We start from the raw sequence: 56,502 nt of genomic DNA on the forward strand, positions 1-56,502 counted from the left end.
CGCCGCCGCCCGTGCCGTGGGGGCGCTATGGCGCGCAGCTGCTGGCCATGCTGTTGATGTCCATCAGTCACCGCAGCCTGTGGTTCCTCATCCTGGGCCTGGCCTGGGTGGCGCTGTCGCTGAAGCAGCACAAGCCCTCGTGGCTGCGCTTCCTGGTGGGGGTGTTCTTGATCGGCCTGGTGGTCCAGGTGATCGACCCGCGCTAGCGGTAGCCCACCTGGCGGCGGAAGTCGTCCAGCAGCCGGGCGTAGCTGCCGTCGCGTCGCATCTGCGCCAGGCCGCGCCCGAAGGCCTGCGCCAGCGCGGGGCCGTCCGGGTGCGTCTTGGCGAAGGCGATCCAGAACGCGTCGGCGCTGACGATGCCGCGTCGCACCACCTTGCCGCGGAACTCGGGGCTGGCGTCGATGCGCATCCAGCCCGGCGTGCGGTTCAGCAGGATGTAGTCCACGCGGCCGGTGAGCAGCATGCGCAGCAGGTTGGTGTCCGAGGTGGCCGTGAAGCGCTGGATGCGCGGGTCGCGCATGAACTCGGTGGGGTAGGTGTAGCCGTTGGTGATGGCCACGCGCTTGCCGCGCAGGTCGGAGAGCCGCAACTCCGGGCCTGCCTCGCCCGCCCGGCCGAAGATGGACAGCTCCTCCTCGAACATGGGCGGCTGGTGCCAGAGGTAGTCGTCGCGGTTGTCGTCGGTGATGGTGGCGTTGAAGCAGCCGGCCACCTGGGCCGCCTTGGCCATGCGCATGCAGCGCGCGAAGGGCACGGTGACGAACTGCGGCGTGAGGCCCTGGGTGGCGAGTGCGGCGCGGATCAGCGTGACGCTGAAGCCCTTGGGTGGCACCTCCTGCGGGCTGCTGGCGCTCTCGGCCGCGCTGTAGGGCGCCCAGTCGTCCTCGCCGGCCAGCAGCACGGGGCCGGCTGCCCCTGCGGCCAGGGGAAGCGCCAACGTCATTGCCAACAGGCATCGCCACGTCATTGCCGACATGGCCCCGATGCTATTTCACCCAGGTGTTGAGCTGGATGATGGGCAGCAGCACGGCCAGCACGATGAGCAGCACGATGGCGCCCATGGCGACGATGAGCAGCGGCTCCAGCAGCGTGGCGGCGGCCATGGAGCGGCGCGTCACTTCCACGCTGAGCTGGCGCGCGGCGCGGCTCAGCATCTCAGGCAACTGGCCGGTCTGCTCGCCCAGCCGCGCGAACATGGCCAGGATGCCGGGGAAGCGCTTCTTGCCGGCCAGCGCCGAGCCCAGCGGCGCGCCCTCGCGCACCTGCACCAGCGCGTCCAGCGCGTCGGCCTGCATGGCGCGGTTGGACAGCGTCTCGGCCGCCGCCTGCAGCGCCTTCAGGATGGGCACGCCGGCCGAGGCCAGCATGGCCAGCGTGCCGGCGAAGCGTGCCGCGTTGTAGCCGCGCGCCAGCCGGCCGATCAGCGGCACACCCAGCAGCGCCGCGTCGAAGCGCAGCCGGAAGGCGGGTGCCTTCAGCGCCTGGCGCAGCAGCAGCGCGCCGCCCACGGTGGCCGCAAGCAGCGCCCAGCCCCAGGTGCGCACGAAGTCGCTGATCGCCAGCATGGCCACGGTCAGCGCCGGGAGTGCGCGCTTGGAGCTGGTGAACACGGTGGCGATCTGCGGCACCACGTAGGTGACGAGGAAGATCACGATCAGCACCGAGATCGCCGAGATGATGGCCGGGTAGGCCATGGCGCCGACGAGCTTGCCCTTGAGGTCCTCGCTGGCCTCCAGGTCGTCGGCCAGCTTCTCCAGCACCTGGCCCAGCGCGCCGCTCTGCTCGCCGGCCGCCACCACGCCGCGGTAGACGTCGTCGAACTCACGCGGCGCCGTGGCCAGCGCCCGCGCGAACGCCGAGCCGGCATTCACCTCGGCCTTGAGCTGGCTGATGAGCTCGCGCTGACGCCCGTCCTCGCTCTCGTCGGCCAGCGCCGTCAGCGCCCGCTCGATGGGCAGGCCCGAGCCCACCAGGCCGGCGAGCTGGCGCGTCCAGACAGCCAGCGCCGTGGTGCTGAACACGCGGCGCGTGAAGCGGCTGGACTCCGGCGCGCCATGCTGCTGCACCGGCTCGATGGACAGCGGCGTCAGCCCCTGGGCGCGCACGGCGGCGCGCGCAGCGCGCGGGTTGTCGGCTTCGATCAGGCCGCTGCTCTGGCGGCCGGCGTCGGTGAGGGCTTCGTACTTGTAGGCGGGCACGTCAACCCTCTCGGGTCACGCGGAGGACTTCCTCCAGCGACGTGATGCCAGCCTCGATCAGCCGTTCGCCGTCCTCGCGCATGGAGCGCAGCCCGGCGGCCTGTGCCGCGGCCAGCAGCGCGCTCTCGGCGGCGCGGTTGTGGATGAGGCTGCGCACGGCGTCGTCGGCCACCATCAGTTCGTAGACGCCGGTGCGACCCTTGTAGCCGGTGTGGCCGCAGGCCTCGCAGCCCACGGGGTGCCAGCGCTGGTGTTCATCCTGCGTCTTGCACACCGGGCACAGCCGGCGTACCAGGCGCTGCGCCAGCACGCCCAGCAGCGAGCTGCTGAGCAGAAAGGGCTCCACGCCCATGTCGGTCAGCCGCGTGACGGCGCTGGGCGCGTCGTTGGTGTGCAGCGTGGCCAGCACGAGGTGGCCCGTGAGGGACGCCTGGATGGCGATCTGCGCGGTCTCGTAGTCGCGGATCTCGCCGATCATGATGACGTCCGGGTCCTGGCGCAGGATGGCGCGCAAGGCCTTGGCGAAGGTCAGGTCGATCTTGGCGTTGACCTGCGTCTGGCCGATGCCGGGCAGCTCGTACTCGATCGGGTCTTCCACCGTCAGCACGTTGGTGGTGCTGGTGTCCACCGTCTGCAGCGACGCGTACAGCGAGGTCGTCTTGCCCGAGCCCGTGGGGCCGGTGACGAGCACGATGCCATGCGGCTGCTGCACCAGGCGCTTGAAGGCCGACAGCACGCTGCCGTCCATGCCCAGGCCTTCGAGCGTGAACTTGGATTCGCTCTTGTCCAGCAGGCGCAGCACGGCGCGCTCGCCGTGGGCCGACGGCAGCGTGGACACGCGCACGTCGATCGCTCGGCCGCCGATGCGCAGCGAGATGCGGCCGTCCTGCGGCAGGCGCTTCTCGGCAATGTCCAGCTCGGCCATGATCTTCAGCCGGCTGATCAGCGCCGCGTGCAGTGCCTTGTTGGGCTGCACCACCTCGCGCAGCGTGCCGTCGACGCGGAAGCGCACCGAGCTGCTGCGCTCGTAGGGCTCGATGTGGATGTCGCTCGCGCCGTCCTTGGCGGCCTGCGTCAGCAGCGCGTTGAGCATGCGGATGATGGGCGCGTCGTTGGCGGCTTCCAGCAGGTCTTCCACGGCGGGCAGGTCCTGCATCATGCGGCTCAGGTCCACGGCGCTCTCGACCTCGCCCACCACCGTGGCCGCGCTGCTCTCGCTGCCGGCGTAGGCGGCGCTGATGCGCTCGGCCAGCGTGTTGGCAGGCTCGGATTCCAGCCGGTCCACGGCGTACAGGCGCTGCACTTCGGACAGCGTGGCCCAGTCCACATCGGGCGCGGCCCACAGCGTCAGGGCGCTGCCGTCGTCCTCCAGCAGCACGCGGTGGGCCTTGGCGAAGGCATAGGGCAGGGGGTGGCGGGGCATGGCCATGGCTGCGGGGCCGTTCTTACTGCTGCGGCGCGGGCTTGGCGGCCGGCGTCTTGGCCTCGGGCAGCACGGGCGCGCCGGTGTCGGGCAGCAGCACGCTCTTGCCCGGCTGTGCGCCCTGCTGCACCGCGCGGATGCTGTCGTAGCGGCCCAGCGTCAGCTCGTTGGCGCCGTCCGCCGTGCGCAGCACCACCGGGCGCAGGAAGACCATCAGGTTGGTCTTCACGCGCTTGCGGTTCTTGCTGCTGAACAGGTTGCCCAGCACCGGGATCTTGGACAGGCCCGGCACGCCGTCGTCGCCGTCGGTGTACTCGTCCTTCATCAGGCCGCCAAGCACGATGATGTCGCCGTCGTCCACGACCACCGAGGTCTCGATGGCGCTCTTGTCCAGCGTCGGACCCTGCGTGCCGCTGCTGCCGGGCACGACGGAGGAGTTCTCCTGGTAGACCACCATGCGCACCGTGCCGCCTTCGCCGATCTGGCTCTTGATCTTCAGCGTCAGGCCCACGTCCTTGCGGTCCACGGTGGTGAACGGGTTGACCGTGCCGCCGGTGCTGGAGCCGGTGTTGGCGTAGGAGCCGGTCACGAAGGGCACGTTCTGGCCGATGACGATGCGGGCCTCCTCGTTGTCCAGCGACACGAGGTTGGGCGTGGACAGCACGTTGGCGCCGCTCTGGCTCTCGAAGAAGTTGGCCACCGCGCCCAGCGTGTACAGGCTGCCGAACTTCTTCAGCAGGCCGATGTTCAGGCCGGTGGGCGCAGAGGCGCTGGCCAGTGCCGTCGTCACGCCCGAGGTGCCGTTGGCCACGGCACCGGTGGCGTTGATGATGTTGGCCAGGCCGGTGCCGTAGTTGGTGCCGGCGCCGTAGATGGTGGCGTCGCCGCTCTTGCCGAACATGTTCTGCCACTGCACGCCGAACTGGCCGGCCTTGGTGTTGTCGATCTTGACGATCAGCGACTCGACATAGACCTGCGCGCGGCGCGCATCCAACTGCTCGATGACGGCGCGTACCTGGCGGTACAGCGGCTCGGCGGCCGTGATGATCAGCGAGTTGGTGGACGGGTCGGCCTGCACGAAGCCGCCGGTGGACGGGCCGGCCGAGGCGTTCAGCGGCGAGGTGGCCGCCGAGGACAGGCCGGTCGCGCTGGTGCTGCTGTTGGTGGTGGTCGTCGTGGTGTTGGTCTGCCCGCCGAAGCTGGTGCCCGCGCCGGCCAGGCCGCCGGTGCCGCTGCTGGTGCTGTTGCCACCGCCCGCGCTGCTGGACGAGCCCGCGCTGAAGGCCGCGCGCAGCACGGTGGCCAACTTGGTGGCGTCGGCGTTCTTCAGGTAGACGACGCGGATCTGGTTGCCGCCGCCGTCGGCGCTGGGCTGATCCAGCTTGTCGACCATGGCGCGCACGGCGGCCAGGCGGGCCGGGTTGCTGGCGCGCAGGATCAGGCCGTTGGAGCGCGGGTCCACCAGCACGTTGACGGCGCTGCTGCTCTGGCCCGGCACGGCGGCTGCCGCGGTCTGGCCGCCATCGGCCAGGCGCTGCACCAGCGGCGCCAGGTCGGCCGCCACGGCGTGCTTCAGCGGCACCAGCTCGATGTCGCTGGTGCCCGGCGTGTCCATCGCCGCGATGATCTTGGCGATGCGGTTCAGGTTGTCCGCGTAGTCCGTGATCACCAGGCTGTTGTTGCCCGGGTTGGCGTTGATGGTGTTGTTGGGGCTGATCAGCGGGCGCAGCACGGCCACCAGGTTGTTGGCGTTCTCGTGCTGCACGCGGAAGATCTGCGTGAGGATCTGGTCGCCGCGGGCGTTGGTGCTTTCCACCGCCACCGAGCCGGCCTGCAGCTTGGCATCGGCTTCGGGCAGCACCTTCAGGAAGCCGGCGGACTCCACCACCGTGAAGCCCAGGCCGCGCAGCGCCGCCAGGTAGTTGCGGTAGGCCTCGCCCACCGACACCGCCTGCTCGCTGTACACCGTGATGGTGCCCTTGACGCGCGGGTCGATGATGATCTGGCGGTCCATCATGACGCCGATGGCGCGCGTGACGGCCTCGATGTCGGCGTTGACGAAGTTCAGCGTCACCGGCGAGCTGGCCTTGACGGCCGGGCCCTTGGTGCGGGCGCGCTGCACGCTGGCGTTGTCGGGCTGGGCGTGCGCGCTGCCGGCGGCCAGCAGCAGGGCGGCGAGGGCGGTGGCGGTGCGGTGGAGATTCATGATCATCCGATCGTCAGGACAGAGCGCGCGCCTTGGCGGCGCCCGATGATGTTCAGCAGGTTGTTCAGCGCTTCCTCGCGGCCCGGCGCGGCGGCGGCCTCGCCGGTGAAGCGGCTCTTGCCGCCCGGGTTGAGCGTGCCCACGCCGTTGAGCTGCAGCGCGCCCTCCAGCGTGGACAGCTGCAGCGTGCTGGAGCCCGGGGTGGCGGTGTCAGCGTTCAGGTCCAGCCGGTAGCTGCCCAGCGGCGCGACCGTGGAGATGCGCGAGGACAGGTTGCTCAGCTCCAGCTGCAGGCTGCCGGATTGGCGCCAGCGCCCCTGTGCCGACTCCAGCACGAACTCGCGCGCCGTGAGCCGCAGCGTACCGCCCAGTTGCAGCGTGTTCCACGGCGTGCCCAGCCCAGCCAGCACGCCGGCCGGCAGGCGGGCCAGCCAGTCGGCGCGGTTCTCGAGCGCGATGCGGGTGCGGCCCAGCCCGGGCTGGATGAGGAAGCGCAGCTCGCCGTTGATGCAGCAGTCCTGTCGCGCGGCGAGCTGCAGGCCCAGGCCCTGCAGGCTCATACGCCAGTGCAGGCGGCCGGGCAGCGAGGCCGCATCGCGGCTGCCGTCACCGCCGGTCAGCACCAGCACGCCCGAGCCGTTCCAGATGCTGCCGCGGGTGTCGACCACCAGCACATGGCCGGCGCTCGCCGAAGCCAGCCAGCCGGCCAGCCAACTGGCGGGTGCGAACACGATGACGGCGGCCAGCAGTCCCGCCACCAGGCCGGCGATGCTCCAGCGCCGCGCCGGGTCCATGCGTGCGGGCCGGGCAGTTGGCAGCGCGTTCGCCGTCAGGCCGGCGTCACCGCTGTGCTTGCGTTGCAACCAGGCCATCACGCACCCCCTCCGAGGCTGAGCACCAGCGTGCCCGAATAGCCCTTGGGGCCACGCGCCAGCTGCGCTTCGACCGGGCGTGCGCGCGCCGCGGCACGGGCTTCACCCAGCCAGGCCTGCAAGGCCGGCGGTGCGATGCCGTTGAAGGTGACGACGGCGCGGTCGCCCGTGAGGCTGAGCTTGGCCACCGGGCCCAGGTGCTCGACGGACGCGGTGAGCGCCGCCTGCGCCTGGGCGGGCGGCACGGCCGGTGCGGCCTGAAGCACGCGGGCCTCCTGGGCTTGGGCCTGCATGCGCTGCAGCTGCAGTTCCAGCTGGTCGAGCTCGGCGGGCGCCGTCTTCAGCGTGCGCAAGGCCGGTGCCAGCAGCAGCGCCCAGCCCAGCAGCAGGGCCAGCAGCACACCGGCGGTGGTCAGCGCGAAGCGCTCACGCTCGCCGAGCGCCTGCCATTGCGTCAGCGCCTGCGTGCGCAGCTGGCGCCACTGGGCCGTGAGGCTGTCGCCGCCGGCGGAGGAAGAGGGGCGTGCCATCAGCGTCGTCCTTGCGCGGCGGCGCGGCTGAGGGTCAGCTTGCCGTCGCTCGCGTCCAGTTGCCAGCCGTCGCTTTGCAGCTGGCTGCGGAAGTTGTCGATCTGCGGCGGGGTCCAGCCCGGCGCCGCGAGGGTGAGCCGCCCGGGCTCGAAGGCCAGCGCGTCGGCGGGCGGGCGGTCGGCCGGCCAGGCTGTGGCGGCGGCGCCCAGCAGGGCTTCCAGGTCCGCGTCGCCGACGGCACCGGCGCCGGTGCGCAGTAGGTCCAGCTGCTTCTGCATCTGCACCGGCGCGTCCAGCACGGCGCGCACCTGCGGGAAGGCCGCGGTCAGCGTGCTGCGCTGGCTGTCACGGCGCGCACTGATCTCGCGCTGCAGATGCCAGGCGCGGTAGTTCAGGCCCAGCACTTCCACCGCGATGAGCAGCAGCAGGCCGATGCGCACCGGCTTCCACGGGTTGTGCATCAGCGTGCGCGCAAACAGACGCAGCGCCCGCACACCGCGGGCGCGCGGCGCGAGTTCGAACTGGCGCAGGTCCCAGCCGTTGTCGATGACGGCGAGCGCGCGCTGGGCCGGGGTCTGCACGCTGACGGCATGGCCCAGCCAGCGCTCGGCAGCCGTGGCGGCGGACGGGGTGGCCGTCCACTGCGGAGCCGGCGTGCCTTCAGTGGCGATGAGCTGGCGCGTCAGACTGCCCTGCAGCGGCAGCGTCGCCACGCCGCCGGCATGGCTCCAGCGCAGTGCCAGTTCATCGCTGCCGTGGGGCTCGAAGACATGGCCGCGCGGCACCTCGTCGGGCCAGGACAGCGGCGCGATGCGGTCGACGAAGACCTGGGCGGCGTCCAGCTCGGCCAGGTGGCTCATCAGCCAGGGCCGCGACGCGATGGCCACCCAGGCGGTGTCACCGCCGCCGCTGTCGGGCGCCAGCGCGAAGTGCAGGCTGTCGGGCTCGTCCAGCAGCGACTCCTCCAGCCGGCCTGCCAGCGCGGCGCGCATCTGGCGGCCGGCGTGTGGAAGTGCCAGCTGGCGCCAGCTGACGTCGGACTCGGCGACCACGGCGATGACCGTGCCGGCCGCCGGCAGCGCGGTGGCCGCCGAGCGGCCCTCGCGGTCGATCTGGCGGCCGTCGGCCGTCAGTGCCCAGTCGTACTCGCGGGCCGTGCCGGCGCGGGCCATGTCGGACGCGGCAGGCGTGGCCCGTTCCGCCGCGCGCAGGCGGTTTCTGGGGGGCAGGAATAGCAGCAGGGTGCTCATGGGGGCAGGCAGGCGCGGCGCATTCTAGGAGGGGGCTGTGACGGGTCTGGCCAGGGCGGTGCGAGCACTCAGCGGTCCAGCAGTTGGCTGACCCGTTCGCGGGCCAGCACGGTGGTGGTCTTGCCCTGGCGCTCGACGAGCGAGCGCTGTTCGAGCTGGCGCTCGTCCAGCCGCAGCCGGCCCGTCACGATGAAGTAGGACGAATTGACCGACGCGCGGTCGGCGGCGATCTGCACATTGCCCGACAGCAGGGCGGCGGCATCGGTGATTGCCTTGAAGGCCTGGCCCTTGCGGGCCTGCACCAGGCGCTCGGCGGAGGCCAGGTCGATGTTGAGCAGCGCGGCGATGACCTCACGCGGCGCGGTATTCAGGTTGACCGGCGTGGCCTTGGGCAGCAGCACCACGTAGGGCTGCAGGCGCCGCACGGTGTCGGTGTCCAGCCCCAGCCAGGTGAGCTGGTCCAGGCCGGCAGGCTGCAGCGGGCCGCTGCTGGCGATGCTGGTGGGCGCGCTCGCGCCGCTGGCCGGCGCAGGGTAGGCGGCGCGCAGGCCGTCGATGATGAGCGCCGCCGTGCCTGGCGGTGCGCCCACCTGGCTGCACAGCTGGTTGAGCACCAGGGCCTCGGCCGCCGGCACCTGCGGCCCTGGCAGCAGCGCGCGCAGGTTGTAGCGGCTTTGTGCGTCTTCGATGTAGCCGGACAGGAAGGCCTCGGGGCCGTCGTCGCTGGCGGTGGACTTGTCGGCCGCGAGGAAGGTGGACAGGCGGGACTCGGCCAGCGGCGTGGCCCAGAAGTCGTTGAGCTCGTCGACGCTGGGCGAGTCGCTCTTGAGGATGAGCCTCGCCCAGTCCAGCGCGCCCTGCAGCACCCACACGCTCTGCGCCCGGGCGCGGTCGGCGGCCTCCACCTGCACCGCGCGGTACTGCTGCCACACCATGCCGGCGGCCAGGCTGGCGATCAGCGTGACGATGATCATGGCCGTCAGCAGCGCGGTGCCGGCCTGCGCCCGGCGCGGTGACAGCCGTGCGGTGGCCTTCATCGGACGGTCACCTCCAGCTCGCGCGTGAGCGTGCCGTTGAGGCCGCTGCCTTCGGCGAACTGCATCGCGATGCGCAGGCCCGACGGCGGTTGCGTGGTCGCGTTCGGATTGGCGGGGCCCACGCTGGCCGTGTTGCCGGTGGACTGGCAGTTGGCCCAGGCGTTAGTCCAGAAACAGGCGAACTGCCAGCCGGCCACGCCGTCGAAGGCGCGCAGCGCCGGGTTGCGCTGGGCCAGTTGCTGGATGCCGCTGTCGCGCTGGGCCTGGAGGTCCTGCACCGTGCGCACGGCGGGGCTCTCCCAGCGCCAAAGGCTGCCCTCGCGCAGGCTCCACACCACGACCTGCAGGCCGCCGGGGGACTGGCGCGTCAGCACGAGGTTGCCGCCGTCGAAGGCCAGTGGCGGGATGCTGCTATGGCTGTCCTGAACGGCGCGCAGATCCACGTCCCACTGCGCCATGACAGTCTGCAGCCGCGCGGTCTGCGACAGGCGGGCCTGGGCGATCTCGCGGCTCTTGACGAGGGCGTCGATGCCGCGCCAGGCCATGGCCGCCATCGTGGCCATGACCACCAGCGCCACCAGCACTTCCACCAGCGTGAAGCCGCCCGCGCGGCGTGAGCGCGCCGCGTGCATCAGATGCGCCCCACGATGGTGGTCAGCGTCAGCATGGGCAGGCCTTCGTCGTTCTGGACGGCTGCGTCCACGCGTCGGAAGTCCGGGTTGGGCGTGGTGCTGACCCTGAGCTTGCCGGTGTAGCTGCGGCCCAGCTGCTCGCAGCTGAATGGCGCTTCGCCGACGCTGGGGAACTGCTGGTTCAGCCGCAAGTCCGTCAACGCGTTCTCGGCACACCATTGCGCGGCGCTGACCTGGGCCAGCCGGTCCGCGTTGTTGGCCAGCGCGCCGGCCGCCTTGATGCCTGCGCCGAGCGCAATGGCCACGATGACCAGTGCCACCAGCACCTCGATGAGTGTGAAACCGCGTTGCGCCGTGGTGCTCATGGGGTCACGACGTCAAACGCCGACAGGCCGTCGGTGCCCAGCGTGAGCTGTTGGCTGCCCAGTTGCAGGCGCAGGCGCTGGGCCGGGATGATGGGCTCCGGCCCCAGCACCAGCGCCGGGTTGGCGGCATTGGCGTTGGCGATGGTCACGGCGACCGGCTCGCCCAGCCAACGCGAGGGCAGCTGGATGGTGCGGGGCAGGCCCTCGAACTGGAAGTGCTCACCCGTCTTGCGTGACTGGGGCAGCCAGCGCACGGCCAGCCCCGAGGCGCGGCTCTCGGCACGCGCCGTCTCCAGCAGGGCCGCCAGGCGTTGGGCTTCGCGTTGCAGCTGCAGCTCGGTCGGGTCGCGCAAGGCCAGCGAGATCGTGGCAGCCGCAATCGCCACCAGCGCGACGACGACCAGCAGCTCGATCAGCGTGAAGCCTGCTGCCCGGCCCGCGTCACTGCCAGGAGCCGATGTCTGCGTCACGGCCCTCGCCGCCAGCGCGACCGTCGGCGCCGAAGCTGTAGACATCGACCTCACCCTTCACGCCGGGGTTGGCGTACTGGTAGGGCTGGCCCCAGGGGTCGTTGGGCAGCTTCTCGAGGTAGTTCTTCCAGTTGGGCGGCGGCGTGCCGGCCGTGGGCTTGCGCACCAGGGCGTCCAGGCCTTGCTCGGCGCTGGGGTAGCGCTGGTTGTCGAGCTTGTAGAGCTTGAGCGCCTGCATCAGGTTGTTGACGTCGGTGCGGGCGGCGGTGATGCGCGCGTCTTCGGCGCGGTCCAGCACGTTGGGCACGACCAGCGCGGCCAGCACGCCGATGATGACGAGCACCACCAGCAGTTCGATCAGCGTAAAGCCGCGGGCGATGGAGGAACGCAGGGCAGGCATGGACAAGGTCTGGGGCAATGAAACGGCAGGAATCAGACCATCATAATGGGCCATGGTTGCTCGATTCATGGCGTTTCTGGTGTGGCTGGTGCTCGGCCTGTCGGTGGGTTACTGGCTGTTGCAAGCGGCGGCCCGGCCGCTGCCGATGCCGGCCTCCGTGCTGCCCGCGGGTGAGTCCCGCGCGGCGCAGGCTGACCTGAGCCGGCTGCTCGGCACCGTGGCGCCCGAGGCCGTGCAGGAGCCCGAGCAGGTCCAGTCCTCCCGCCTGCGGTTGTTGGGCGTCGTCGCCCCCCGCAACGCGCGCGCCGCGGAGGCGGGCGAGGGTGTGGCCCTGATCGAGGTGGATGGCGTCGCCCGCACGGTGCGCGTCGGCGCGGTGGTGGACGGCGAGTTGCGCCTGCTGCGCGTGGGCGCCCGCAGCGCGAGTCTCGGCCGGCTGGGCCAGTCACCTCAACAGGTGCTGGAGATCAGCCCGCCCGCAGCGCCTGCCACGGGCTCGCTGATGGCGGCCACGCCGTCGCCAGTGGTGCTAGGAGGCAATCCGCCGGGAGCCATGCCGCAGCAAATGCCGCCGCCGGCAGGTGCACAACCGCAGTATGGGCTGCCGCTGGCCGCATCCGTGCCGGGCGGTCAGCCGCTGCGCTGAGCCCTCAGGCGCCCAGCGTGGGCACCTGGGCGCCCGCTTCGGGGCGCATGGACAACCGGGCCTCAGCCACCTCGTGCAGGTCGGTCAGCAGGGCTGCCGCAGAGCGGATCATGGGCCAGGCGAGTGCCGCGCCGGTGCCGTCGGCACTGTCCATGCCGAGCTCCAGCAGCGCCGACGCGTGGAACAGCGCCAGCGCTTCATCCAGCCCGCGGTGCACGTGGCTGCGGCAGAACACGGCGTAGTCGGTCACCGGCGCGCAGATCAGCGAGGCCAGCTTGAGCGCGGCGCAGGCAGCGATGCCGTCGACGATGATGAGGCTGCGCTTGCTGGCAGCCACCAGCATGGCGCCGACCATCACCGCCAGCTCATGCCCCCCGAAGGCGGCCAGCAGGTCCATTGGATCCTTGGCATCGCGGTGGCGGGCCTGGGCGCCGTGCAGCACGTCCAGCAGGTGAACGAGGTCGTCCTGGCGCATGGTGGGGCCGGACACGACGAAGTCCCGCACCGGTAGATCGGCCAGCCGCGACAGCACCAGCGCCGCGCATTCCGCCGAGCCCTGGCCCATGGATGCGCAGGCCAGCACGTTGCCGGGCAGGTTGTCGGCGATCTCCATACCCACGCGCACGCCGGCATGGGCCTGCTCCAGGCTCATGGCTGGCGCCGTGCGCGCATTGCGCGTGCCGTGCGCGACCTTGCGGGCCAGCAGGCGGGCATGCGGCGGCAGGTTGTCGGCGACGCCGCAGTCCACCACGGTCAGGTGCAGGCCCTGCAGCCGCGCGAACACGGAGACGGGCAGTTGGGCGTGCAGCGCCATCTGCACCTGGTCTTTGGTGGCGCGGCCCCATTGGGCACCCACGCCATCGACGACGATGCCGTGATCCGCGGCGAACAGCGCCAGCACGGGATCGCGGAAGCGCGGCGTCAGGCTGTTCTGCACAAGGCCCAGGCGCACGGCCAGGGGTTCCAGTTCGCCGAGGCCGCCGGCAATGGCCGACCGCCGGTCGACGCGGTCGCGCAGGGCTTTCTCCAGTTCAGGATTGGCGGTAGGTGAAATCAGCGACTGTTGGGCGACGGTCATGGCACAAGTGGCACGCAAGTGCCTGGATTTCAACTCAACCCAGGAACAAGCGATAGACCGGGTTGGCCGTCTCGTCCTCAAACGGGTAGTTCAATCCTGCCAGGAACTCGCGCAACGCGGCGGCGTTGCCCTTGGGGACCTGGATGCCGACCAGGATGCGGCCGTGGTCTGCGCCCTGGTTGCGGTAGTGGAACAGGCTGATGTTCCAGTCCGGGTGCATGCTGGAGAGGAACTTCATCAGCGCGCCCGGCCGCTCGGGGAACACGAAGCGGTACAGCCGCTCGTTGCGCGCCAGCTCGCTGTGGCCGCCCACCATGTGCCGCACATGCTGCTTGGCGAGTTCGTCGTTGGTCAGGTCCAGCGTCTCGAAGCCCGCCTTTGTGAAGGTGCGCGCCAGCTTGGCAGCCTCGTCGGGCTTGGAAATGCCGATGCCGACGAAGATGTGCGCAACCTGCGCGTCGGCGATACGGTAGTTGAACTCGGTGACGCTGCGCGGGCCCAGCAGTTCGCAGAAGCGCTTGAAGCTGCCGCGCGCCTCGGGAATGGTGACGGCAAAGAGGGCCTCACGCTGCTCGCCCACCTCGGCCCGCTCGGCGACGAAGCGCAGGCGGTCGAAGTTCATGTTGGCGCCACAGGTGATGGCAATCAGGTTCTGGCCCTTGGCGCCAGTTCTCGCTGCGTACTGCTTGACAGCGGCGACGCTCATCGCGCCCGACGGCTCCAGGATGGAGCGCGTGTCCTCAAAGACGTCCTTGATCGCCGCGCAGACGGCGTCGGTGTCGACGACGATGTAGTCGTCCACCAGTTCGCGGGCGATGCGGAAGGTCTCCTCGCCCACCAGCTTGACGGCCGTGCCGTCGGCGAACAGGCCCACGTCGTTCAGCGTGACGCGCTTGCCGGCCTTGACCGAGCGCAGCATGGCGTCGGAGTCGGTGGTCTGCACGCCGATGATCTTGATCTCGGGGCGCAGCGCCTTCACGTAGGCCGCGACGCCGGAGATCAGCCCGCCGCCGCCGATGGCGACGAAGATGGCGTCAATGGGGCCGGGGTGCTGGCGCAGGATCTCCATCGCGATGGTCCCCTGGCCGGCGATGACGTCGGGGTCATCAAACGGATGGACGAAGGTCAGTCCCTGTGCGGCCTCCAGTTCCTTGGCGTGGCCGTAGGCGTCCGTGAAGCTCTCGCCGGACAGGACCACTTCCCCACCCAGCGCCTTGACGGCATCGACCTTCACCTGCGGCGTCGTGAGTGGCATCACGATGACAGCGCGGCAGCCCAGCTTCTTCGCCGACAGGGCCACGCCTTGCGCGTGATTGCCGGCAGATGCACAGATGACACCGGCGGCGCGCTGCTCGGTCGTCAGGTGCGCCATCTTGTTGTACGCGCCGCGCAGCTTGAAGCTGAACACGTCCTGCTCGTCCTCGCGCTTGAACCAGACCTTGTTGGCCAGCCGTTTGGACAATTTGGCTGCGTGCGTCAGGTCAGTTTCCTTCGCCACTTCATAGACCCGGGCATTCAGGATGCGCTGCAGGTAGCTGCTGCCGGGCGGCAGCATCGCGGGCGCCTGGGATGCGGGCGGGCGGCGGCGCGAGGCGCTCATCGAGTCTCCATGCGGTTTTGTTGCGGCGCCGCATGATAGGGGAGGCCCTTCGTGCAGCGCCGCCCGCTGGCTTCGGCGAAAAAAAACCCGAGCTCTTTCAAGCTCGGGTTGAATCCACCATGGAGGCGGTGGAGGAGACAATCGGTGCGAAAGCTTTTTCGCGTGCCGCCAGTGTAGCGTCGAGTTATGCTGCGGTGCAATATTTTTTGTGAAAAATTGGAGCTTTGCCTCTAGATGAGCATGGACTGCACAGTGAGTTGGCTGGGCCCCGAGGGTCCGAGTGGGATGAGCTTCGTTGCCGAGACCGGCAGCGGCCACGTGCTGTCGATGGACGGTGCGCCCGATGGTGGCGGCCGCAACCTGGCGCCGCGGCCGATGGAGATGGTGCTGGCGGGTACCGGTGGCTGCACGGCCTATGACGTCGTTCTCATCCTCAAACGCGGTCGCCACGATGTGCGCGGCTGCAAGGTCGTGCTGAAGGCTGAGCGGGCCACCAGTGATCCCAAGGTCTTCACGGCCATCAATTTCCACTTTGTGGTCAGCGGCAAGGGCTTGAAGCCTGAGATCGTCGAGCGCGCGATCGGGCTGTCGCATGAGAAGTACTGCTCGGCCACCGCCATTCTGGCCAAGACGGCAGCCATCAGCACCTCGTACGAGGTCGTCGAGGTCTGATCAGACGCGGTGGGCCACGGTCGTCATGACCTTGGCCGCCAGGCGCATCAGCCCTTTCACCGGCGCGGGCAGCGGCGCGGCGCCGGCAGCGAGCGCGGCTTCGGCATGCGCGGCTTCCTCGTGCTTCATCTGCTCCACGATGGCCCGGGACGCAGCGTCGCCAGCCGGCAGTCGGTCGAGATGGGAGGCCAGGTGCGCTTCCACTTGGCGTTCGGTCTCGACCACGAACCCCAGGCTCCATCGATCACCGGCAGCGCCTGCCAAGCTGCCCCACGCAAATGCGCCAATCCACCAGACGGGTGCGAGGTGGCTGGTGTGGGCGCCCAGTTGGGCGAGGCGCTCCTCAGTCCAGGCGAGATGATCCAGCTCCTCCTGCGCTGACTGCTTGAAATGCTGCTGCAAGTCGGCAGTGCGGCCGAACAGTGCTTGCGATTGGTACAGCGCCTGGGCGCAGATCTCACCGACATGATTGACGCGCATCAGCGCGCCGGCTTCCGCGGCGTCGTGTGCGGTCATGGCATCGGACTGAATCCCCGCGGCGGGCGAGGGGCGCGACGCGCGCGTCTTGGTGAAAACTGTCCTCAGGCCGGACTCGAGCGCTGCGAGCGCACGATCGCTCGCGCTCAGACTTGGGAATCGGGATGTGTTGCTATTGGGTTGCATTCGGTTGCTGCCAGACTGCATGAACAAATCATGACATTGACGTTGCCGTTGTGGATCGGCAACGGGATTGCATCAATTCATATCCGTGAATTCCCCGAGGGGCCAAACCTGTAGTGGAATATGCGCACTCTCTCTCGGGGAGTGCGTCGCTGCGCCGTATCGGCTGGCGGCTGAATGAATTTCTAGGAGTATCGAATGAAGAAAGCTCTGATTGCCCTGGCCGTGCTCGGTCTGACCGGTGGTGCTGCCGTCGCGCAATCGTCGGTCACCATGTTCGGCGTGCTGGACATGAGCCTGCGCTACACGAAGGCCAACGGCCAAACGCTGAAGCAGCTGGCCAACGATGGCTTGAACAGCAGCCGTCTGGGCGTGCGTGGCGTGGAAGACCTGGGTGGCGGCCTGAAGGCCGGCTTCTGGCTCGAAGGCCGCATCAACGGCGACAACGGCTCGGTCGACACCTCGCGCTTCTGGGGCCGTCGCACCAGCGTGAGCCTGATGGGCGACTTCGGTGAAGTGCGTCTGGGCCGCGGCAAAACCTCGACCCGCCTGCACATCGATGACTTCGATCCGTACTCGACCACCGGTCTGGGCGACGTCGAGAAGGTCTACTCGGTGCTGGGCAGCGCGTCCGACACCCTGAACCGCTCCGACAACATGGTTCAGTACTTCCTGCCGAGCAACCTGGGTGGCGTTTACGGTTCCGTGGACGTTGCTGCTGGTGAAGGCACTGCAGGCAAGAAGATGTACGGTGGTCGCCTGGGCTACAAGCAAGGCCCGATCAACGTCGCTGCCGCCCTGCAGGAGACGACCGGTACCGGCAACGTCAAGTTCAAGCAGATGAGCATTGGCGGTTCGTACGATTTCGGCATCGCCAAGCCGTCGCTGAACTACAGCCAGAACGAGTTCGGCGCTCGCGAGCAGAAGCTGCTGACCTTCGGCCTGACCGTGCCGCTGGGCCAAGGCCAGATCCTGGCTTCGTACACCGACGCCAAGGCCAACGGCGCTGCCGAGTCGCTGAGTGGCGTGGGCGATGCCAAGCTGATGGCTGCCAGCTACGTCTACAACCTGTCCAAGCGCACCGCGCTGTACACGACCGTGGCTCAGATCAAGAACAGCGGCCTGGGCCGTTTCGCACTGGCCAATTCGCCGGTCGTCACGAATGGCGCGAAGTCCAGCGGCTTCGACGTCGGCGTTCGCCACAGCTTCTGATTCAGTGCGGCTGCGGCCGCCTTGTTCAGCCAAAGCCGCCTTCGGGCGGCTTTTTCTTTGTCTCGCTGGAGACAGGGGAATCGCTGTGGACTGGGAACAACAGACGGCTCGGTGCTCGACGGTGCTTCGCTGAGAATAAGTTTGTTCACATTCCTACTCAGGAGACATCCCTCATGAAAAAAGCCACCTTGGCCCTCGCCGTCCTGGCCGCCAGCACCTCGGCCGCTTGGGCTCAGTCCAGCGTCACGTTGTACGGCATCGTCGATGTGGGCGTTCGTTACACGTCGAACGCCAACGCTGGCACGTCGACCAAGACCGTGGTTCCTGGTGGCATGTCGCAAAGCCGCCTGGGTGTGAACATCACCGAGGACATGGGTGGCGGCCTGAAGGCGCTGGCCAATCTGGAGCACCGCCTGCAGTCCGACACCGGCGCGGTGTCTGGCAACCCTGATTTCTGGCGCCAGGCCTGGGTGGGTCTGCAATCCAGCGAGTTCGGCCAGATCCGTCTGGGCCGTCAGTACAACATCCTGTTTGACCTCTACACGTCGACCTTCGCCTCGTTCCGCTACTCGCCGTACATCGAGGCTTACAAGCCCGAAATCGGCCTGGCAATGACGGCGCGCCAGGACAACATGGTCAAGTACCTGGTCCAGCTGGGCAACATCTACGGTGAAGTGCAGATCAGCGCCGGTGAGGGTGCCTCGGGCGCTGCGGCTGCCCAGCCCGCCAAGACGTTCGGCGGCCTGCTGCGTTACAGCGACGGCAAGTGGGGCGCTGGTGGCGCCTACTTGGAGGCCACGGAACAGACCGGCAAGAAGATCAAGGCCACGGTGCTGGGCGCGTCCTACACCGACGGACCGCTGTACGTGCATGCCTCTTGGGGTGAGAACAAGTTCGACGGCATCTCGAACCTGATCACCGGTGCCACGTCGGTGAGCGACGCAACCAGCCCGTTCCGTGTCGGCCTGACCACTCGCGGCGCGTACACCAGCGGCCTGCTGGGTGCCAGCGTGTTCAACACGAACTCTGCTGACATCAAGACCCGCACGATGTACATGTTCGGTGCGACCTACCAGCTGACGCCGCAACTCAACATCGGCGCGAACGCTTGGCTGACCAAGCAGACGCACTACGGTCTGGCGCTGGCGCCGCTGGGTCTGTCCACGAGCGCGAACCGCTCCTCGAAGGCTGACTTCTACGCGGTCGTGCTGGACTACGCGTTCTCCAAGCGCACCGACGCGTACCTGGAAGTCGACTACACGAAGACGAGCGGCTCGGTCGCCTTCGCCAACGGCGCGATGAAGCGCGGCGGCTCGATGGTGGGCTTGCGTCACCGCTTCTGATCCTGCGGCGGCGTGCAGCCGCCTCGTGGGTGTGACGGGCCGCATCAGCGGCCCGTTTTCTTTGTGGGCACTGCTCTTGCTGAGCTAGGGCTTTCCCGGGCGCTGGAGCGTCGTGGCCTTCGCCATGATCGCGCCTTCGCTCAGCGCCACAAGCGCAACAGGCTCTACCGAACCTCATGCTGGTTTTCATCCTCCGCCGTCTGGCCCAAGCCGTCGTCGTCATGCTGTCGGTGGCCTTCATCGCCTTCATGCTGTTCCAGTACGTTGGCGATCCCGTCACCAACCTGCTGGGCCAGGACGCCACAGAGGAGCAGCGCATTGCGCTGCGCAAGGACCTGGGGCTGGACCAACCCTTTCCGGTGCAGTTCGCCCGCTTTGCAGGCAACGCTGTCCAGGGCGAGTTCGGCATCAGCCTGCGCCAAGGGCGCAAGGTGTCGGCGCTCATCGTTGAGCGCTTCCCGGCCACGCTGGAGCTGGCGCTGGTCGCTGGCCTGATTGCCTTGTCGGTCGGCATCCCGCTGGGCGTCTATGCCGCGTTGCGTCGTGGCAAGGCCAGTGCCCAGGTGCTGATGACGGGCACCTTGTTCGGCGTGAGCCTGCCCAACTTCGTCATCGGCATCGTGCTGATCTGGGTGTTTGCTGTGGAGCTGAAATGGCTGCCCAGCTTCGGCCGGGGTGAGGTGGTGACGTTGGGCGCTTGGACGACCGGATTGCTGACGCGCGACGGCCTGCTGCACCTGATCCTGCCGGCCGTCACGCTGTCGGCCTTCCAGATGACGCTGATCATGCGACTGGTGCGTGCCGAGATGTTGGAGGTGCTGCGCACGGATTACATCCGCTTTGCCCGCGCCCGCGGCCTGACGAACCGCAGCGTCTACTTCGGCCACGCATTGAAGAACACGCTGGTGCCCGTCATCACCATCACCGGCCTGCAGTTGGGTTCTCTGATCGCCTTCGCGATCATCACCGAGCAGGTCTTCCAGTGGCCCGGCATGGGGCTGCTGTTCATCCAGGCCGTGCAGTTCGCCGACATCCCCGTGATGGCGGCCTACCTGTGCCTGATCTCGCTGATCTTCGTCGTCATCAACCTGGGCGTGGATCTGCTTTATTTCGCCGTCGACCCGCGCTTGCGCGTCGAGGGCAAGGCTCACTGACGCATGGCTTCCGACGCCACTCCTTCTGCCGCGCCGCCGGCTTCGGCGCTGCGCCGCTTTTTCGACGGCGACATCTGGCACTCGTTCCGCTCATCGCCGGTCGCGATGCTGGCGGCGCTGATCGCGACCGTCTGCATGGTCTGCGCGTTGTTCGCGGGCTGGATCGCGCCGCACAACCCGTTTGATCTGGCCACGCTGGAGTTGATGGACTCGCTGAAACCGCCTGCTTGGGTGGAGGGCGGGGACGCGCGCTTCCTGCTGGGCACAGACGGCCAGGGGCGCGACATCCTGTCGGCGCTGATGTACGGCGCGCGCATCTCTCTGCTGGTGGGCATTGCGTCAGTGCTGCTGTCCATCGTGATCGGTGTCAGCCTGGGTCTGCTGGCCGGCTTCCTGGGTGGCCGCACGGACGCCTTCATCATGCGCCTGTGCGACGTGATGCTGTCCTTCCCGTCCATCCTCGTCGCACTGATGATCAGCGGCATCGCCCGCAGCCTGTTCCCGCAGGCGCCGGATGCGCTGGCGTTCGTGGTGCTCGTGCTGGCGATCGCATTGACCGGCTGGGTGCAATACGCCCGCACGGTGCGTGGCTCCACGCTGGTGGAGCGCAACAAGGAGTATGTGCAGGCCGCCCGCGTCATCGGTGTCGGCTCGCTGCGCATCATGCGTCGGCACGTGCTGCCCAATGTGCTGGGGCCGGTGCTGGTGCTGGCCACCATCCAGGTTGCATCGGCCATCATCACGGAAGCGACGCTGTCCTTCCTGGGCGTCGGCGTGCCGGTCACCAGCCCCTCGCTGGGCACGCTGATCCGCAATGGCAACGACACCCTGTTCTCCGGTGAGTGGTGGATCACCGCCTGGCCCAGCCTGACGCTGGTGCTCATCACCCTGAGCGTCAACCTGCTGGGCGACTGGCTGCGTGATGCGCTCAACCCCCGTCTGCGATGACTACTCCCCTGCTTGAAGTCGACCACCTGCGGGTGGAGTTCCCGACCCGGCGCGGCACGCTGCTGGCGCTGGACGACATCTCCTTCGCCATCGCGCCGGGCGAGATCCTCGGTGTTGTCGGCGAGTCCGGTGCCGGTAAATCTCTGACGGGCGCGGCCATCATCGGCCTGCTGGATCCGCCGGGGCGCATCGCTGCCGGCGAGATCCGCCTGGCCGGCCGACGCATCGACAATCTGCCCTACGACGAGATGCGCCGCGTGCGCGGCCGCGAGATTGGCGCCGTGTTCCAGGACCCGTTGACCTCGCTGAACCCGCTCTACACGGTGGGCCGCCAGCTCACCGAGACCATCACGACCCACCTGGATCTGACGGCCTCGCAGGCCCGGGCCCGGGCCATCGAGCTGCTGGCATCCACGGGCATCCCGGCGCCCGAAGCGCGTGTGGACCACTACCCGCACCAGTTCTCCGGCGGCATGCGCCAGCGCGTGGTCATTGCACTGGCGCTGGCGGCCAACCCCAAGCTCATCGTGGCCGACGAGCCGACGACGGCACTGGACGTGTCCATCCAGGCGCAGATCATTGCGCTGCTGAAGAAGGTCTGCAAAGAGCAGGGTGCGGCCGTCATGCTAGTCACTCACGACATGGGTGTCATCGCGGAGACCTGCGACCGTGTCGCCGTGATGTATGCCGGGCGCATCGCCGAGATCGGCCCCGTGGCGGACGTTATCCACCGGCCTGCGCATCCCTACACGGTGGGCCTCATGGGCTCCATCCCGGCCATGGACGAGGACCGTGAGCGGCTGCTGCAGATCGACGGCGCGATGCCGCGCCTGAATGCCATTCCGTCGGGCTGTGCCTTCAATCCGCGTTGCTCGCGTGTGGCGGATCGCTGCCGCATCGATCGACCCGAACTGGCTGCGGCCGGTGCGACCCAGGCGGCCTGCTGGCTGCCGGTGACGGCGGAGGTGGCGCGATGAGCAAGCCGCTCGTGGAGGTGCGTGACCTCGCCAAGCAGTTCGACGTTTCGCCGCCGTGGCTGAACCGCGTCATCGAACGCAAGCCCAAGGCCTTCGTGCATGCGGTGGACGGTGTGTCCTTCAGCATCGCGCGTGGCAAGACGCTGGCATTGGTGGGCGAGAGCGGTTGCGGCAAGAGCACCGTGGCGCGGCTGCTGGTGGGCCTGTATGGCGCGACGCAAGGCAGTGTCAGCTTCGATGGCGAGGACATTGCGAAGACGTTGTCGGGTCCTGGGGCTGCTAAGCTGCGCCGGCGCATGCAGATGATCTTCCAGGATCCCTATGCGTCGCTGAACCCGCGTTGGAAGGTGCTGGACATCGTTGCCGAGCCGCTGCGCGAGCACGGCCTCATCAAGACCGACGCCGAAGCGCGCCAGCGCGTCGGCGAACTGCTCAGCGCGGTGGGCCTGAACCCGGCCGATGCGCTGAAGTTCCCGCACCAGTTCTCGGGCGGCCAACGCCAGCGCATCTCCATCGCGCGGGCGCTGGCCACGCAGCCGGAGTTCCTGGTCTGCGACGAGCCCACGTCGGCGCTCGATGTGTCGGTGCAGGCGCAGGTCCTCAACATCATGAAGGACCTGCAGCGCGAGCAGGGCCTGACCTATCTCTTCATCTCGCACAACCTGGCCGTCGTGCGCCACGTGGCGGACGAGGTGGGGGTGATGTATCTGGGCCGTTTGGTGGAGGTGGCCGACAAGGCGACGCTGTTCTCGGCGCCCCGGCATCCGTACACGCGCATGCTGCTGGACGCGATCCCGGACATCCACATGACCGGCCGCGCCCGCACGCCCGTGCACGGCGAGGTGCCCAACCCGCTGAACCCGCCGAGCGGCTGCAGCTTCCACCCGCGCTGCCCGCTGGCGAACGCGCGCTGCAAGGCCGAGCGGCCGGCGCTGCTGGAGATTCGTGGCGTGCGCGTGGCCTGCCACGCGGTCGAGGAGGAGCGCGCCTAACGCGCCGCCGACTTGGGCGCGGAGGCCGCGTCGGTGGGCTTGGGTAACGTCAGCGGCCCTTTCTGTCCACAACCCGCAAGCGCGGCAAGGGTGATGGCCAGGGCGATCAGGCGCCCACCTACACTGACGGCAGTTCTCTTCATTGCCGCAGTTTATGTCCCTGTCCGACGCTGATTACCACGCCAAGTCCCACGCACTGCTGGCCCGCATCGAGGCGCAGGTCGATGCCTGGCTGGACGACGATGTAGTCGACATCGACAGCCACCGCACCGGCGGCCTGCTGGAGCTCAGCCTGCCCGGTGGCAGCAAGATCGTCATCAACACGCAGCCGCCGCTGCAGGAGATCTGGCTGGCGGCGCGCTCGGGCGGCTACCACTTCCGGTGGGACGGCGCGCAATGGGTGGACCGCGAGGGCCACGAGTTCCTGGCCCGGCTGTCCCGCAGCGCGAGCGAACAGGCCGGTCAGGCGCTGACGTTCAGCGCCTGACGCGGCTCAACGCTTGAAGAGGTCCAGGATGGACTTCTTCTCGTCGTCGGTCGCTGCCGGCGGCGCGTTGGGTTCGGCTGCGAGTTCCTTCACGCCGCTGCCGGACGTGAACTCCTCGTAGAACCACTCGCCCTTGAGGTTGACCACACCCTCGGGCGGCGTGACCTCGTCGACCGGCTTGTTCTTCAGCGCAAAGCCCATGTACTCGATCCACACCGGCAGGCTCAGGCCCCCGCCGGTCTCCCGGTCTCCAAGCTTGCGCGGCTGGTCGTAGCCAATCCAGACGACGGCGACCAGGTCCTTCTGGTAGCCGGCGAACCAGGCATCCATCGAGTCGTTGGTGGTGCCGGTCTTGCCGTAGACGTCCGGGCGCTTCAGCGTCGCCTGAGCGCGCGCCGCCGTGCCGCTGCGCGTGACCTCCTGCAGCAGGCTGCTCATCAGGAAGGCGTTGCGCGGCTCGATGGCGCGGGCCTCCTCAGCGAGCGCGATGGTCTGGGCTTCGTAGAGCAGGCGACCATTGCTGTCGGTGACGCGGGCGATCAGCTGGGGGCTGATGCGGTAGCCGCCATTGGCAAAGGCGGCATAGCCCTGGGCCATCTGCATCGGCGTCACCGAGCCGGCCCCGAGCGCCATGGTCAGGTAGGCCGGGTGCTTCTCCGCTTCGAAGCCGAAGCGGGTGATCCACTCCTGCGCCTCCTTCACGCCCACCGAGTGCAGCACGCGGATGGACACCATGTTCTTGGACTTGGCCAGCGCCGTGCGCAGCGGCATCGGACCTTCGAACTTGCCGTCGTAGTTCTTGGGCTCCCACGGCTGGCTGCCGGTCGTGCCGGCGTCGAAGAACAGCGGCGCGTCGTTGACGATGGTGGCCGGTGTGAAGCCCTTCTCCAGCGCGGCGGAGTAGATGAAGGGCTTGAAGCTGGAACCCGGCTGGCGCCAGGCCTGGGTCACGTGGTTGAACTTGTTCTTGGCGTAGTCGAAGCCGCCCACCAGCGCGCGCACCTGGCCGGTTCGCGGGTCCAGTGACACGAAGGCGCCTTCCACCTCGGGCAGTTGCGTGATGGTCCACTCGCCGCCGTCCTTCTGCTTGGGGCCTTTGACCACGCGGATGACGGCGCCGCGGCGGATGCGCGTCTTGGGGTTGCCCTTGTCGGACAGGCCGGATGTGGCCGGGCGCAGGCCGTCGCCGGTGATGGTGATGGCATCGCCGCTCTGCAGCACGGCGGTCACCTTCTTGGGGTCGGCGCTGAGGACGACGGCCGCGAGCAGTTCGTCGTTGGCCGGGTGATCGGCCAGCAGCAGCGCAACGCGGGCGTCCAGTTCCTTGGCGTCGCCCGGCAGATCTGCGTAGGCCTCGGGGCCACGGTAGACCTGGCGCTTCTCATAGTCCAGGATGCCGCGCCGCAGCGCGCGGTAGGCCACGTTCTGCTCGGCGCTGTCCAGCGTCAGGTAGACGTTCAGGCCGCGCGAGTAGGCCTCCTCGCCGTACTGGCTGAAGATCAGCTGGCGGGCGGCTTCGGCCACGAACTCGGCGTGCGAGACCGACGCCTGCACCGGCCGGATGCGCAGCTTCTCGGCCTTGGCCTCATCCCGCTGTTCCTCGGTGATGTAGCCCGTCTCGTACATGCGCTCGATGATGTACTGCTGCCGGATCGTCGCCCGCTTGGGGTTGTTGATCGGGTTGTAGGAAGAGGGCGCCTTGGGCAGGCCGGCCAGCATGGCGGCCTCGGCCACGCTGAGCTTGTCCAGCGTCTTGCCGAAGTAGATCTCGCTGGCTGCCGCGAAGCCGTGTGCGCGGTGACCCAGGAAGATCTGGTTCATGTAGATCTCGAGGATCTTCTCCTTGGGCAGGGCGGCCTCGATCTTCAGCGCCAGCAGGATCTCGTAGATCTTGCGCGTGAAGGTCTTCTCGGTGGACAGGTAGAAGTTACGCGCCACCTGCATCGTGATGGTGGACGCCCCCTGGCTGCGCGACTCCGTGACATTGGCCAGACCGGCGCGGATGACGCCCAGGTAGTCCACGCCACCATGCTGAAAGAAGCGCGCGTCCTCGATGGCCAGCACGGCCTCCTGCATCAGCTTGGGGATCTGCTGGATGGGCAGATAGTTGCGGCGCTCCTCGCCGAACTCGCCCAGCAGCACGCCGTCGCTGGACAGCACGCGCATGGGCAGCTTGGGGCGATAGTCGGTCAGGCCGCCGATGTCGGGCAGCTTGGGGTAGGCCAGTGCCAGGCCCAGTGCCAGGAGCAGGGCCACGGCTAGCGCTCCGCCAGCCAGCAGGCCGATGCTCCACAGCGTCAGCCGGCCAAGGCGGGCAGCGAGCGTGTGGGAGGAGCCTGGATGCGGGGCGGGGCTGGCAGCTGCGTCGGGCGCAGCGGATCGAGACTTGTCTTTCATGTGCCAGCTGTGCATGCCCGCAGGCGCGTGGGAGAGAGGCGGCGGATTATAGGAAGCGCTGCTGGGGCGATCGGTTGGCCCGCGCGCTGCGGAAAAACTGTGTCAAATCAACGCCAGCCCTGTGTTTGCCACGAGCTTGTTTCATTGTCGAATCGTGTATGTTCAGCAACGTGGCGTTACCAGCTCGGGCCGGATTTTCGTTCGGTGTCAACGGCTTTGCTGCTAGCATTCAAGTAACTTATTAATAGTCCGATACGGTACTCCGCGCATCGGCAACAAGGGGCATGGGAATACTTGACGCGCTTTTGGGTCGCAAGCACCCAGCCTTGATCGGCTTGGATATCAGTTCTTCCAGCGTCAAGCTGGTGGAGTTGAGCCAGACCAAGAGCGGCGAGTTCGTGCTGGAGCGCTTTGCCAGCGAGCCCTTCGAGAAGGGCTGGATCGTCGACGGCCAGATCGAAAAGTTCGACGAGGTGGCTGACGCCGTGCGCCGCGTCGTCGCGCGCAGTGGCACCAAGACGCGTGATGCGGCCCTGGCCATGCCGCAGTCGGCCGTCATCACCAAGAAGATCATGCTGCCCGCCGGGCTGCGCGAGGAAGAGCTGGAGCTGCAGGTAGAGGCCGAGGCCAACCAGTACATCCCGTTCTCGCTGGATGAGGTGAGCCTGGATTTCTGCGTCATCGGCCCCAGCCCGACGTCGGTGGGGGATGTCGAGGTGTTGATTGCCGCCTCGCGCAAGGATCGCGTGCAAGACCGTCAAGGCTTGGCTGAGGCCGCCGGCCTGCGGCCTGTGGTGCTCGACATCGAGTCCCATGCATCGCGCATGGCCATGGGGCGCTTGGTGCAGGCGCTTCCGAATGAAGGCAAGGACGCGCTGGTGGCGCTGTTCGAGATCGGTGCCGACACCACCAGCCTCAAGGTGCTGCGCGATGACGAGTTGCTGTACGACCGTGACCAGTCGTTCGGCGGCTCGCAGTTGACGCAGCTCATCTCGCGCCAGTACGGCTTCTCCTTCGAAGAGGCCGAGCAGAAGAAGCTGGCCAACGACCTGCCGGAAGACTACGAGACCAGCGTGCTCAACCCCTTCGTTGACAGCCTGTCCCAGGAGATCGGGCGGGCGTTGCAGTACTTCTTCACCAGCACGCCGCACCACAAGGTGCATTACGTGATGCTGGCGGGTGGCACGGCCACCTTGCCGGGCTTGAAGGAGCGTGTGACCGACCTGACCGGCTTCGCCTGCATGGTGGTCAACCCGTTTGAGAACATGGGCATGGGCTCCGCGGTGCGTGAGCCCAAGCTGCGCCGTGAGGCGCCGTCCTATCTGACCGCCTGCGGCCTCGCCATGCGGAGGTTCTTCCAGTGATCTTGATCAACCTGCTGCCTTACCGAGAGGAAAGGCGCAAGCGGCGTAAGGCTGCGTTCTTCGCGGGGCTGGGCCTGGCTGGGCTGGTCGGGGCTGGCGTGGTTGTGGCTGCCTATCTGCTGCTGCAGTTCCTGACGCAGGAGCAGCGCTCGCACAACCAGTACATCCAGAACGAGATCTCGCGCCTGGAGGCGCAGATCAAGGACATCGCCAATCTGAAGGCGGAGATCGAGTCCCTGAAGTCACGCCAGCGCGCGGTGGAAGACCTGCAGACCGATCGCAACACGCCGGTGCACCTGCTCAACGACCTGGCCCGCCTGGCGCCCGAGGGCATCTACCTGACGGCCATCCGCCAAGCCGACAAGGCCGTGACCGTCAGTGGTACCGCGCAGACCAACGAGCGGGTCTCCGAGTTCCTGCGCAACATCTCGCGGGGCTCGGAGTGGCTGGAGAAGCCGGACCTCATCGAGGTGAAGCTCGCCAACGTCAGCACCAGCACGCGCGACGCGCGGCGGCTGCTGGACTTCTCCATGACGGTCACGATCAAGGTACCGCCGCGTGAACCCGCTGCGGGCGCCTCCGCGCCGAACAAGGGCTGACCAACATGGCCATTGCACTGTCCAAGATCGACGTGAACGCCTGGTTCAACGACCTGAGCGCGCAATTCCAGGGGCTCAATCCCAACGAGCCGGGCCAATGGCCGTTGGCCCCCAAGCTGGCCTCGGCGTTGGGGGTGATGGTGGCCGTGATCGCGGCCGGCTACTTCTTCCTGCTGGCTGACGAACAGGCCGGGTTGGATGCCGAGCGGGCTCGGGAACCACAACTGCGCCAGGACTTCCAGGCCAAGTTGGCCCAGGCCGTCAACCTGCCCGAACTGCGCAAGCAGAAGAGTCAGGTTGAAGAGTACGTGACGCAACTGGAGAAGCAGTTGCCGGGCAAGGCCGAGATTGACTCGCTGCTGTCCGACATCAGTGGTGCTGGTGTGGGCCGCGGCCTGCAGTTCGAGCTGTTCCGTCCGGGTCAGGTGCTGATCAAGGACTATTACGCTGAGCTGCCGTTTGCGCTGCGCGTGTCAGGGCGCTATCACGACATCGGCGCATTCGCGGCCGACGTTGCCAACCTGTCGCGTATCGTGACGCTGCACAACCTTGTCGTGACCTCGCCGCCGGCACCCAACAGCCCGCTGAGCATGGAGGCGACGGCCCGCACCTACCGCTACCTCGATGCGGCGGAAGTGGCGGACCAGAAGAAGGCTGCCGCCAAGGCCGGAGGCAAGAAATGAAGCGGCTGCTGATGTGCGTGGCCGCCGCGGTCGGCCTGGTGGGTTGCGGTAGTGACGCGGAGGAACTGCGCCAGTGGATGGAGCAACAGCGCAAGGAGGCCAAGCCGTCCGTCACGCCGCTGCTGCCGCCCAAGAAGTTCCTGCCTCAGCCCTATGAGTCTGTGGCTGGGGTGGACCCGTTCAGCACGCAGAAGCTCAGCGTCGCCATCAAGCAGGAAGCGGCCCAGCCCAATTCGCTGCTGACGGCCGAGATCAACCGGCGCAAGGAGCCGCTGGAGGCCTACCCGCTGGACAGCATGTCCATGGTGGGCAGCCTGACGCGCGACAACCGGCGCTACGCGCTGCTGCGCGTCGATAACCTGCTTTATCAGGTCAAGGCCGGGGACTACCTCGGCCAGAACTTCGGTCGCGTCACCAAGATCAGCGAAACCGAAATCACGTTGCGAGAAGTCGTCCAGGACGCTGCGGGCGAGTGGATCGAGCGCACCAGTACCCTCCAGCTACAGGAGAAGGGACGATGAAGACACTGCAGGAGAACAAGGCCATGGGGCGTAGCGGGTTGCTGGGGGTTGCCTTTGCGCTGCTGTGCGCGCCAGCGGCATGGGCGCAGACGCAGATCCGGGCGATCAACTCCAGCCAGCAGGCCGGGGTGGACGTCGTGCGCATCGAGCTCAGCGAACCGTTGCCGGCCGTGCCCACGGGCTTCACCGTGCAGACGCCACCGCGCATTGCCATCGACCTTCCCGGCGTCGTCAACGGCATCGGCCGCAACCTCGTGGACATCAACCAGGGCAACCTGCGTTCGGCCAACGTCGCCCAGGCGGGTGATCGCTCGCGCGTGGTGCTCAACCTGCGCCAGGCGTCCAACTACAGCGCCAAGCTGGAAGGCAACGCGCTGGTGCTGGTGCTCAATGCCACGGCTGCGGCAGCGCAGGCGCCCGGTGAGCCGGTGCACTTCGCGCAGAGCCTGAACACCGCACCGCAGGCGCTGCGCGACATCGATTTCCGTCGCGGTGCCGACGGCGCGGGCCGCGTCATCGTCAACCTGCCGAGCAATCAGGTGGGGGTCGACATCCAGCAGCAGGGCCAGAGCCTGGTGGTGGAGTTCCTGCGCTCCAGCCTGCCCGAGAACCTGCGCCGCAAGGTGGATGTGACCGACTTCGGCACGCCGGTGCAGATGATCACCAGCTCGCAGGCGGGGGACCGCGTGCGCATGGTCGTCGAGCCCAAGGGCAACTGGGAGCACAGTGCTTACCAGAGCGACAACCAGTTCGTGCTCGAGGTGCGGCCGCAGAAGGTCGACCCCAACAAGCTCACGCAGGGCCCGGGCTACGCCGGTGACAAGCTGTCGCTGAACTTCCAGAACATCGAAGTGCGCGCGCTGCTGCAGGTCATCGCCGACTTCACGAACTTCAACGTCGTCACCAGTGACACCGTGACCGGCAGCGTCACGCTGCGCCTGAAGGACGTGCCCTGGGACCAGGCGCTGGACATCATCATGCAGGCCAAGGGCCTGGGTCTGAAGAAGTCCGGCAACGTGCTGTGGATCGCGCCCAAGGACGAACTGGCCACCAAGGAAAAGCTGGATCTGGAAGCCAAGGCGGCCATCGCCCAGCTCGAGCCGGTGCGCACCCAGTCCTTCCAGCTCAACTACGTGAAAGCCGAGGAAATCGCCAAGGGCCTGACGGGTCAGAGCATCGGCAGCGGCAGCAACAGCGCCGGCGGCGGCAGCAACTCGGGCGGCAGCAGCAGCGGCGGCTCTGGTTCCGGCACGCGCATCCTGTCGCCCCGCGGCAGCGTCATCTCCGAGGCGCGCACCAACCAGCTGTTCGTGTCCGACATCCCGAGCAAGCTCGAAGAGATCCAGGCCATGATCGCCAAGATCGACATCCCGGTGCGCCAGGTGTTGATCGAGGCGCGCATCGTTGAGGCCAATGATCGTTTCGGCCGCGCACTGGGTGTGAAGCTGGGTGGCTACGACGCCCGCGGCCGCTCTGGCGGCATCCCGGGCTACAACGTGGGTGGCGACAGCTACCTGACGGTGGGCAGCAACTACAACCTGGTTGGCTGGCAGACGCGCCAGACCGCCACCGACCCGGGCTACAACAACACCAATTTCGTCAACCTGCCGGCCAACACCTCGTCGGACAGCTTTGCTGGCGCCGTGGCCCAGACCGTCGCCGTGTCGCTGTTCAGCGCCACTGCCAACCGCTTCCTGAACCTGGAGCTGTCGGCGCTGGAGTCCGACGGCAAGGGCAAGGTTGTGTCCAGCCCGCGCGTCATCACGGCCGACCAGGTCAAGGCGCTGATCGAACAGGGCGAGGAACTGCCCTACCAGGTCGCCACCGCAAGCGGCGCCACGTCCATCGCTTTCCGCAAGGCCAACCTCAAGCTCGAGGTCACGCCGCAGATCACGCCGGAAGGCAGCGTCATCCTGAACGTGGACGTTAACAAGGACAGCCGCGGCACGCTGACGCCTCAGGGCTACGCCATCAACACCAAGCATGTGCAGACGCAGGTGCTGGTGGAGAACGGCGGCACGGTGGTCATCGGCGGCATCTACACCCAGGACGAGGGCGAGACCATCAACAAGGTGCCGCTGCTGGGCGATGTGCCCTTCGTCGGCAACCTGTTCAAGAACAAGACGCGCACGACGTCCAAGACCGAGCTGCTCATCTTCCTGACGCCCAAGGTCGTCAGCGAGCGGGCTGCAGTTCGCTGAGCCGTCACGACATTCAGAGATATCCAGGAGTTCGAGCATGTTGCAAACCATCGTCACGCGGGGCTGGCGACGCCTGACCCAGGCTGCGCTGGGTCTGGGGATGGCCGCCTTCCTGTCCGCCTGTGGCGGCGGCGGCGGCAGCGCCGGTGATCCGACCTTCCCCGGCACGGGTGGTGGCACCACCAGCCCCACGGCTGCGGATCTGGTCGTCACGCTGAGCGGTGGGACCCTGCCGAACGATGGCAGTGGCTCGGCGCTCGTCAGCGTCTACGCGGTTGATGCCAAGCGCAACACGGTGGCGGATGTGCCGGTGTCCTTGTCGGTCAATGCCAATGCCGTGCTGACGCCCAGCGGCACCAAGACCGATGCGGCCGGTTTGGTCACGGGCGCGGTGCGTATCGGTTCCGACACCGCCTTGCGCACCATCACGGTCACGGCTGTCAGCGGCTCCATCACGAAGACGGCGCAGATCACCGTCGTCACGCCCACGCCGGGCGGCACGACGTCCGGTCCGTCGCTGACGGTCGGCCTGTCCAACCAGTTGATCACCCCGGCTGTGGGCGCCACCGTGACGGTGACGCTGAAGTCCGCGACCGGGACGGCCTTGTCTGACGTGGTGGTGAACCTGTCGACCAGCCGCGGCAATCTGGGCACGCTGTCCGTCACCACGGTGCGGACGGATGCGAACGGTCAGGGCACCGCGCTGCTGAAGGCCAGTACGTCGGGCATCACCGGCGCAGACTATGTGACGGCGGTTGCTACGCTGGGCGCCTCGACGGTCAGCGCCGAGCAGGCGTTCACGGTCAGCAACGCGCTGCCGACCCTCACCTTGAACCCCACCAGCACGACGCTGCGCCTGTCGCAGGCTGCGCCTCAGGTGACGGCGACGCTGCGCGACGCTGCCGGCCAACCGGTGGCCAACCAGATCGTCAGCTTCGCGGCCACGTCAGGCGTCAACTTCACCCCCAACCCGGCCACCGTGCCCACCGATGCGGCGGGCGTTGCGCGCACGACGCTGAACCTCACCGCGGCCGGCGGCTCGGTGTCGTCATCCGAGATCCTGCAGGCGACGACCAGCTACGCGGACCAGTCCCTCGCTGGCAGCGTGGTCGTCCAGATCGTTGGCGAGACGCCGACGGCGACGATGACGCTGAGCAACTCCACGATCAATTCGCTGCAGTCCTCGTCCAACGTCAACGTGCTGGTCCGGGATGTCGGCGGCAATCCGGTGTCGGGCCAGGTGGTCCGGTTCAGCTCCGAGTTCGGTCTCGTCAAGTTCGACGCGGCGACGGCCGTGACGAATGCGAGCGGCGTGGCCAGTGCCGTCGCGACGCAGGCGGTGTCGTCCTCCAACGGCGCGGACGTGATCCGCGCCACGGCTACCCTGAACAACATCACGGCCAGCGACAGCAAGCCGGTGCAGGTGGTCAGCGCCACGTCGCCGGGGTCGCCGGTGCTGCAACTGGGGCTGTCGACCACCTCGGTCAGCGCCGCCGTGCCCGCCACGGTCACCGCCACCTTGACGGATTCGCGCGGCCAGCCGGTCGCCGGTCAGGTCGTGGCCTTCACCGTCGTTCGTGGCCTGGGTCGTACCAACGTCGGCACGGCGCTGACGGACACCAACGGTCGCGCGGTGGCGCTGCTGTCGCCGTCCACCGCCGCCTCGGCCGGTGCAGACGAAGTCACGGCGTCGGTGCAGTACTCGGCCACCACGCTGTCGGCCACGCAAGGCTTCCAGGTGCAGGCAACCAATGCCACCATCGCCAGCTTCACCGGCCCGGCCTCCATCTCGCCTTATGGCCAGGACTCGCTGACGCTGACCTTGACGGGCGCCGCGGTCGAGTCGCCGGTCAAGCTGAGCGTGTCCTCGTCCTGTGCGGCGGCCGGCAAGGCCACGGTGTCGCCGGCCACGATCTCGGCCACCAGCAACACCGTCACGCTGCAGTACCGCGACAACGGTTGCGGTGCGGTGCAGCCGTCTGACCTGCTGCAGGTCGTCATTGACGGCACATCCACAGCGCGCCAACTGACGCTGCCCATCGGCGCGCCTGCGGCTGTCAGTCTGGCCTTTATCTCGTCGCTGCCGGAGCAGATCTTCCTGAAGGGCTCGGGCTTCACTGAATCCTCCATCGTGACCTTCGAGGTGCGCGACGCCGCAGGCAACCCGCTGCCCAACAAGCTGGTGGAGCTGCGCCTGCAGACCGGCGCCGGTGGCACGACGATGGAGAGCCGTGGGGTCGAGTCTGTGGACCCGTTGTCGGCCAGCCCGTTCACGCAGACCTCCAACGCGCTGGGTCGTGTGCAGGTGCGCGTGAACTCCGGCACGCAGCCCACGCCGGTGCGTGTGCATGCCAAGCTGAGCGGCGAAGCGATCGCGACCGTGTCCAGCAACCTGAGCGTGGGCATTGGCCTGCCATCGCAGCTGAACTTCTCGATGTCGCAGCGCACCTTCAACATCGAAGGCTACGACCGGGACAACACGCCCAATACGTACACCATCATTGCCGCTGACCGCAGCGGCAACCCGGTGCCGGTGGGCACGGTGGTCAACTTCATTGCCGAAGGCGGCCAGATCGAGTCCAGCAAGCAGATCACGCAGACCAACGGCATTTCGCAGGCAACGGTGAACTTCGCGTCCGCCCAGCCCAAGCCGGTGGACGGCCGCGTGAGCATCGTGGCCTATGCGCTGGGTGAAGAGTCCTTCATCGACAAGAACGGCAACAACGTCTACGACCTGAGCCAGAACGAAGAGTTCCAGGACCTCGGCAACATCTTCAAGGATCGCAACTACGACGGCAGCTACGACAGCGCCTTTGACGAGTACATCGGCCTTACGCTGGCCAGCAACACCAACAGCAGCTGCCGCACCTGGACGGGTACGGCGGGCATCCTGTTGCGGCTGGACTCGTACACGCCGTCTGTGCCTGCCACCTGCGATGACAAGTGGAGTGGTTCGGGCCAGGTGTATGTGCGCCGTGCAATGGAGACCGTGCTGTCGACCTCGACCGCGCGCCCGCTGTGGCCGTTCGGCAGCTCGTCGACCGGCAAGGCCAGCAGCCTGATGCGCCTGCAGGTTGGTCGCAACGTGACGGACACGGCGGACTTCTACCCGCTGAGCTCGGGCGACCGCGTCTGCAATGCCGGCACCACCGGCAGCGTCTACCTGATTGCAGCCGACAACAATCCGGGCCTGATCAGCAGCGGCGTGTACCCGCGCCTGAACCCGATGGCGGCCGGCACGGTCATCACGGCGACGACGCCGACCATCGGCTTCGCCGCCTCGGTGTCGGGCGGCTCGCCGGTGCCCAGCACCTACGATGCAACGGCCTTCGCAGTTGGCTACACCTTTGACACCGCCACCGCCGGTGCCGTGTTCGTCACGCTGACTTCTCCCAGTGGCGTGGGCACCAGCTTCGGCTTCACGGTGTACCGCGGCGCCTGCCCCTGAGTGACGCTGAAACTCTCGCTCGTCGGCATGCCCGGCGGTGGCAAGTCCACCGTCGGCAAACAACTGGCACGCCAAATTGGCGTGCCTTTTGTCGATTCGGATCATGAGATCGAGCACCGCATCGGCGGCAGCATCAAGGACTTCTTCGCCCGCCACGGGGAAGAGGCGTTTCGTGACTTGGAGACCGAGGTCATTGCTGACCTGGTCGTCCGCCCGGGTGATTGCGTGCTGGCCACCGGTGGTGGCGCGGTGCTGCGCGAGCGCAACCGCGAGTTGCTGCACCTGAACACGACGGTGCTGTACCTGCGTTCGACGCCCGAGGATCTGTTCCGCCGCCTTCGTCATGACACGACCCGGCCGCTGCTGCAGGTGAAGGATCCGCTGGCGCGGCTGCGCGAGCTGCACCAGCAGCGTGACCCGCTGTACCGGCGTTGCGCCCACTACGTGCTGGAGAGCAGCCGGCCTGCTGTGCAGGCGCTGGTCAACATGGCGCTGATGCAGTTGGAGCTGGCCGGTTTGCTGGACCCTGCGCGTGTGTCTGCGACCGTGGGTGCAGAGCCTCAGTGAGCCAGGGCATGCGTGGGTCGGCTCTTACACTTGGCCGCATGCCAGCCTCAGACACCGTCCGCATCCCGCTTCCTGACGACCGAGCCTACGACATTCGCATCGGCGCTGGGCTCTTGGATGAGCCCGCCAGCTGGCAGGGGCTGCCCAAGGCTGCGGCGGCCGTCATCGTCAGCAATGATTTGGTGGCGCCGATGTATGCCCAGCGCTTGCGCGAACGCCTGCTGGCGGTGTACTCGCGCGTGGATGTCGTGGAACTGCCCGATGGCGAGCAGTACAAGGACTGGGCCAGTCTGAACCGCGTGTTCGACCACCTGCTGGCCCAGGCGCTGGATCGCAAGACGGTTCTTTTCGCGCTGGGCGGTGGCGTCGTTGGCGACATGACGGGGTTTGCTGCCGCGACCTACATGCGCGGTGTGCCGTTTGTGCAGGTGCCCACCACGTTGCTGGCACAGGTGGATTCGTCCGTGGGCGGCAAGACCGCCATCAACCACCCGCTGGGCAAGAACATGCTGGGCGCGTTCTATCAGCCCGAGCGTGTCATTGCCGACCTGGACACGCTGGATACGCTGCCTGACCGCGAACTGCGGGCCGGGCTGGCAGAGGTCATCAAGTACGGCCCCATCGCAGACGCCGACTTCCTGGGCTGGATCGAAGTCAACCTCGACGCGCTGCTGGCCCGTGACAAGACGGCGCTGGCCCATGCGGTGCGCCGCAGCTGCGAGATCAAGGCCGATGTGGTCGGGCAGGACGAGAAGGAGCAGGGCCTGCGTGCCATCCTCAACTTCGGCCACACCATTGGCCACGCGATCGAGTCCGGCCTGGGCTACGGCGAGTGGCTGCACGGCGAGGCCGTCGCCTGCGGCATGGTGCTGGCGGCGGACCTGTCGCAGCGCATGGGCCTGATGCCGGCGGGCTTCACCGCGCGGCTGCGCACGCTGATCGAGCGCGCCGGCCTGCCGGTGGTGCCGCCCAAGCTGGGGGCTGCGCGCTATCTCCAGCTGATGCGCGTAGACAAGAAGGCTGAGGCCGGTGCCATCCGTTTCGTGCTCATCGAGGCGTTGGGGCGGGCTGGCTTGCATGCGGTGCCTGACGCGCTCATCGCCGAGACGTTGACGGCGCACGGAGCCGCGTGATGACGCCGGCGGCCCGCCTGGCTTGTGCTGCCGACCCGGCGCGCAGCCGTGGCCGCCGTCTCCCCGAGCCGGCCGCGCCCACGCGCAGCGAGTTCCAGCGCGATCGCGACCGCATCATCCACAGCACGGCCTTCCGCCGGCTGGTCTACAAGACGCAGGTCTTCCTCAATCACGAGGGCGATTTGTTCCGCACGCGGCTGACGCATTCGCTGGAGGTGGCGCAGCTGGGGCGCTCCATTGCCCGCAGCCTGGGCCTGGACGAAGACCTGGTGGAGGCGGTGGCGTTGGCCCACGACCTGGGCCACACGCCGTTCGGGCACGCTGGGCAGGACGTGCTGGATGCCTGCATGCAGGGCCACGGCGGCTTCGAGCACAACCTGCAGTCACTGCGCGTGGTCGATCACCTGGAACAGCGCTATGCGCGGTTTGACGGCTTGAACCTGTGCTTCGAGACGCGCGAGGGCATCCTGAAGCACTGCTCAAGGCGGAACGCCGAGTTGATCGAGGCGGTCGAGCCCGGCGGCATCGCGACGCGCTTTCTGCACGGCGGTCAGCCCAGCCTGGAAGCGCAGCTGTGCAACCTCGCTGACGAGGTGGCCTACAACGCGCACGATGTCGACGACGGCGTGCGGTCTGGCCTCATCGAGCTGGATCAATTGCTGGCTGTGGACCTGGTGCATGAGCACTGGCGCGCAGCGCTGGACGAGTACCCGCAGCTGACAGGCAAGCGTCTGCTGGCAGAGACGATACGCCGCATGCTGTCGGCCCAGGTCTACGACATCATCGACGCCACGCGCGCCGCACTCGCGGACGCTGCGCCGCCGGATGCGGGCGCCGTGCGCCGTGCCGAGAAGCCGCTGCTGCGCTTCAGTCCCGACATGCGGGCGCGAAGCACGGCGTTGAAGCGTTTCCTGTTCGCCAACCTGTATCGGCACCCGCAGGTGCAGGTCACACGGGGGCGTGCCGAGGAGGTGCTGCGCGAGCTGTTTGGCATCTACGCGAACGATCCGGCCCAACTGCCTGCCGACTTCGCCGAGCGCCCCGACCGCGAGCGCGCCTGCGCCGATTACATCGCCGGCATGACAGACCGCTTTGCCATCCGCGAGCACCAGAGGTTGACTGGCAAGCAGTTGTTTTGAAAATGGGGTCGGAGTCGAATATGCTGACTTTGGTGCGCCGTCGGCGCGACAAGGACATGCATGGCTCGCCTTCCCCGATTGATCCTGCCGGAGCTCCCGCATCACGTCATCCTGCGCGGTAACAACCGCCAGGCGATCTTCTTCAGCGATCTTGATCGCCAGCAGCTGCTGGCGACCCTGGCGGAGTCGGCGGCGCTGTACCGGGTGGCCATCCACGCCTACGTGCTGATGGACAACCACCTGCACCTGCTGCTAACGCCGCCGTCGGCCGATGCGCTGAGTCGCATGATGCAGTCGGTGGGGCGTCGTTACGTGGGGTGGTTCAACGCACGCCACCAGCGCAGCGGCACCCTGTGGGAGGGGCGCTTCCGAGCCGGGCTGATCGAGGGCGATCGGCATCTGCTGGCCTGCATGCGCTACATCGAGCTCAACCCCGTGCGTGCGGGCATCTGCACTGCAGCGGCGGACTGGCCTTGGTCCAGTGCCGCGCATCACCTGGGCCTGGCGCGCAATGTGCTGATCAGCGAACACGAGATGTACTGGCAGCTCGGCAACACCCCGTTTGAGCGCGAGCATGCCTACCGGGAGTTCCTGGAGCAGGGCGTCCCGAGCAACGAAAGGGCGCAGTTCACCGAAGCGGTGCTTCGCGGCCGGCCGGTGGGCAGCGAGGGGTTCTTGCGGTCGCTGGCGGTGGACCACGCGGCGGTCGTGGTGGCGCGGCCTCGGGGGCGGCCGCGGAAGCCAAAGTCTGTCGCTGACGCCTCTTGACTCTGGCCCCATTTATATTGACGACGACTCCTTTGGGGTTATTAAACTGACTCTGACCCCATATTAATCGTGTTGCTGCATTTGCTGCACTGCATTACGCTTCCGGGCTGTTGTGATCCAGGAGGCCGCCATGAGCCATGCCGCGCAGATTCAGTCCGAACTTCAAGACCTCGCAGAACACGGGCTGTACCGGCCAGCCAATGAAAAAGACGCTTGCGGCCTCGGCTTCGTGGCCCATATCAAGGGCCAGAAGGCGCACAACATCGTTCAGCAGGGCCTGAAGATCCTGGAGAACCTCGATCACCGCGGCGCTGTCGGTGCTGATGCGTTGATGGGCGACGGCGCGGGCATCCTGATCCAGATCCCGGACGAGTACTACCGCGAGGAGATGGCCAAGCAGGGCATAGCCCTGCCGCCCCCCGGCGAGTACGGCGTTGGCATGATCTTCCTGCCCAAGGAAGCCGCCTCACGCCTCGCTTGCGAGCAGGAGTTGGCCCGGGCCATCAAGGCCGAAGGCCAGGTGCTGCTGGGTTGGCGCGATGTGCCGGTGGACCGCGACATGCCCATGTCGCCCACCGTGCGCGAGAAAGAGCCGGTGATCCGCCAGATCTTCATCGGCCGCGGCCCGGACATCATCGTCCCCGACGCGCTGGAGCGGAAGCTCTACGTCATCCGCAAGACGGCCTCCAGCGCCATCCAGGCGCTCAAGCTCACGCACAGCCGCGAGTACTACGTGCCCAGCATGAGCTGCCGCACCGTCATCTACAAGGGTCTGTTGCTGGCCGACCAGGTTGGCAAGTACTACAAGGACCTGGCCGACGAGCGCGTCACGTCCGCCATCGCCCTGGTCCACCAGCGCTTCTCCACCAACACCTTCCCGGAGTGGCCGTTGGCCCACCCGTACCGCATGGTCTGCCACAACGGCGAGATCAACACGGTCAAGGGCAACTTCAACTGGATGCGCGCCCGCGAAGGCGTCATGAAGTCGCCGGTGCTGGGTGACGACCTGCAGAAGCTCTACCCGATCAGCTTCGAGCACCAGTCCGACACGGCCACGTTCGACAACGCCATCGAACTGCTGACGATGGCGGGCTACCCGCTCGCCCACGCCGCCATGATGATGATCCCGGAGGCCTGGGAGCAGCATGAAGGCATGGACGAGCGCCGCCGCGCGTTCTACGAATACCACGCCGCGATGATGGAGCCGTGGGACGGCCCTGCCGCAATGGCCTTCACCGACGGCCGCCAGGTCTGCGCCGCGCTGGACCGCAACGGCCTGCGCCCCGCCCGCTACTGCATCACCGACGACGACCTGGTCGTCATGGCCTCCGAATCCGGCGTGCTGCCGATTCCCGAGAGCAAGATCGTCAAGAAGTGGCGCCTGCAGCCCGGCAAGATGTTCCTCATCGACCTGGAGCAGGGCCGCATCGTCGATGACGAAGAGCTGAAGAACCAGTACGCCAACGCGCGCCCGTACCGCCAGTGGATCGAGAACGTCCGCGTCAAGCTGGACGACATCGCCGTGCCCGAGGCCGCTCGCCCCGGTTTCGCCACGTCGCTGCTGAACCGCCAGCAGGCCTTTGGCACGACGCAGGAAGACATCAAGTTCCTGCTGGCGCCCATGGCCGCCAACGGCGAAGAAGGCATCGGCTCCATGGGCAACGACTCGCCGCTCGCGGTGCTGTCGGGCAAAAACAAGCCGCTGTACAACTACTTCAAGCAGTTGTTCGCCCAGGTCACGAACCCGCCGATCGACCCGATCCGCGAGAACATCGTGATGTCGCTGAACAGCTTCATCGGACCCAAGCCCAACCTGCTGGACATCAACGCGGTCAACCCGCCGATGCGCCTGGAAGTCAGCCAGCCCGTGCTGGACTTCGACGACATGGCCCGCCTGCGCCACATCGAAGGCCCGACCAACGGCAAGTTCAAGTCCTGCGAGCTGGACATCACCTACCCGCGCGAGTGGGGGCGTGAAGGCGTGGAGGCTCAGCTGGCGTCGCTGTGCGCGTCGGCCGTGGATGCCATCAAGAGCGGCCACAACATCCTCATCATCACCGACCGCCACCTCAGCGCCGAGCGCATCGCCATCCCCGCGCTGCTGGCCCTGTCAGCCGTCCACCATCACCTGGTGCGTGAGGGCCTGCGCACGACGGCCGGCCTGGTCGTCGAGACCGGCACGGCCCGCGAGGTGCACCACTTCGCCGTGCTGGCCGGCTATGGCGCCGAAGCCGTCCACCCCTACCTCGCGCTGGAGACACTCGAGGCCATGGGCGACGAGCTGCCGGCCAAGCTGAGCGCCGAGCAAGCCCGCTACAACTACATCAAGGCCGTGGGCAAGGGTCTGTCCAAGATCATGTCCAAGATGGGCATCTCGACATACATGTCCTACTGCGGCGCGCAGATCTTCGAGGCCATCGGCCTGAAGGCGGACTTCGTCGAGAAGTACTTCCGCGGCACGGCCACGCAGGTCGGCGGCATCGGTGTGTTCGAGGTGGCAGAAGAAGCCATCCGCATGCACGAGGGCGCCTTCGGCGACGACCCGCTGCTGGAAACCATGCTGGAGACCGGCGGCGAGTACGCCTGGCGCAGCCGCGGTGAAGAGCACATGTGGACGCCCGACGCCATTGCCAAGCTGCAGCACAGCGCACGCAGCGGCAAGTTCGAGACGTACAAGGAGTACGCGCAGATCGTCAACGACCAGAGCAAGCGCCACATGACGCTGCGCGGCCTGTTCGAGTTCAAGTTCGACCCCTCCAAGGCCGTGCCGCTGGAAGAGGTCGAGCCGGCGGCCGAGATCGTCAAGCGCTTCGCCACCGGCGCCATGTCGCTGGGCTCCATCTCCACCGAAGCCCACGCCACGTTGGCGGTTGCGATGAACCGCATCGGCGGCAAGAGCAACACCGGTGAGGGCGGTGAAGACCCGGCCCGCTACCGCAACGAGCTCAAGGGCATCAAGATCACCGGCGGAAGCAAGGTGGGCGATGTGCTCGGCCACCACATCATGGAGGCCGACTACGAGCTGAAGGAAGGCGACAGCCTGCGCTCCAAGATCAAGCAGGTCGCGTCGGGCCGCTTCGGTGTCACCACCGAGTACCTCGTCAGCGCCGACCAGATCCAGATCAAGATGGCTCAGGGTGCCAAGCCTGGCGAGGGCGGCCAGCTGCCCGGCGGCAAGGTGTCCGAGTACATCGGCTTCCTGCGCCACTCGGTGCCGGGCGTCGGCCTCATCAGCCCGCCGCCGCACCACGACATCTACTCCATCGAGGACCTGGCCCAGCTCATCCACGACCTGAAGAACGTCAACCCGCAGGCCGACGTGTCGGTCAAGCTGGTGTCGGAAGTGGGCGTGGGCACGGTGGCCACCGGCGTGGCCAAGTGCAAGGCCGACCACATCGTGATCGCTGGCCACGACGGCGGCACGGGCGCCTCGCCCTGGTCGTCCATCAAGCACTGCGGCACGCCGTGGGAGCTGGGCCTGGCCGAGACGCAGCAGACGCTGGTCGTCAACCGCCTGCGTGGCCGCGTGCGCGTGCAGGCCGATGGCCAGATGAAGACCGGCCGCGACGTCGTCATCGGTGCGCTGCTCGGCGCCGACGAGTTCGGCTTCGCGACCGCGCCGCTGGTCGCCGAGGGCTGCATCATGATGCGCAAGTGCCACCTGAACACCTGCCCGGTGGGCGTGGCCACGCAAGACCCGGTGCTGCGCAAGAAGTTCACCGGCCGCCCCGAGCACGTCGTCAACTACTTCTTCTTCGTCGCCGAAGAAGCGCGCCAGATCATGGCCCAGCTCGGCGTGCGTAAGTTCGACGAACTGATCGGTCGCTCTGACTGGCTGGACACCAAGAAGGCCATCAGCCACTGGAAGGCCAAGGGCCTGGACTTCGCCCGCATCTTCCATCGCCCCAACGTGCCGGCCGACGTGGCCCGCATCCACAACGATGTGCAGGACCACGGCCTGGACAAGGCGCTGGACGTCAAGCTCATCGAGAAGTGCCTGCCCGCCTTCGAGAAGGGCGAGAAGGTGCAGTTCATGCAGGAGGTGACCAACGTGCGCCGCTCGGTCGGTGCGCGCCTGTCCGGTGAGCTGATCCGCCGCAAGCCCGAAGGCCTGCCCGACCACACCATCTTCATCCAGATGGAAGGCACGGGCGGCCAGAGCTTCGGCGCCTTCCTGGCGCAGGGCATCAGCTTCTACCTGATCGGTGACGCCAACGACTACACCGGCAAGGGCCTGTCCGGCGGCCGCGTCGTTGTGCGCCCGAGCATCGACTTCCGCGGCGACGCGACGAAGAACATCATCGTCGGCAACACCGCGCTGATCGGTGCGACCCGCGGCGAGGCCTTCTTCCGTGGCGTGGCCGGCGAACGCTTCGCGGTGCGCCTGTCGGGTGCCACGGCGGTCGTCGAAGGCACGGGCGACCATGGCTGCGAGTACATGACCGGCGGCACGGTTGCCGTGCTGGGCAAGACCGGCCGCAACTTCGCCGCCGGCATGAGCGGCGGCATCGCCTACGTCTTCGATGAGGACGGCCACTTCGCCAGCCGCTGCAACACCAGCATGGTCACGCTGGAGAGGCTGATGAGCGCGCAGGAGCAGGAGGCGCAGGTGGACAAGGCCATCTGGCACCGCGTCAAGGGTGTGGACGGCGTGGATCGCGAGGCCCAGACCGACGAGGCCATCCTGAAGAAGCTGCTGGAAGACCACCACCGCTGGACCGGCAGCCAGCGCGCGCGCGACATCCTCGACCACTGGGCCGAGTCGCGCGCCAAGTTCGTCAAGGTGTTCCCGAACGAATACCGCCGCGCCCTGGGTGAGCTCAACGCCGCCAAGGAAGCCGCCACCACCATTGCTCAGGCCAAGGCGCCTGCGGCAGCAGCCAAGGTCTGAGGAGTCACGTCATGGGGAAAGTCACTGGCTTCATGGAGTACGAGCGTCTGGAAGAGGGCTACGAGCCCGTCACCGCTCGCGTCAAGAACTACAAGGAATTCGTCATTGCGCTGAACGTTGACCAGGCCAAGCAGCAGGGCGCCCGCTGCATGGACTGCGGCACGCCGTTCTGCAACAACGGCTGCCCGGTCAACAACGTCATCCCGGACTTCAACGACCTGGTCTACAAGGGCCGGCCGGAAGACTGGAAGCACGCCATCACCGTGCTCCACAGCACCAACAACTTCCCCGAGTTCACCGGCCGCATCTGCCCCGCACCTTGCGAGGCGGCTTGCACGCTGAACGTCAATGACGACGCGGTGGGCATCAAGTCCATCGAGCACGCCATCATCGACCGCGCCTGGGCCGAGGGTTGGGTGCAGCCGCAGCCGCCCAAGGTCAAGACCGGCAAGACCGTCGCCATCGTCGGCGCCGGCCCTGCCGGCCTGGCCGCTGCGCAGCAACTGGCCCGCGTGGGCCACAGCGTCACGGTGTTCGAGAAGAACGACCGCGTGGGCGGCCTGCTGCGCTACGGCATCCCGGACTTCAAGATGGAGAAGTCCCACATCGACCGCCGCGTCGAGCAGATGAAGGCCGAGGGCGTCGAGTTCCGCACCGGCGTCATGGTCGCCGCGCTGCCCGAAGGCTCCAAGGTCACCAACTGGGCCAAGGAAACCATCAGCGCTGACGAGCTCAAGAGCCAGTTCGACGCCGTGCTGCTGACCGGCGGTGCCGAGCAGTCGCGTGACCTGCCCGTGCCGGGCCGCGATCTGGCCGGCGTGCACTTCGCGATGGAGTTCCTGCCGCAGCAGAACAAGGTCAACGCCGGCGACAAGCTGAAGAACCAGATCCGCGCCGACGGCAAGCACGTCATCGTCATTGGTGGTGGCGACACCGGTTCCGACTGCGTCGGCACCAGCAACCGCCACGGCGCCAAGAGCGTGACGCAGTTCGAGCTGCTGCCTCAGCCGCCCGAGGTGGAAGACCGCCCGCTGACCTGGCCGTACTGGCCGATCAAGCTGCGCACCTCGTCCAGCCACGAAGAGGGTTGCGAGCGCGAGTTCGCCATCGCCACCAAGGAGTTCATCGGCGAGAAAGGCAAGCTGACCGGCGTCAAGACCGTTCGCCTGAAGTGGGAAGGCGGCAAGATGACCGAGGTCGAGGGCAGCGAGCAGATCCTGAAGGCGGACCTGGCCTTCCTGGCGATGGGCTTCGTGTCGCCGGTCGCGACCATCCTCGATGCCTTCGGTGTCGACAAGGACGCTCGTGGCAACGGCAAGGCCAGCACGGAAGGTGCGGCGGCCTACAAGACCAATGTCGACAAGGTGTTCGCCGCTGGCGACATGCGCCGCGGCCAGAGCCTGGTCGTCTGGGCCATCCGCGAAGGCCGCCAGGCCGCCAAGGCGGTGGATGAGTACCTGATGGGCGTGAGCCGGCTGCCGCGGTAATCGGCCCGCTTACTGCAGGACGCGGGCCACAGGCTCGCGGCCCTGCAAGCAGTGCTCGCGGCTGTGGGCGATGCCCGGCAGCCAGGCGAGTTCGGGCTCGGCGACGTCCGGCATGAACCGCACACGCAGGCAGTAGGCGAGCCCCGTCTGGGCCAGGGCTTCCTGGGGCAGTTGCAGCAGCCCGCGGCGCAGCGCCAGCTCGGTCGTCTTGATGAAGCCAGGCGGGGTCTGCGGCGGCGCGGCAAAGTCCGTGGCCGCGGCAAGCCCCTGCGCATCCAGCTGCAGCAGCACGCGCAGCACCACGCCTTCGTTCGGCAGCGCTGCATCCGGCATCGCGATGTGAGCGACGTCGGGTGCGAGCGTGGGTGCGTAGCGGTCAGGCGCAGGCGTGGCGCCGGCGCCGTCCTCGGCAGTCGCTGCGTGCGCGAGCGTGGGCGGCGCAGCGCCGTCTTGCCGGTGGCTGTCGTCGGGCGCTGCGGTGGTCGGCAGTGCCGGCGCAGCCGTGGTTGCCGCGACGTCCACCATGCGGGTCGACAGTGCGGCATGCCGCACCGCGCCGCCCGGTGTGGGCGGCGCTTGCACGAGCCCCAGCATCAGCGCCCCGTGGGCGGCCAAGGCCAGGGCGGCGCTGGCCGCCAGGCGCGGTCTCACTGCTGCAGCAGATCGCGCCAGGAGACGCGGCGGGTGCCAGCAGTCGCGCTCTTGATCAGCGGGTCTTCCTGCCGCACGCAGCCGGTGGTGCACACCACGGTGCCGACGATGTCGCCGTTGACCAGGCTGCTGACCGTCATGGAGGTGGACATGGAGTCCAGGAACACGCTGGTCAGCTTGGCGTCGACCGGGCCGCCGCTGCGGTAGTCGAAGTAGTTGGCCCAGCTGCTGCCGCCGGCCGTGCAGATATTGCCGGCGTCCACGACGTTGGACATGACGATCAGCGTGCCCAGCACCAGCTGCGGGTCGGTGTTCACGCGCTCACGGGCCTGGGGCAGGTCCACGAACCAGCCGCCGTTGACGGACAGGTCGACCGGCTTGGGGGCGTTGTTGGTGCGGATGACTTGACCTGCTTTGCATCCCGTCATGCCAGTGGGGCAGGTGCCGGCCGTCAGCGTCTGTTCGACGAAGGCATTGCCCGCGTTGCGCGGGTCGCCGATGTCGGTGGTGTCCAGCTTGTCCTTGATGCCATAGACGGTCTGGCCACCCGAATCGGTCAGGTCGCTCTGGCCCAGGTAGCGGCCCGTGCCCACGTAGACCATGGTGTGTTCATCCACCAGGCCCAGTTCGGGCCGGGAGGTGATGGGCTGCGCCAGGCCGGTCTTGGAGCGCAGCGTGGCCAGGCGCTGGGCGTCATAGCCGGCCACACCCAAGGTGTTGTTGATGTCAAAGCGCCAGAGGTTGCCCAGGTTGTCACCGGCGTAGACGCGTTGCTTGGTGTTGTCGACTTTGCTGTCGTCCACCCAGGCCGTGATGTGGGCCAAACCCGCCGGTGTCGTGGAATTGCCCGCGCCGGTGGAGATGGTGCGTATCAGCGCGCCGGTGATCGCGTTGACGATGTAGAGCCGTCCCACGCCGTCGCCGGGCGACACGTTGTTGTAGCCGGAGCCGAACATCACGACCCAGGTGCCATCCTTGAGCTTGCCGATCTCAGGCTTGCCGAAGGTCAGGCCCAGGTTGGTGTCGGTGAACTCCCACAGCGCCTTGGGCGCCTCGGGGTCGGTGACGTCCAGCGCGTAGTAGCTGCGGCCGCCTGCGCCTTGGCCGCCGACCAGCAGCGTGCGCCAGCGCCCGTCGACGTACACGTCGCGCGAGATCGGCGAGCCGTCCACGAAGTACTCGTGCTGCGTGGCGTACTGCTTGTCCGCCAGCTTGTAGAGCTTGGGCAGCACGGCGGTCGGCACAAAGGCCCAGGCCTCCACGCCGGTGTCGGCGTTGAAGGCGTGCAGCATGCCGTCGTTGGCGGCCACGTAGACCATGTTGGTGCGGCCGGCAGCATCGCTCTTGAAGCTGTCGTAGCCGGCATCCACGTAGGCCAGGCGCGGCTTGGTCACGTAGGCCGCTTCCGAGCTGATGATGTCGCCCAGCACGTAGTTGCGCTGGCGGAAGTACTTGGCGGGCGCAGAGATGTCGCCTTCGTGGGTGCGGTCACCACGGAGGAAGTTCACCAGCGGCTCGCCAGCCGCACTGGATTGGTCGCCCGACGACAGGCAATAGGGGCCGAAGCTGCAGAACTGCGTCAGCGCGCGGCCGCTGGCGGTGATGTGCGAGAGCGTGAAATTGGCCCGCTCAGTGCTGGTCATGCTGGACCAGGTGAAGGGCTTGAGCTTGTTGGGCTCGGCACCCGCGAACATCAGGATGTTGCGCGACGCGTTGCTGTTGAGCAGGTTGCGGGCCGACCAGTTGGGTGAATCCAGATCGATGGCGCCAGTCTCGATGTTCATCTGCAGGCTGCGCAGCTCGCCCGACCATTCCGCCGACACGAAGTTGGAGACGAACACCTTGTTGTCGCCAGCCGAGACGTTGGGGTTGCTCACCGAGGCCGCCGCTGCGGCGCCTGTCTGGCCGTCCAGTGCCTTGATCGCGCTCGACAGGCCGGTGTAGAGCGATGTGGGGTTGGACGCGCTGAAGTAGGTGCCGCCGCCGTTCACCGCAGCGTGCCAGAGGTCATCGATGGTGGTGAGCGTGTTGTTGACGGGCTGGGGCCAGTTGCAGTTGCCAGAGGTCTGCCACGAGCACACGCCGGCAGCGGGGTTGGGCGCCACGCCCTCGCGCACCGAGTAGAAGTCGCCGGTCACATCGGTCAGGTAGGTCGGCGAGAACTGCATGTAGCCCGAGGCGCCGAGGCCGAGCGTGAAGGTCTTCATGCTCTGTACCTCGTCGGGCTTGACGGTGGTGTTGGTGCTGTTGCCGCACACATCCGCTGCCGTGCCGCTGCCGCTGCGGCAGTCGGCGCTGCCGGTGGCGCCGGTGCGCAGGTCCGTGCTGGCGTAGTAGGCGGCGACGTCGGCCAGCGTGTTGCTGGTGGCTGTGCCGTCGTAGGCCGGACGGGGCAGCGTGCTGTCCTGCTCGCCGATCTCGCTACCGTCCGGCTTGGTGGGGTTGGACCCCTCGTTCCAGAAGCCGTCGGTGGACAGGATGGTGAAGTTGCGCTGGCAGGAGTACTGCACAGGGTCAACCACGGTCGAGCCGTTGAAAGTCGTGCCGTTGAGCTTGCCGGCGAACAGCTTGCCGGCCGTGGAGAGGGCAGTGCGCAGCGGTGTGGACCTGAACGGCCGCGCGGCCACGAGCTTGGCGAACCACTTGGACTTCTGCGTGTAGGCCATCGAGGCCACATCCTCGAAGGTGTCCAGGTTGAGGTAATCGGTGCCCGTGCTGTTGTTGATGCTCATGTAGCCCACGCGCCGGTTGTTGCCGATGCCGGCGAAGGCGAGGCTGGCCGAGGACTTCATGGACTGCATGCGTGTGTGGTAGTAGGTCCACCAGTTCGCGAAGTTCGTCATTTCCTCGTCGTAGCTGCAGCTGGTGGCGGCGGTGGTGCAGTCCACGCGGCCGCTGGCCTTGGGGTAGGTCGTGCGGGTGGGCACGATGTCCACGCGCTCGAAACGGCCGGTGTAGCTGCCGGGCACGTCAGGCGTGCCGGCGGAGTAGCCGCTGAAGGCAGGCGCAGCCCGGTCCAGCGGCAGCGTGCAGCCGCCAGCGCTGACGGTGTAGGTGAAGTAGACCGTGGCCGTGGTGTCCACGCCATGCGGGGCGTAGATCGTCACGGTGCGGTTGCCGGTGGCGGTGTAGCCGGTCGAGGTCTTGGCGCTGATCTGCTCCGCGATCTTGGCGCCCAGTGTGTCGCGGCTGTTGGTGGCCCCGGTGTTGGCATTGAGCAGGTTCACGCCGCCCACCGTGATGGCGGTCATGTTGATGTAGCAATTCAGGCGGCCGATGACGAAGGTCACGCTGGCACGCGTGGGCGTGTCGCCCTTCACGCCGGCCGAGAAGAACTTGGTGGGAAAGCGCGCATGGGCGAAGGTGCCGTTGCGTGTGGCCTGGCATGCGGCCACGCCAGGCGTGGACGCACGGGCGTCAGCGTCGGTCTTGCACCAGCGCAGCGGCGCCGGGATGGTGTAGACGCCGCCAGCGGTGCCCCGGCAGTCGCGCAGGCTCACGTCGTTGCAGTACTCGGCGGCAATGATGCGGTAGTAGTGAGGGCCGAAGCTGCGTTCTGCCGTGGTGGCGTTGTCAGGCGCGCCGGTGGCAACCATGCCAGTGCCCGAGGCCACGGTGGGGTTGTATTTCACGTAGGCCTTGCCGCCCACATTGCCGGGCAGCACGTAGTTGTCGTTGCGCAGGCAGTCCGTGAAGGTGTCATCCACACACCAGGCGGTGTCCGGGAACTGGGTGGTCAGGTCGATGCTGTTGGTGTTCTGGATGTTGTACGCATCGTTCTTCACCACGGTCCAGTTGGTCGTGTTCGCGCGCGACTGGCTGGGCCAGGGGGTACCGTTGGCACGAACCGGGGGCTTGTAGTAGACGGCCGGGTCGTAGGCCAGGCCGTTGAAGCCTGCCGTCAGGAAGGGCGGCTGGCCGCGCAGATTGCCGAAGGGGGCAGCCCCCGTCCAGCAGGCGGCAGAGTTGTTGCCGCCGATGCAGCAGGTGTTGTTGAAGTCGCCGCTGTTGACGGGCGTGGCGCCCGTGCTGCGGCACAGCCTGGGGTCCGGGTCACCATCGCCGTTGATGTGATCAGGCAGGAAGTCAAAGCCCATCGAGCCCGAGTCGTCCAGGATGAACATCAGGTTGGTCTTGACCGCATCCGGGTTGGCCACCACCAACGGCGACTGCGCGATGTCGGTGACCGCTGCCAGCGCCGGGCGGCTCAGGACGAGCGCCCCCAGGCTGCAGACCAGGGCAAAAATCAGGCGGGATGAACTGAACTTCATGATGACCTCGGCGTGGTGCATGCCGCTCAGATGGCGGCCACGACCTGGATGAAACTGGTGGCGTTGCGCGGCCCTTGCACGCGCACGGTGATGCGGTAATAGACCTGGCCCAGGCCATTGACCTGCTCATTGCCGCCGCGGCTGTTGTTCTGCGACGTGGCCAGCGCTGGAGAGGTCTCGCACACCGAATCCTTGGGCGGGCCGGCATTGGCGCACAGCCGGTGGATGACGAAGGACACGCGATTGCCGGCAGCGTCTGCCGCGAGATCGTTCACCTGGCTGGCCGCCGCGAGCGTCTGCCAGAAACCTTCCCATGTCTGGGTGACGCCAGGGTCGGCCCGCGTGGCGACGTAATTGAAGCGCGAGCCGTCGGCTTTCGACAGGTTGCCGTAGAGGCGATTGGCATCGACCGGGGGCGCACCCGGTGTGGCACCGGCCAGCTTCTCGGTTGACAACTGTTCCAGCCACGCCAGTGCCGTCTCCACGCCGCCGTCGGCGGCTTGGACGGCCGCTTGCTGGTAGGCCAGGTTGCCGGCCACCCGGTTGCTGCCGAGCACGCCGCGCATCAGGCCCACGGCGGCGAGCGACAAGGCCGCGAGCACCACCAGTGCCAGCACCAGCACCAGGCCTTGTTGACGACCGAGGGAGGAGCGCATGGTCAAGGGCATCCCGTGAAGGTGAGCGGCATGTTGCGCAGCGGCACCGTGGTTTCGAAGGTCTTGTAGCGAAAGCGTTGCCAGCCTTCCGCGAGTTGGATGGGCGCCTCCGCCGAGGCCCATGTCGGCGCGGGGACGTCCAGGTCTTGTGCTTCGGCCTGGCGGTTGCGCGCCACCAGCGCAAGGCGCACGCCATAGATGCGTGACCAGGCGCAGACACCGCCTGGGAACTGGGCATTCGGCGGCATCTGCGCAAAGCTGTCGACCACGAGGTCGCGCGTTGGCGCCGTGGTGTCGATGGCGTATTCCGCCCGCAGGCTGACGATGTTGTCGGCGACTTCTGTCCAGTTCTCGGGGGCGGCACTGGCGCAGTTGTGGGTCAGAAAATCACAGGCCGTCAGCCGCCCCTGACGCACTGCGTAGGCCATGAAGCGCGGGGTGCGACCCAGGTTGAACAGCATGCCGCCAGCCACGCCATTGGCGCCCAGCGCCACGCTGATCGTGTTGCCCACCGGGGCTGCGCTGAGGCTGGTGAGGTCCAGTGCACAAGGCGCCGCCCGGGTGGCGGGGGTGGCGATCAGCCGGTCGCCCAGCTGGTGGGCCTGTGGAGCGCCGACTGTGTACTGGGCGGCGCTGGGTTGCGTGACGATCAGCGCCCCCTCGGGCCCGCCCCAGCCTGAGCCGTAGCTGACCAGCAGCACATCCGTGTCGTCATCACCGGCCGGGATGCCGGCCGGGTTGATCTGCAGCGGCAGCAATTGGGCCACGCTGCGGCCATTGCCAAGATTGAGCTGGCAGGCCATGAGCTGCGGATTGGCGATGCCCTGGCCAGCCTGGCGCAGGTCACGCTGCAGCAGGCTCAGCGCGATCGCGCCGGTGGTGGACGCGTCGTCGCCACCCGTGGTGGTGCGGCGCTGCCCCTCGGAGACCTTGAAGACCTGCATCACCACGATGACGGCGGCCATGGCCACGACGATGCCCACCATCAGCTCCACGAGGCTGAAGCCGGCGAACCGATGCGGCGTGTGCGAGGAAGTGGAGGGCATCAGTTGATCTCGTTGACCAGCACGAGGCTGTGGTGGGGGTCACCGGTGGGTTCGCCCGGCGCCTTCCAGCGCATGGTGATCGTGACGCGCGTGCCGGGCGGCAGCGTGCTGGGGGTCTCGACGCCGGCCACCAGCGTCGGCAGCCGCGGAATGGCCTGCAGGGCCACCGTGGGGGGCTGCGAGTCTGCGCCGGGCAACGCCGCGGCCACGCGCGCCTTCCACGCGTTGTACTGGGCGCCACCGGTGCCGGCACTGCTGAATCCGGCTTGCAAGATGGCGAAGGTGCGGCCGCTGAGCCACATCTGCCCGATCAGTTCGTTGGCCAGCAGCGTGGCATCAGCCCGGTACTTGGCTTGGCCGGACTGCTTGATCGCGTTCGCCTGAAGGCCCACCAGGCCCAGCACGCCGAGCGCGAAGATCAGCAGCGCGATCAGCACCTCCAGCAGCATGACGCCGGATTGCGCATGACGGGGGCGGGAGCGATTCAGCATGCTTGGGGGTCGCCAGAGGCGGCGGCGGGGTTGCACATGCGCACCTGGCCGGCGGGCGACACGACGATGCGCAGACAGGTCACCTTGCCACCTGCCGCCACGCAGCTGCCGTTGGCGGCCGTCGGGGTGAAGTCGTAGGTGACGGTGTTGACGTTGGCGCCTGCAGCGGTTGGGGCCTGGCGGCCGAGACCGTTGAAAACCACCTGGTCGGCATCGGCACGCACGGCAACGCCGCCGCCCGTCTCGCTTGCCGCACGCAGTTGCAGGATGCCGGGCGCGGCGGTGTCGCTTGCGGGCTCATTGCAGCGGCCCTCGACGGAGTCGTCGGCCGGGTCCACCAGGTCGACCACCCAGTTGCCGCTGGCCGTGCTGCGCTGGCAGTTCGCGTCCAGCGAGGTGGTCAGCTGGAAGCGGATCTGCATGTTGCGTGTCGTGGCCTCGCTCTTGGCGTATTGCAGGCCGGCCAGCAGGCCCTCGGCCGTGGCGCGGATGCGCGTGCCGGTGATCCAGGCCGAGAAGCTCGGCAGCGCCATCGCCAGCATGACGCCACCGATGACCAGGGCCACCATCGCCTCGACGAGGCTGATGCCCTGCTGCCGCCTTGCGGTCAGCACGATCCGTCCTTCTTGATGACCCAGCACGTGGTGCTGCCGGTCCAGCCCGTGGGCACCGTCGATGTCTTGCTGCCGGCCTGGTTGATCGTGTAGGTGAAGCCGGCCATCGAGTTCTTGCCGACTGCCTGGATGACAAAGCCTGTCGCGCTGGCCGCGGAGCAGCTGAAGTCGAAGTGTTTGCCCGATGTGTCGCTGGCGCACCCCGGGTTGTTGGCATTCGTCGTGTTGGCGTAGGTGCGGAAGTCCTGGAAGTACTGCTCGGCCTGCACGGCCCGGGTGGCCAGCGCGTTGGTCGCATCGGGGATGCGGCCGCGGGTCACGTACGCGGTGTACTGCGGCACCGCCACTGCCGCCAGGATGGACACAATGGCCACCGCGATCATCAACTCGATGAGCGTGAAGCCGCTGAGGCTGGCGTAGGGGCGTTGGCGATGCATGGCGAGCTTCTTCATGGCAGTGCAACTATTTTGGTGGCGGGGTGGCGTTCTAGCCTACCGCTCGTCGCAGGGCGATGAACGCTGGTCGCGCAGCGATCGCCGAGCGTGAACTGGCACACGCTCAGGCCCGGTTGGATCTGCATTCGGCAGCGCAAGCCTTGCGCGGGGCGCGCTAGCCAGGCTGCTTTACCGGCTCTTTGCAAGCCGGTCCGTAGCATCTCGGTGTTTCCCCTATCATGGCGCCCTTTCATCCCGCTCGGCTCCGGCCCGTCCGCGTGACTTCCTTGGCATCCGTACCTCTGATCGAACTGCGCAACGTCAGCTGTGGCTATGGCGATCGCGTGATCCTCGACGGCGTCAACCTGAAGCTGGAGCGCGGCAAGATCCTGGCGCTGATCGGCACCTCGGGCGGCGGCAAGACCACCGTGCTGCGGCTGTTGGGGCGGCAACTGCGGCCGCTGTCGGGCCAGGTGCTGTTCGACGGGCAGGATCTCGCGCCGCTGGACTTGGCCGGCCTGTACGCCGTGCGTCGACGCATGGGCATGCTGTTTCAGTTCGGCGCGCTGTTCACCGATCTCAGTGTGTTCGAGAACGTGGCCTTCCCGCTGCGCGAGCACACCGACCTGCCCGAGGCCATGATCCGCGACCTCGTGCTGATGAAGCTCAACGCCGTGGGCCTGCGCGGCGCGCGCGACCTGCTGCCCAGCGAGATCTCCGGCGGCATGGCGCGCCGCGTCGCACTGGCCCGCGCCATCGCGCTGGACCCCGACCTCGTGCTGTACGACGAGCCCTTCGCCGGCCTGGACCCGATTTCCCTGGGCATTGCCGCCCGCCTGATCCGTGACCTGAACGATGCGCTGGGCCTGACGAGCGTCATCGTCTCGCACGACCTGCACGAAACCTTCCAGATCGCCGACCACGTTGCCATGGTGGCCAATGGCCGCATCGTGGCGCAGGGCTCGCCGGACGAGCTGCGCCACAGTGACGACCCGCTGGTGCGCCAGTTCGTTGGCGCCGAGGCCGATGGCCCGGTGCGCTTCCACCAGCCGGCCAGGCCGGTGGCCGAAGACTTCGGGGTGTCGGCATGATCGGCTTCGCGACACGTCTGGGCGCCGGTGTGCGCCACAAGCTCGTCGACATCGGCGCGGCGGCTCGCTTGTTCCTCAGCCTGCTGGCGCGCTCGCCGAAGGCGCTGGCGCGCTTCGTTCTCGTGCGCGAGCAGGTCTTCCACCTGGGCAACAAGTCGCTGTCCATCATCGGCGTGTCGGGTCTGTTCGTGGGCTTCGTGCTGGCACTGCAGGGCTACTACACACTGCAGCGCTACGGCTCCGCCGAGGCGGTGGGCCTGCTGGTGGCGCTGAGCTTGGTGCGTGAGCTCGGCCCGGTCGTCACGGCGTTGCTGTTTGCCGGGCGCGCGGGCACCTCGCTGACGGCCGAGATCGGCCTGATGAAGGCTGGTGAGCAGCTCACGGCCATGGAGATGATGGCTGTCGACCCCGTGCAGCGTGTGCTCGCGCCGCGTTTCTGGGGCGGCTTCATTGCCATGCCGTTACTTGCGGCTGTGTTTTCGGCCGTCGGCATCATCGGCGGCTGGCTGGTGGCGGTGCCGTTGATCGGCATTGATGCCGGCGCGTTCTGGTCGCAGATGCAGGGCGGTGTGGATGTGTTCGCGGACGTCGGCAATGGCGTCGTCAAGAGTCTGGTGTTCGGCGTGACGGTGACCTTCGTGGCGCTGCTGCAGGGCTACACCTGCCGGCCGACGCCGGAAGGTGTGTCGGCCGCCACCACGCGCACGGTGGTGCTGTCGTCCCTCGCCGTGCTGGCGGCGGACTTCATGCTGACCGCGATGATGTTTTCTATTTGAATGGAGTCAGGGAGTACACATGCAAGCCTCTCGACATGACGCCTGGGTGGGGTTCTTCGTGCTGCTGGGTGGCGCGGCGCTGCTCTTCCTGGCATTGAAGGCCGGCAATCTGCTCAGCCTCAATTTCGATGCCACCTACCAGGTGTCGGCGCGCTTCGACAACATCGGCGGCCTGAAGCCCAATGCGGCGGTCAAGAGTGCCGGCGTGGTCGTGGGGCGCGTGGAGTCCATCAGCTTCGACGACAAGACCTTCCAGGCCAAGGTCGTCATCAACCTGAACAAGAACACCGCCTTCCCCAAGGACAGCTCGGCCAAGATCCTGACGTCGGGCCTGCTTGGTGAGCAGTACATCGGCCTGGAGCCGGGCGCCGACGAGAAGAACCTGGCCAGCGGCGACCTCATCAAGCAGACGCAAAGCGCTGTCGTGCTGGAGAACCTGATCGGCCAGTTCATCAACAGCAAGGCGTCCGACATGGGCAGCGCTGCGCCGGCCGGCGGGAGCAAGCCGTGATGCGCCGCCTGGTGCGAGGGCTCGCCGTGCTGGCGCTGGCCGTTGGCCTGGCGGGCTGCCAGACCGTGCAGGGTGTGGGCACGCGCATCGAGCGCGCGGTCGACAAGGTCATGGGGTCCAAGGGCCAGCGGCTGGACCCATGGGAGAACTGGAACCGCAAGGTCTTCGCCTTCAACGAGAAGCTGGACGCCCACGTGCTCAAGCCCGTGGCGACCGCTTACTCCGAGGTCGTGCCGGCGCCCATCCGCACCGGCATCGACAACTTCTTCGGCAACATCGGCGACGCCTGGTCGGCGGTCAACCTGGTGCTGCAGGGGCGTTTCAAGCCCGGCATCGAGCAGGGCATGCGCTTCGCCGTGAACTCCACCCTCGGCCTGGCCGGTGTGCTGGACATCGCCACCGAGGCAGGTCTGGAGAAGAACAGCCAGGACTTCGGCAAGACCTTGGGCCACTGGGGCATGGGCACGGGCGCCTATGTCGTGTGGCCGCTGTTCGGCCCGTCGTCCGTGCGGGATTCGCTGGCCCTGCCGGTGGACTGGCAGGTGTCGCCCGCCAACCTGTTTGACGACGGCAGCAAGCGGGTGCTGATCACCTCGCTGAACATCGTCAACACACGGGCCAACTTCCTGCGCGCTGGTGAAATGCTGGAAGGCATTGCGCTGGACAAGTACACCTTCTACCGCGACGCCTACCTGCAGCGCCGCGGCAGTTTCGATGACGACGATGAGGTTGAGGTGCTGGTGCCGGGTGACGCCGCGTCGGCGCCCGCCACGGAGCCGGCGCCCACCGTCAAGAAGCCCGCCGATCCGGCCCCCGCCACGGCGCGGTGAACCAAAACCCGGGCTGGCGCGTTGAGTGCCCGTCCCGTTTCGAGAAAGCGACACCATGACTCTGATGTCCTCCCTGCGCCGCCACCTGCTCGTGGCCGCTGCCATCGCCTCGCTGGGCCTGACCCAGACGGCCCAGGCTGCCGACGGCAGCGCCCCTGACCAACTCATCCGCGGCCTGTCCATCGAGGTGCTGGAAGCGGTCAAGTCCGACAAAGAGATCCAGGCCGGCAACGTCGGCAAGATCGTCGCCTTGGTTGATGCCAAGGTGATGCCGCACGTGAACTTCCAGCGCATGACGGCGTCGGCCGTTGGCCGTTTCTGGCGCCAGGCGACGCCTGACCAGCAGACCAAGCTGCAGGCCGAGTTCAAGACGCTGTTGGTGCGTACCTACGCTGGCGCGCTGACGCAGGTGAAGGACCAGCAGATCGGCCTGAAGCCGCTGCGCGCGCAGCCGACGGACACCGAGGTCGTCGTGCGCACCGAGATCCGTGGCAAGGGCGATCCCATCCAGCTGGACTACCGCCTGGAGAAGACGGGTGCGGTCTGGAAGATCTATGACGTCAACGTGCTGGGCATCTGGCTGGCGGATCAGTACCGCAACAGCTTTGCCCAGGAAATCGGCGCCAACGGCATCGATGGGCTGATCAAGAGCCTGGCCGACAAGAACGCCAAGGCTGGCGCAGCCAAGGCCTGACCTTGAGCGGCTTGAAGCTCCCCGCGCGGTTGCGCATGGACGGCGCCCGCGCCGCCTGGGCGCAGATGTCGCCCGCGCTGCGCG

At 67.6% G+C, this 56,502-nt stretch carries 52 protein-coding genes (2 of these 52 cut by a window edge); 28 read left to right on the forward strand and 24 right to left on the reverse strand.

All coding sequences use genetic code 11. The annotated features are described in order from the left end of the window. On the forward strand, positions 1–206 hold the end of the coding sequence (locus NYO99_RS11410; protein WP_268167299.1) for a reverse transcriptase family protein. It extends 1,675 nt beyond the left edge of the window; only the last 206 of its 1,881 coding nucleotides appear in the window; its start codon lies off the left edge, out of view; the stop codon is at positions 204–206. Here the strand turns inward: NYO99_RS11410 and NYO99_RS11415 are convergent. From NYO99_RS11415 to gspG, 12 genes are all read right to left on the reverse strand, one after another. Further along, positions 203–946, reverse strand: coding sequence for a substrate-binding periplasmic protein (locus tag NYO99_RS11415; RefSeq protein ID WP_268167300.1), 744 nt, complete (start codon positions 944–946; stop codon positions 203–205). The genes NYO99_RS11410 and NYO99_RS11415 overlap by 4 nt on opposite strands. Before the next feature lie 43 nt (positions 947–989). Then, the gene (gene gspF, locus NYO99_RS11420; RefSeq protein ID WP_268167301.1) at positions 990–2,201 is read right to left on the reverse strand and encodes a type II secretion system inner membrane protein GspF; all 1,212 of its coding nucleotides are present in this window, start codon (positions 2,199–2,201) and stop codon (positions 990–992) included. A gap of 1 nt (position 2,202) precedes the next feature. Further along, complete coding sequence (gene gspE / locus NYO99_RS11425) at positions 2,203–3,624, reverse strand: type II secretion system ATPase GspE (RefSeq protein ID WP_268167302.1); 1,422 nt, start codon at positions 3,622–3,624, stop codon at positions 2,203–2,205. A 22-nt stretch (positions 3,625–3,646) separates the two neighbouring features. Then, a complete protein-coding gene (gene gspD, locus NYO99_RS11430; protein ID WP_268167303.1) occupies positions 3,647–5,830 on the reverse strand; it encodes a type II secretion system secretin GspD in 2,184 nt (727 codons plus the stop codon). Positions 5,831–5,832: 2 nt separating this feature from the next. Beyond that, entirely contained in the window at positions 5,833–6,702 is an 870-nt protein-coding gene (gene gspN / locus NYO99_RS11435; RefSeq protein ID WP_268167304.1) for a type II secretion system protein N, read from the reverse strand. Further along, complete coding sequence (gene gspM, locus NYO99_RS11440; protein WP_268167305.1) at positions 6,702–7,232, reverse strand: type II secretion system protein GspM; 531 nt, start codon at positions 7,230–7,232, stop codon at positions 6,702–6,704. The genes gspN and gspM overlap by 1 nt, the downstream gene beginning before the upstream one ends. Further along, complete coding sequence (gene gspL / locus NYO99_RS11445) at positions 7,232–8,482, reverse strand: type II secretion system protein GspL (protein ID WP_268167306.1); 1,251 nt, start codon at positions 8,480–8,482, stop codon at positions 7,232–7,234. The genes gspM and gspL overlap by 1 nt, the downstream gene beginning before the upstream one ends. A gap of 68 nt (positions 8,483–8,550) precedes the next feature. Beyond that, positions 8,551–9,519, reverse strand: a complete 969-nt coding sequence (gspK, locus tag NYO99_RS11450) for a type II secretion system minor pseudopilin GspK (protein WP_268167307.1) — start codon at positions 9,517–9,519, stop codon at positions 8,551–8,553. Then, a complete protein-coding gene (locus NYO99_RS11455; protein ID WP_268167308.1) occupies positions 9,516–10,151 on the reverse strand; it encodes a PulJ/GspJ family protein in 636 nt (211 codons plus the stop codon). Before NYO99_RS11455 ends, gspK begins: the two co-directional genes overlap by 4 nt. Then, a complete protein-coding gene (gspI, locus tag NYO99_RS11460; RefSeq protein ID WP_268167309.1) occupies positions 10,151–10,516 on the reverse strand; it encodes a type II secretion system minor pseudopilin GspI in 366 nt (121 codons plus the stop codon). The genes NYO99_RS11455 and gspI overlap by 1 nt, the downstream gene beginning before the upstream one ends. Continuing rightward, positions 10,513–10,986 carry a prepilin-type N-terminal cleavage/methylation domain-containing protein gene (locus NYO99_RS11465; RefSeq protein ID WP_268167310.1) on the reverse strand — a complete coding sequence of 158 codons (474 nt, stop codon included), beginning with the start codon at positions 10,984–10,986 and terminating at the stop codon, positions 10,513–10,515. The genes gspI and NYO99_RS11465 overlap by 4 nt, the downstream gene beginning before the upstream one ends. Beyond that, positions 10,958–11,386 (reverse strand): type II secretion system major pseudopilin GspG, encoded by a 429-nt coding sequence (gene gspG / locus NYO99_RS11470; RefSeq protein ID WP_268167311.1) that lies wholly within the window; start codon positions 11,384–11,386, stop codon positions 10,958–10,960. Before gspG ends, NYO99_RS11465 begins: the two co-directional genes overlap by 29 nt. Positions 11,387–11,438: 52 nt before the next feature. Between gspG and NYO99_RS11475 the strand changes: the two genes are divergently transcribed. Beyond that, the gene (locus tag NYO99_RS11475; protein WP_268167312.1) at positions 11,439–12,032 is read left to right on the forward strand and encodes a hypothetical protein; all 594 of its coding nucleotides are present in this window, start codon (positions 11,439–11,441) and stop codon (positions 12,030–12,032) included. 4 nt (positions 12,033–12,036) lie between these two features. Here NYO99_RS11475 and NYO99_RS11480 read toward each other — a convergent pair whose 3' ends face one another. Together NYO99_RS11480 and ilvA are read right to left on the reverse strand one after the other, a co-directional pair. Beyond that, positions 12,037–13,110, reverse strand: a complete 1,074-nt coding sequence (locus tag NYO99_RS11480) for a nicotinate-nucleotide--dimethylbenzimidazole phosphoribosyltransferase (protein ID WP_268167313.1) — start codon at positions 13,108–13,110, stop codon at positions 12,037–12,039. Positions 13,111–13,144: 34 nt separating this feature from the next. Further along, complete coding sequence (gene ilvA, locus NYO99_RS11485) at positions 13,145–14,665, reverse strand: threonine ammonia-lyase, biosynthetic (RefSeq protein WP_268167383.1); 1,521 nt, start codon at positions 14,663–14,665, stop codon at positions 13,145–13,147. A 285-nt stretch (positions 14,666–14,950) separates the two neighbouring features. On the opposite strand from ilvA, the gene NYO99_RS11490 reads away from it, so the two are divergent. After that, on the forward strand, positions 14,951–15,382 hold the full coding sequence (locus NYO99_RS11490; protein WP_268167314.1) for an OsmC family protein: 432 nt from the start codon (positions 14,951–14,953) through the stop codon (positions 15,380–15,382). Here NYO99_RS11490 and coq7 read toward each other — a convergent pair whose 3' ends face one another. Further along, on the reverse strand, positions 15,383–16,066 hold the full coding sequence (coq7, locus tag NYO99_RS11495; protein ID WP_268167315.1) for a 2-polyprenyl-3-methyl-6-methoxy-1,4-benzoquinone monooxygenase: 684 nt from the start codon (positions 16,064–16,066) through the stop codon (positions 15,383–15,385). It lies immediately after the preceding gene. Between the two features lie 174 nt (positions 16,067–16,240). Here coq7 and NYO99_RS11500 point away from each other — a divergent pair, with 174 nt between their 5' ends. From NYO99_RS11500 to NYO99_RS11525, 6 genes are all read left to right on the forward strand, one after another. Then, positions 16,241–17,254: a porin gene (locus tag NYO99_RS11500; RefSeq protein ID WP_268167316.1), complete on the forward strand. Its 1,014-nt coding sequence runs from the start codon at positions 16,241–16,243 to the stop codon at positions 17,252–17,254. Between the two features lie 173 nt (positions 17,255–17,427). Next, positions 17,428–18,597, forward strand: coding sequence for a porin (locus NYO99_RS11505; protein WP_268167317.1), 1,170 nt, complete (start codon positions 17,428–17,430; stop codon positions 18,595–18,597). Positions 18,598–18,773: 176 nt separating this feature from the next. Further along, complete coding sequence (locus NYO99_RS11510; RefSeq protein ID WP_268167318.1) at positions 18,774–19,751, forward strand: ABC transporter permease; 978 nt, start codon at positions 18,774–18,776, stop codon at positions 19,749–19,751. Between the two features lie 3 nt (positions 19,752–19,754). Further along, positions 19,755–20,699 (forward strand): ABC transporter permease, encoded by a 945-nt coding sequence (locus NYO99_RS11515; protein WP_268167319.1) that lies wholly within the window; start codon positions 19,755–19,757, stop codon positions 20,697–20,699. After that, positions 20,696–21,676 (forward strand): ABC transporter ATP-binding protein, encoded by a 981-nt coding sequence (locus NYO99_RS11520; RefSeq protein ID WP_268167320.1) that lies wholly within the window; start codon positions 20,696–20,698, stop codon positions 21,674–21,676. Before NYO99_RS11515 ends, NYO99_RS11520 begins: the two co-directional genes overlap by 4 nt. Then, positions 21,673–22,668 (forward strand): ABC transporter ATP-binding protein, encoded by a 996-nt coding sequence (locus tag NYO99_RS11525; protein WP_268167321.1) that lies wholly within the window; start codon positions 21,673–21,675, stop codon positions 22,666–22,668. Before NYO99_RS11520 ends, NYO99_RS11525 begins: the two co-directional genes overlap by 4 nt. Here the strand turns inward: NYO99_RS11525 and lptM are convergent. Next, positions 22,665–22,811 carry an LPS translocon maturation chaperone LptM gene (gene lptM, locus NYO99_RS21375; protein WP_422395492.1) on the reverse strand — a complete coding sequence of 49 codons (147 nt, stop codon included), beginning with the start codon at positions 22,809–22,811 and terminating at the stop codon, positions 22,665–22,667. The genes NYO99_RS11525 and lptM overlap by 4 nt on opposite strands. An 11-nt stretch (positions 22,812–22,822) precedes the next feature. Here lptM and cyaY point away from each other — a divergent pair, with 11 nt between their 5' ends. Further along, complete coding sequence (gene cyaY, locus NYO99_RS11530) at positions 22,823–23,155, forward strand: iron donor protein CyaY (protein WP_268167322.1); 333 nt, start codon at positions 22,823–22,825, stop codon at positions 23,153–23,155. Positions 23,156–23,161: 6 nt separating this feature from the next. Here the strand turns inward: cyaY and NYO99_RS11535 are convergent, their stop codons facing one another. After that, positions 23,162–25,552: a penicillin-binding protein 1A gene (locus tag NYO99_RS11535; RefSeq protein ID WP_422395493.1), complete on the reverse strand. Its 2,391-nt coding sequence runs from the start codon at positions 25,550–25,552 to the stop codon at positions 23,162–23,164. Between the two features lie 284 nt (positions 25,553–25,836). Here NYO99_RS11535 and NYO99_RS11540 point away from each other — a divergent pair, with 284 nt between their 5' ends. The 12 genes from NYO99_RS11540 (at position 25,837) to NYO99_RS11595 (ending at position 44,353) form a co-directional block, all read left to right on the forward strand. Next, complete coding sequence (locus NYO99_RS11540; RefSeq protein WP_268167324.1) at positions 25,837–26,916, forward strand: pilus assembly protein PilM; 1,080 nt, start codon at positions 25,837–25,839, stop codon at positions 26,914–26,916. Then, a complete protein-coding gene (locus NYO99_RS11545; RefSeq protein ID WP_268167325.1) occupies positions 26,913–27,515 on the forward strand; it encodes a PilN domain-containing protein in 603 nt (200 codons plus the stop codon). The genes NYO99_RS11540 and NYO99_RS11545 overlap by 4 nt, the downstream gene beginning before the upstream one ends. A gap of 5 nt (positions 27,516–27,520) precedes the next feature. Continuing rightward, the gene (locus tag NYO99_RS11550) at positions 27,521–28,198 is read left to right on the forward strand and encodes a type IV pilus inner membrane component PilO (protein ID WP_268167326.1); all 678 of its coding nucleotides are present in this window, start codon (positions 27,521–27,523) and stop codon (positions 28,196–28,198) included. Then, the gene (locus NYO99_RS11555) at positions 28,195–28,719 is read left to right on the forward strand and encodes a pilus assembly protein PilP (RefSeq protein WP_268167327.1); all 525 of its coding nucleotides are present in this window, start codon (positions 28,195–28,197) and stop codon (positions 28,717–28,719) included. The genes NYO99_RS11550 and NYO99_RS11555 overlap by 4 nt, the downstream gene beginning before the upstream one ends. Next, positions 28,716–30,920, forward strand: a complete 2,205-nt coding sequence (locus NYO99_RS11560) for a type IV pilus secretin PilQ (protein WP_268167328.1) — start codon at positions 28,716–28,718, stop codon at positions 30,918–30,920. Before NYO99_RS11555 ends, NYO99_RS11560 begins: the two co-directional genes overlap by 4 nt. A gap of 37 nt (positions 30,921–30,957) precedes the next feature. Next, a complete protein-coding gene (locus NYO99_RS11565) occupies positions 30,958–34,368 on the forward strand; it encodes a beta strand repeat-containing protein (RefSeq protein ID WP_268167329.1) in 3,411 nt (1,136 codons plus the stop codon). Between the two features lie 6 nt (positions 34,369–34,374). After that, complete coding sequence (locus NYO99_RS11570) at positions 34,375–34,935, forward strand: shikimate kinase (RefSeq protein ID WP_268167384.1); 561 nt, start codon at positions 34,375–34,377, stop codon at positions 34,933–34,935. A gap of 38 nt (positions 34,936–34,973) precedes the next feature. Further along, positions 34,974–36,068: a 3-dehydroquinate synthase gene (gene aroB, locus NYO99_RS11575; RefSeq protein WP_268167330.1), complete on the forward strand. Its 1,095-nt coding sequence runs from the start codon at positions 34,974–34,976 to the stop codon at positions 36,066–36,068. Continuing rightward, positions 36,068–37,207 carry a deoxyguanosinetriphosphate triphosphohydrolase gene (locus NYO99_RS11580; RefSeq protein ID WP_268167331.1) on the forward strand — a complete coding sequence of 380 codons (1,140 nt, stop codon included), beginning with the start codon at positions 36,068–36,070 and terminating at the stop codon, positions 37,205–37,207. Before aroB ends, NYO99_RS11580 begins: the two co-directional genes overlap by 1 nt. Before the next feature lie 60 nt (positions 37,208–37,267). Then, complete coding sequence (locus NYO99_RS11585) at positions 37,268–37,975, forward strand: REP-associated tyrosine transposase (RefSeq protein ID WP_268167332.1); 708 nt, start codon at positions 37,268–37,270, stop codon at positions 37,973–37,975. 130 nt (positions 37,976–38,105) lie between these two features. After that, positions 38,106–42,866, forward strand: a complete 4,761-nt coding sequence (locus NYO99_RS11590) for a glutamate synthase-related protein (protein ID WP_268167333.1) — start codon at positions 38,106–38,108, stop codon at positions 42,864–42,866. Positions 42,867–42,877: 11 nt separating this feature from the next. Then, on the forward strand, positions 42,878–44,353 hold the full coding sequence (locus tag NYO99_RS11595) for a glutamate synthase subunit beta (RefSeq protein ID WP_268167334.1): 1,476 nt from the start codon (positions 42,878–42,880) through the stop codon (positions 44,351–44,353). 9 nt (positions 44,354–44,362) lie between these two features. On the opposite strand, the gene NYO99_RS11600 is transcribed toward NYO99_RS11595, so the two are convergent. The 7 genes from NYO99_RS11600 to NYO99_RS11630 are packed head-to-tail and all read right to left on the reverse strand — an operon-like array spanning position 44,363 to position 52,519. Continuing rightward, a complete protein-coding gene (locus NYO99_RS11600) occupies positions 44,363–45,004 on the reverse strand; it encodes a hypothetical protein (protein WP_268167335.1) in 642 nt (213 codons plus the stop codon). Further along, positions 45,001–49,296, reverse strand: coding sequence for a pilus assembly protein (locus tag NYO99_RS11605; RefSeq protein WP_268167336.1), 4,296 nt, complete (start codon positions 49,294–49,296; stop codon positions 45,001–45,003). Before NYO99_RS11605 ends, NYO99_RS11600 begins: the two co-directional genes overlap by 4 nt. A 5-nt stretch (positions 49,297–49,301) precedes the next feature. Further along, entirely contained in the window at positions 49,302–49,931 is a 630-nt protein-coding gene (locus NYO99_RS11610) for a PilX N-terminal domain-containing pilus assembly protein (protein WP_268167337.1), read from the reverse strand. A gap of 2 nt (positions 49,932–49,933) precedes the next feature. Continuing rightward, on the reverse strand, positions 49,934–50,977 hold the full coding sequence (locus NYO99_RS11615) for a PilW family protein (RefSeq protein ID WP_268167338.1): 1,044 nt from the start codon (positions 50,975–50,977) through the stop codon (positions 49,934–49,936). Next, complete coding sequence (gene pilV, locus NYO99_RS11620) at positions 50,977–51,468, reverse strand: type IV pilus modification protein PilV (RefSeq protein WP_268167339.1); 492 nt, start codon at positions 51,466–51,468, stop codon at positions 50,977–50,979. Before pilV ends, NYO99_RS11615 begins: the two co-directional genes overlap by 1 nt. Then, positions 51,462–52,082, reverse strand: a complete 621-nt coding sequence (locus tag NYO99_RS11625; protein ID WP_268167340.1) for a GspH/FimT family pseudopilin — start codon at positions 52,080–52,082, stop codon at positions 51,462–51,464. Before NYO99_RS11625 ends, pilV begins: the two co-directional genes overlap by 7 nt. Then, positions 52,076–52,519: a type IV pilin protein gene (locus NYO99_RS11630; protein ID WP_268167341.1), complete on the reverse strand. Its 444-nt coding sequence runs from the start codon at positions 52,517–52,519 to the stop codon at positions 52,076–52,078. The genes NYO99_RS11625 and NYO99_RS11630 overlap by 7 nt, the downstream gene beginning before the upstream one ends. A gap of 236 nt (positions 52,520–52,755) precedes the next feature. Between NYO99_RS11630 and NYO99_RS11635 the strand changes: the two genes are divergently transcribed. The 6 genes in view from NYO99_RS11635 to NYO99_RS11660 are tightly spaced (at most 55 nt apart) and all read left to right on the forward strand, a layout consistent with a single transcriptional unit that may run on beyond the window. Beyond that, positions 52,756–53,607, forward strand: coding sequence for an ABC transporter ATP-binding protein (locus tag NYO99_RS11635; RefSeq protein WP_268167342.1), 852 nt, complete (start codon positions 52,756–52,758; stop codon positions 53,605–53,607). Continuing rightward, complete coding sequence (gene mlaE, locus NYO99_RS11640; protein WP_268167343.1) at positions 53,604–54,383, forward strand: lipid asymmetry maintenance ABC transporter permease subunit MlaE; 780 nt, start codon at positions 53,604–53,606, stop codon at positions 54,381–54,383. Before NYO99_RS11635 ends, mlaE begins: the two co-directional genes overlap by 4 nt. A gap of 19 nt (positions 54,384–54,402) precedes the next feature. Continuing rightward, positions 54,403–54,894 (forward strand): outer membrane lipid asymmetry maintenance protein MlaD, encoded by a 492-nt coding sequence (mlaD, locus tag NYO99_RS11645; protein ID WP_268167344.1) that lies wholly within the window; start codon positions 54,403–54,405, stop codon positions 54,892–54,894. Further along, a complete protein-coding gene (locus NYO99_RS11650) occupies positions 54,894–55,724 on the forward strand; it encodes an MlaA family lipoprotein (protein WP_268167385.1) in 831 nt (276 codons plus the stop codon). Before mlaD ends, NYO99_RS11650 begins: the two co-directional genes overlap by 1 nt. A 55-nt stretch (positions 55,725–55,779) precedes the next feature. Next, positions 55,780–56,418: an MlaC/ttg2D family ABC transporter substrate-binding protein gene (locus tag NYO99_RS11655; protein WP_268167345.1), complete on the forward strand. Its 639-nt coding sequence runs from the start codon at positions 55,780–55,782 to the stop codon at positions 56,416–56,418. 2 nt (positions 56,419–56,420) lie between these two features. Then, positions 56,421–56,502 carry the 5' portion of an STAS domain-containing protein gene (locus tag NYO99_RS11660; protein WP_268167346.1) on the forward strand. It continues 230 nt past the right edge of the window, so 82 of the gene's 312 nt are visible here — the first part of the coding sequence; its start codon is at positions 56,421–56,423; the stop codon falls past the right edge of the window.

It is taken from the genome of Roseateles hydrophilus (genome assembly GCF_026712245.1).
GTDB classification, from domain to species: Bacteria; Pseudomonadota; Gammaproteobacteria; order Burkholderiales; family Burkholderiaceae_C; genus Pelomonas; species Pelomonas hydrophilus.

Bases quoted from the DNA above. Each gene is read 5' to 3' on its own strand.
- NYO99_RS11480 (WP_268167313.1), bottom strand. From the start codon at position 13,110: ATGACCGTCGCCCAACAGTCGCTGATTTCACCTACCGCCAATCCTGAA.
- NYO99_RS11635 (WP_268167342.1), top strand. From the start codon at position 52,756: ATGGCGCCCTTTCATCCCGCTCGGCTCCGGCCCGTCCGCGTGACTTCC.
- gspK (WP_268167307.1), bottom strand. From the start codon at position 9,519: ATGAAGGCCACCGCACGGCTGTCACCGCGCCGGGCGCAGGCCGGCACC.
- gspG (WP_268167311.1), bottom strand. From the start codon at position 11,386: ATGCCTGCCCTGCGTTCCTCCATCGCCCGCGGCTTTACGCTGATCGAA.
- NYO99_RS11585 (WP_268167332.1), top strand. From the start codon at position 37,268: ATGGCTCGCCTTCCCCGATTGATCCTGCCGGAGCTCCCGCATCACGTC.
- aroB (WP_268167330.1), top strand. From the start codon at position 34,974: ATGCCAGCCTCAGACACCGTCCGCATCCCGCTTCCTGACGACCGAGCC.
- NYO99_RS11550 (WP_268167326.1), top strand. From the start codon at position 27,521: ATGGCCATTGCACTGTCCAAGATCGACGTGAACGCCTGGTTCAACGAC.
- NYO99_RS11535 (WP_422395493.1), bottom strand. From the start codon at position 25,552: ATGAAAGACAAGTCTCGATCCGCTGCGCCCGACGCAGCTGCCAGCCCC.
- NYO99_RS11605 (WP_268167336.1), bottom strand. From the start codon at position 49,296: ATGCACCACGCCGAGGTCATCATGAAGTTCAGTTCATCCCGCCTGATT.
- gspM (WP_268167305.1), bottom strand. From the start codon at position 7,232: ATGGCACGCCCCTCTTCCTCCGCCGGCGGCGACAGCCTCACGGCCCAG.
- NYO99_RS11555 (WP_268167327.1), top strand. From the start codon at position 28,195: ATGAAGCGGCTGCTGATGTGCGTGGCCGCCGCGGTCGGCCTGGTGGGT.
- NYO99_RS11520 (WP_268167320.1), top strand. From the start codon at position 20,696: ATGACTACTCCCCTGCTTGAAGTCGACCACCTGCGGGTGGAGTTCCCG.
- NYO99_RS11610 (WP_268167337.1), bottom strand. From the start codon at position 49,931: ATGCGCTCCTCCCTCGGTCGTCAACAAGGCCTGGTGCTGGTGCTGGCA.
- NYO99_RS11590 (WP_268167333.1), top strand. From the start codon at position 38,106: ATGAGCCATGCCGCGCAGATTCAGTCCGAACTTCAAGACCTCGCAGAA.
- cyaY (WP_268167322.1), top strand. From the start codon at position 22,823: ATGTCCCTGTCCGACGCTGATTACCACGCCAAGTCCCACGCACTGCTG.
- NYO99_RS11655 (WP_268167345.1), top strand. From the start codon at position 55,780: ATGACTCTGATGTCCTCCCTGCGCCGCCACCTGCTCGTGGCCGCTGCC.
- ilvA (WP_268167383.1), bottom strand. From the start codon at position 14,665: ATGCTGCCGCCCGGCAGCAGCTACCTGCAGCGCATCCTGAATGCCCGG.
- gspI (WP_268167309.1), bottom strand. From the start codon at position 10,516: ATGAGCACCACGGCGCAACGCGGTTTCACACTCATCGAGGTGCTGGTG.
- NYO99_RS11595 (WP_268167334.1), top strand. From the start codon at position 42,878: ATGGGGAAAGTCACTGGCTTCATGGAGTACGAGCGTCTGGAAGAGGGC.
- pilV (WP_268167339.1), bottom strand. From the start codon at position 51,468: ATGCTGAATCGCTCCCGCCCCCGTCATGCGCAATCCGGCGTCATGCTG.
- NYO99_RS11505 (WP_268167317.1), top strand. From the start codon at position 17,428: ATGAAAAAAGCCACCTTGGCCCTCGCCGTCCTGGCCGCCAGCACCTCG.
- NYO99_RS11580 (WP_268167331.1), top strand. From the start codon at position 36,068: ATGACGCCGGCGGCCCGCCTGGCTTGTGCTGCCGACCCGGCGCGCAGC.
- NYO99_RS11525 (WP_268167321.1), top strand. From the start codon at position 21,673: ATGAGCAAGCCGCTCGTGGAGGTGCGTGACCTCGCCAAGCAGTTCGAC.
- gspD (WP_268167303.1), bottom strand. From the start codon at position 5,830: ATGAATCTCCACCGCACCGCCACCGCCCTCGCCGCCCTGCTGCTGGCC.
- NYO99_RS11490 (WP_268167314.1), top strand. From the start codon at position 14,951: ATGGACTGCACAGTGAGTTGGCTGGGCCCCGAGGGTCCGAGTGGGATG.
- NYO99_RS11630 (WP_268167341.1), bottom strand. From the start codon at position 52,519: ATGCATCGCCAACGCCCCTACGCCAGCCTCAGCGGCTTCACGCTCATC.
- NYO99_RS11415 (WP_268167300.1), bottom strand. From the start codon at position 946: ATGACGTTGGCGCTTCCCCTGGCCGCAGGGGCAGCCGGCCCCGTGCTG.
- NYO99_RS11475 (WP_268167312.1), top strand. From the start codon at position 11,439: ATGGTTGCTCGATTCATGGCGTTTCTGGTGTGGCTGGTGCTCGGCCTG.
- NYO99_RS11455 (WP_268167308.1), bottom strand. From the start codon at position 10,151: ATGCACGCGGCGCGCTCACGCCGCGCGGGCGGCTTCACGCTGGTGGAA.
- NYO99_RS11515 (WP_268167319.1), top strand. From the start codon at position 19,755: ATGGCTTCCGACGCCACTCCTTCTGCCGCGCCGCCGGCTTCGGCGCTG.
- gspE (WP_268167302.1), bottom strand. From the start codon at position 3,624: ATGCCCCGCCACCCCCTGCCCTATGCCTTCGCCAAGGCCCACCGCGTG.
- NYO99_RS11565 (WP_268167329.1), top strand. From the start codon at position 30,958: ATGTTGCAAACCATCGTCACGCGGGGCTGGCGACGCCTGACCCAGGCT.
- NYO99_RS11510 (WP_268167318.1), top strand. From the start codon at position 18,774: ATGCTGGTTTTCATCCTCCGCCGTCTGGCCCAAGCCGTCGTCGTCATG.
- coq7 (WP_268167315.1), bottom strand. From the start codon at position 16,066: ATGCAGTCTGGCAGCAACCGAATGCAACCCAATAGCAACACATCCCGA.
- mlaE (WP_268167343.1), top strand. From the start codon at position 53,604: ATGATCGGCTTCGCGACACGTCTGGGCGCCGGTGTGCGCCACAAGCTC.
- mlaD (WP_268167344.1), top strand. From the start codon at position 54,403: ATGCAAGCCTCTCGACATGACGCCTGGGTGGGGTTCTTCGTGCTGCTG.
- NYO99_RS11560 (WP_268167328.1), top strand. From the start codon at position 28,716: ATGAAGACACTGCAGGAGAACAAGGCCATGGGGCGTAGCGGGTTGCTG.
- NYO99_RS11540 (WP_268167324.1), top strand. From the start codon at position 25,837: ATGGGAATACTTGACGCGCTTTTGGGTCGCAAGCACCCAGCCTTGATC.
- NYO99_RS11500 (WP_268167316.1), top strand. From the start codon at position 16,241: ATGAAGAAAGCTCTGATTGCCCTGGCCGTGCTCGGTCTGACCGGTGGT.
- NYO99_RS11650 (WP_268167385.1), top strand. From the start codon at position 54,894: ATGCGCCGCCTGGTGCGAGGGCTCGCCGTGCTGGCGCTGGCCGTTGGC.
- gspL (WP_268167306.1), bottom strand. From the start codon at position 8,482: ATGAGCACCCTGCTGCTATTCCTGCCCCCCAGAAACCGCCTGCGCGCG.
- lptM (WP_422395492.1), bottom strand. From the start codon at position 22,811: ATGAAGAGAACTGCCGTCAGTGTAGGTGGGCGCCTGATCGCCCTGGCC.
- gspN (WP_268167304.1), bottom strand. From the start codon at position 6,702: ATGGCCTGGTTGCAACGCAAGCACAGCGGTGACGCCGGCCTGACGGCG.
- NYO99_RS11615 (WP_268167338.1), bottom strand. From the start codon at position 50,977: ATGCCCTCCACTTCCTCGCACACGCCGCATCGGTTCGCCGGCTTCAGC.